Source organism: Microcoleus sp. AS-A8, from assembly GCA_039962225.1.
Lineage (GTDB): Bacteria > Cyanobacteriota > Cyanobacteriia > Cyanobacteriales > Coleofasciculaceae > Allocoleopsis.
The window spans coordinates 1-57,671 of record JAMPKV010000002.1; the positions used below are offsets into that span (position 1 = coordinate 1).

The window sequence follows — 57,671 nt, forward strand, 5'->3', positions numbered from 1 at the left end:
AGGCTATAACCTCGAAGGTTCACAAGCTTCATCAGATAGATTAGTCCGTTTAGTATTGTTAATTGCCCTCGCTATGTCTGCTGCTTGGTTGCAGGGTCAACACACCTCAACTGGAGGTCAATCTTCCTATATTTGTCGGCAAAAAGAAACCCACAGAACTCGCCGAAGACATAGCAACTTTTGGTATTGTTTGTATGGCTACAATTGGATAGCTGCTTTTCATGAGTGTCAAGATTGGGTGGAGGAATTAATCACTTCTGTTCGCAATAAGCAGGCATTTTATCAACGAGGGATAAGGGCGATAACGCTTATACAGGAAGCATTTTAGGGCGCTTGTCGCCCCCTGAACTATTTGGAATTACTGCTTTTCCGATAGGAGAGAATACCCAAGGTTCATACTTGGGGAGTGGTCGAATTGCCTTTCCCTAGGGGCAGTAAAAAAGGATGAAGTCTCAAAACTTTCTAATACTTCATCCTTGATAGTCTTTTGATTGGTTTTTGCTCTCTTACTCGCCTGGAATACTACTGACAAAATCAAACAAATGATGAGCGAGTTGCAATTTACTACAAGGTGAAATTTCTACCTGACGTCCCTGTTTATCGAGAAATATGGCTTGATTCGTATCGCTACCAAAACCACTGTTAGGTTTATCGATCGGATTAGCGGCGATCGCATCTAATTTCTTGTTCCGCAATTTCTCTAAGGCAGGCTTGACAATATCGCCAGTTTGTGCAGCAAATCCAATTAAGCGTTGATGCGGCTGTTTGCGGTGTCCCAACTCTGCCAAGATATCCGGCACAGGTTCTAAGCGTAAAGAATTGGGAAGTAATTTTTTCGGTAACTTCTCCGGGGCATATTCAGCGGGTTTTACATCTGCCACTGCTGCTGCCATCACAATCACATCTGCATCCGGGAAGCATTCCATCATCGCTTGTCCCATCTGGGCTGCACTCACCACCGCAATGGCTCGAATGCCTAACGGTACCTCCCAGGTGATGGGGGCGTGAACCAGGGTTACTGTGGCTCCTCGGTGCAATGCCGCTTGTGCCAACGCCAGCCCCATCTTACCCGTGGAAGGATTGCCAATGAAGCGAACCGGGTCAAGATATTCCTGGGTTCCGCCAGTGCTGATTAAAACTCGCTTGCCGACTAAATCGCGCTTACCGTTCGTATGCAGGAGCGATCGCACCGAGGCCAATATCTCATCGGGTTCTGCCATGCGTCCAGAACCCACGCGATCGCACGCCAACAATCCTGCCTCTGGCCCCACACGATGATATCGAGAGTCACTCAGCAATTGCTGCCAGTTTCGTTGCACCGACGGCTGTTCCCACATTTGGGTATTCATCGCCGGTGCCAACAGGACGGGACAACCAGAAGCGAGTACTGTATTCGTTAGCAAATTATCGGCTAAGCCATGGGCTAACTTGCCCAAAGTATTTGCCGTCAGGGGAGCAATCACAAACACCTCAGCCCATTCCCCTAACTCAATATGCACTGGGCGGGTGTGAGTGGGTTGCCAGAAAACTGAGTCTGTATAAGCTGGATGACGCGAAAGTGTGGTTAATGTTAAGGGAGTAATAAATTCTTGAGCCGATTGCGTGAGAATAACTCTCACGTCTACCCCTGATTTAAATAAGGTAGAAATCACCTGACAAACTTTATAGGCGGCGATGCCGCCGCCTACACCAACTAGAACTCGCCTGCCTTCCCAGCCTAGATTTTGGATTTGAGCTTTTGAAGTAGGGAGTGGCTCAGGCTTCATCGTAGCCTTCTAGATCGAGCAAGTAGAGATAGGGTTCGATTAGCTCTGGACGCTGAAATGCTAAGGCACGCAGTAAATGCCAATCGTCGAGTCCCTCAAAAGCATTCGTGTAATCATCCCGTTCTAAACGTCCAGCTAGCTCTGCAACGTCATCTGCCGTGAGAGCCATTAAATCGCGCTCCCGAATAGTTAAGGTTAAAGTTGCCATTGCTCACGCCTCCCTTGATTAGCCTCTATGTCCAATGCTAAATAGCTTTAACATCCGCTTATCCTATTATCCCTATTACTTGACAGGACTCGGTTGAAAACTACGAAGTATTAAGTGAAGGTGGTGTGAATTTTTAAGGCTGTCCTCACAAAAGTCAATCAAATCACCTTCGAGTTGGCTCGAAACTAAGCAGGAATGCGGTAACTGTTCTAGGTTTGGCGTGATTTAAGCTGGGGCGGAGCCAGTATTAACTAAAATAAACTCCCGCAGGATCTCCATGACATCGGGTCGAATTTCATGCCCCATCTCAAATTCTTTGTACTGCATGGGTGCCCCTAGGCTGAGTAAATAATCTCGTACTCTTTGAGCTGCTGTGATCGGCACAACCGTATCTTGTCTCCCATGCACAATTAAGACCGATGGTAAAGGAGGCTCAATATCTTGCGGTGTTCGATGCAGATAGCCGCTCATACAGATTAAACCCCCTAGCGGTAACATTAAGCCGACATCGAGGGTCATCGCGCCACCTTGGGAAAAGCCACTCAAAATCGTGGACTCCAGGGGAACGCCTGTCCTACTTTCTAAAGACTTGAGCCACTCTTCTAGCAGTTCTTGGCTGAGGGTTAAACCCTTATAATCTTCCCTGGCTAAGTCGTACCACATCTTGCCTCCGGCTACCTGAGGGTGAGAAAAAGGAGCATTAGGAAGCAGGAAGTGGTAATTGGGCAGGTTCAACATGGGCACGAGAGAAGCCAAATCTTGGGCGTTGGCTCCCCAGCCGTGTAAGATTACGATCAGTCCAGTGGGGGTCTGACCCGAAGCTGGGGGAATTGAAATAGCGTCGAGAGACAGAGCCTTACTCCTAAAGAATGCAACTCACTATTTGTAATAGATGTGAAGCTGATATTCTAAAGGATTTTTTCGTAAATGGCGCTCACCAATCCGCAATATTTTTGAAGCTGTCCGTCAGGATAATATGGCGATCGCGATCGATAGTAATTGCGCCTTCACGTTTCAGCTTGCTGAGGAGTCGTGTGACGGTTACTCGTGTGGTGCCGATAGCATTGGCTAAGTTCTGGTGAGTCAGACGCACTCTGAGACGAGTCCCTTCCGGCATCGGTTCACCCATTTCTTGCTTCATCAGCAAGAACAGTTGCTGCAAGCGTTCTTCAACCCGGCGCTGACCTGAAATCGCGAGCAACGCTTCTGTCTGCCGCATCCGACGTACCATCTGCGGTAAAACGATCTGAGACAGGCGTGCAGAAGCGTTGATTTCTGCTAAAGAAAACCAAATGAGATGAACATCAGACAGAGCTGTTGCTTGGTAAGAGTGCAGCAAGGAGAACCACTGACCAAAAAACATGGAAGGGTCTGCCCAACCCAGCCACACCTCTTCACCATTCAGGCATGGTGTACTTAACTGCACGAGTCCCTGGCACACCTGCCAGACACCCTGGGAAACGAGTGGGATGCCTTCGCCTTTGGCATAAAAATGTAAGCGGCGTCCTTCCCTTAACTCATTGTGTTCGAGTTCGAGAATTGCTCTGGTAGCTTGGGGCATGAGGTGCAACTCTTTTGGTGCTGTGTACAACTGGCGTAGATTGCCAGCCCTACTGTAAGCCACCCAGGTAAAGGCTGGGTAATCCCAAGATTAAGCACTTAGTCTGCCAGCCAGGGCAATTCCTCACTTGTCTTGAATCCTAAGGTGTTTTTGGAGCAACAGGTTTGAGCAAGGTCTGATGCAAATCTCTTCGGGTTTTGGGATTGAGATATCGCTGCTGTAAAGGCCGCCACTCCTGCCAAGCTTGGTAACGCGCTTCTGTGAACTGACTAGCCATCGTTGGCAGTTGAGCGATATTTCCTGAATCTAGGCTTGCTTTCAAAAATTCAGCTAATACGAAACTGTCTTGAATGTGCCCCAAAATGCTTTGGATATTTTTGATGTCTTTGACATAATCCTCATAAGTAGAGGGATAGAAGTCTGTAAAGAGTTCCATCTGATAGCGCACTCGCTTGGCTTGTTTCCGCAAGCTATGAAGACTATCTCCATGCGCGGTTAAAAGCTGCACCACGATTTCTGAATTCAGGCCGCTGGGAGCAGCAATCTCTCCATCCGTCAGCTTTACGCCGACGAGCCAAGCTGGATGAAGCAAAAATTGACTCACGAGGGGTAGGAGCAATTCTGGCAAAATCTCATCAATGGGAAATTCCGCAAATTCCCCATAACTCGGTTGGTTTAGCCAGTTTTGAAACCCCTGTTTGAGTTCCTCATAGCGTCCCTCTTTGAGAGTTGTTTGAACCAGCTCTAATGATTTTTGACGCTGCTTTTTGAGGGTTGCCAAAACTTTTTTGAGAGCGTCTTGTTCGGAGGGCGGTAGGGTCGGGAGGTACTGATTTTTCAGGGTGTCTTGCAGTACATCGATATCCCGTAACTCACCTAATTGTCGGGCAATTTTGGCAATTTTTTTCTCTTGAGCGGCTGTTGGGAGTGAGAGGGCGGGGGCAAAACCATGAACGGCTGTACGCAGACGGCGCATCCCGACGCGCATTTGATGTAAAGCTTCTGGGTCTTTGTCGGCGAGAACGTCGCTTTCGTATTTAAGCGTTTTTTGAAAGTGTTTTTCGATAGCTAGATACGCCCAATAACCTAATGTTTTTGGTGCTAACCCTGTAGTTTTTGTCATCGGCACAAGAGGCAGGCTTTCATGTGAACAAAATTGAAAGCCTTATTTCAGTAATTAAGTTTAAGCACTTCAGCTTAACATAAAGCTGAATATACGTTTGTGATATAGACTACTTGAGCCAAGAGGGTTGGGTAATGTCCATAGGACGGGCAACCCATAAGTCATAACGAGCTGAAGATATGCCCGAAGCTAGATGCTTTAAAAAGGGTTTTCCGGTCCAGATTTGACAACTACAAACCGTCTTTTGATTTTGCAGTTCAAACCCACCTAGAGTAGGGATAAGCTGCAAAAATTCAATATGCCAGTGTGCGGGTTCAACGGCAATATGAGAGGATTGAGAGTCTGTTTCATCAGAGTTGGAATGCCGAAAATCGTGCTTAATGGCCAGAGGCAGAAAGTCGATATCCAGCAAATAAGACTCGAATCCTTGCTGCTGAGCAAATTTGATCACATCTGGCCAGTCATGCATTGGGATTTGTTCACCATCACGGTGGCTGTCTTGAGTGAAGCAGAATCCTCCAAACAGCCAAATCAGTTGAGCGACGATGCTCTCTACACGGGGGAGATCACGAGCTAAGAGTTCCACATCTTCTGGTAAAAGCATACGACCGGGTACACACCACCAGTATTCCCAAAAGGTATCGGCATCAAAAAAAACAAGACGTTTGACGACTCCAGGAATGTGTTCTCGCCGCTGTATCTCCCGGATTTCTTGCACAGAAGCACTCCGATGATCAGGAATCGACAATTCCAAATTCTGCTCCAGGGGATGTGGGGGCGCAAGCAGTAGTTCCTCAGGAATCAAGGAATCAAAGTCAATCACAGGCTATCTCCTATGTCGCTAATAGAGTCCGTTCTTGGAGTTGAATAGCACAAAACGTTGAAAATGGTAACTGTAGCTTGCCGACGCTGACACGCAACCCTTATCTTTATAGAATAGGTTTTTTAGAATTGGCTTCTTGCCGTTCGAGGGCACATTCAATTGACCATGCCCACGATCTTTGCACTTAGAGTGCTTCTGTAGGATTGGAACGGATGAGTGCCAAACCTGGCGCTTTGTTTAAAGCACGTTATAGTTCTAAAGACAGATTATTCAGTAAGCACTAGCTAAACGGAACACAATCCTGATCCAACTGTATGACGCCGAGCCAAGACTTGGGAGCAGCAGTCAAGTCCACCGGGGCATTTAAGACAAGAGACTTTTCCAGTTTGATGCCGAGACCTGGCTGGAAGCAAAACCAGCTGTTCTGGGAAGGGTTTTTGTAGCGGTTGTGACAGCAGGCATTGGGTAAACCCAAATACAGACGGAAGTTCTTCTGTGATTCCGTCTGATCAAATTAGTGCAGGATATGAGGGAGGTGACATAAGCTGAGTCGCCTGAAAACAGCTTTCTTTGTTTCACAGAGGTTATGGACACCATCAATCATGACTCTATCGAGAGTCCCTATGGCTAGGGAAGATTTCCTGCGCTCAGCTTGAGATAACTCACTGATGTTCGAGCGGGAGATAACTCTTAGCCGTTGAGAGAGTGAAAAGGCTAGCTCTTAACTGAGCAAAAGTCTTTAAGTAAACTCTACTTTCTTAATAAAATCCTATTCGTTTTCCTCTGCTCTGATCATTTTTTCATTCATTGCATGGCTTGAGATTTTTAATTGAGCCATGAGTCAAAAACGATTGATAGTTCTTAGATTGCACAAAGAATCTAAAATCAACGTCTTGACACACTAATCTTCTTTTGGTCAAACATTACTCAATTACTCAACCTTAGTAAGTTCCAAGGAGTTATTAGCTAACCTTTGCCACCTGAGCGTTCTTTTAAGAAAATCAGGTCGAGCCTGGAGCTGATAAACAGCAAGGAAAATCAGGCAAAATTTATGAAAGCAAGCGAATTTTCAACTGAAAGCGAACTTTTGAGTCGGCACGAAACAGGAGAACGAAATTTTTCAGGTGCCAAACTCAGTGGAGTCGATTTAAGTGGCTCTAATCTCAATCGGATCAATCTCAGTTCAGCCCATCTGAATGGGGCTAATTTAACAAAGACTAAGCTAATTAGAGCGAATCTCAGCAATGCCGATTTGAGGGTAGCCAATTTCACAAAAGCACAACTCATTGAAACCACTCTCTCACGAGCAGACCTGACTCAGGCCATTTTGAGTGAAGCAGATTTGAGTGGAGCCATTTTATCGGGTGCATTGCTATCGGGAGCCGACTTGAAATGGGCTACTTTGATCGGTACCAGCCTGATTGGGGCCTTGATCAAAGGGGCAAAACTGACAAAAGTAAACTTGACTGGAGCAACATTAAGCCGAGCTATTCTCGTCCAAGCGGATTTGAAAAAGGCCATATTAAATCGAGCCATTCTTGGTGAAGCTGATTTGAGTGAAGCCAACCTGAGTGGAGCGAGTTTGATTCGGGCTTATTTGAATCGAGTGAACTTGCGTCGGGCTAATCTGGAAGAGGCTGATCTAAGTGAAGCCGATCTCAAAGGGGCGAATCTGAGTGGGGCGAATCTGAGTGGGGCGAATCTGAGTGGCGCTGATTTGCGGGAGGCCAATTTAAGCCATGCTGATTTGAGTGGCGCTGACTTGCAAGGAGCAAATCTAACGCGAGCGAACCTGGCTGAAGTGCTGCTGAAGAAGGCTAACTTACGAGGAGCAGAACTGAGTAAAGCCAACTTGCACAAAGCGAATTTGTCTAAAGCGAATTTGTCGGGTGCGAATCTGCTTGAGGCTAATTTGCTGGACGCCAACTTAAGCCAGGCCAATTTGCTGCGATCGGGTTTGTTACTCACTTATTTAACCAATGCTAATCTCAGTAGCACTAATCTGAATGAAGCCAATTTAATTGGAGCCAATTTAGAGGGAGCCAATTTAAGTGAAGCCTCCTTGGAAGGTGCAATCATGCCCAATGGTACAATCTATTGCCAAACTGACCGAGTATAGTTCCTGTTTCGGCTTAGGGCATAACCCAAAAGAAGTCTGTTAGGGGCATAAATGACCCGTAAGGTGGGCATGACCCACCTTACAAAAGACCGCATTATTTTTCCTGACGTAAAACTCAGATTTTGAACCTTAAAACCTACATTTTCCACTCGCCAAGTGTCACGTTACGTAATTTCTGGTAATGGCTAATGGCAAGATTTTTTGGGGATGCGTCACCTAAACATCTGCCTCCTTGTATAGCCAAAGGCACCGGAGCGACCGCCGGAGCTCATACGAGGACTTTAGTGAGGATGAGGAGGTATTGGAGTTCATACGAGGAGGCAGAAGGCAAATGGCAAAAGATTGACGGCTCAAGGTTTCAGTATTGGGTGAGAGTCAATCTTTTGCCTTGGCGACTGCTATAAAACTCAGGGACATCGCGCCGCGAAGTGAGATTCTTCTAGTAATTCTGAAAATTTTTGTGATAACCCTAGGGAGGACAAGGTTGCACTGTGCTGTAATTCTTCTTTCCTGGGTTGGCGAACAGGTATATTCTTACTGAGCCAATGCTGCTGACTTACTTGAGCGTCTTGCCAGTTAGCTAAGTCTGGCATTTCTTGGTGACAGTGGCTACAAAACCAGAAGCTTCTTTTGAAAGAAATATGTCTAAGTAAGGGTTGTGAACAACAAGGACATGAATGTTTTTTCAACATAATTATCTTTATTTCCTCTCATAAGTTAGAGGATATGCTCGTGGCTTTTATCAAAAAATCCTATTTCTATTCTTCCTTGTTTTTTGATAAAAATTAGTTTACTTTTTCAAAGATTGGTAAACAAATATTAATTCAAAAGATAAGTTAAAATCGGTAAAAAGTAAACGTAAAATTTAACAAAAAATTGGAGTCAATTCTTAATAAATTCGAGGACAGTGACTGACTCAAGTGGCTTCCTGTAAGGGGTAGAGGGCTGACTTCTTTTTTTACGCTACATTAGCTGTACTCATTAAGAAGGTATTGAATTGTTTCATTTTGTTCAAATTTGACCTAAATAAATAGATGATTGACCGCTCAATCTTTCAGAAGTAAAACATTAGCTTTCTGGAAAATCTTTTGACGGTTTCTAAATCCAACGATAAGTAGTGTCTTGCTATTTCTTAATGTAGCAGAACCTGCTATTTTATATTGATATTACTAGTCAAGGGATTCGACTACTCTGAGTAAGCCATGGCGCACACCGTAAAATACCCGATCAATCAGTGTCCGCTCTTGCTCATCAAGATCCTGTTGAGATACTAAAGCCCACCTGAGCATCTGCTGATCGGTATAAGTAACTCTTCGTTCCATCAAGATTTGGGCAACGCGCTCTTCGATGCTAATCGCAGAGCAAAAGAGTTGGGCTGACATATTATCTTTACCAAAGGGATTTTGTATGTAACTAATATGAACTTTTTAGCAAGATTTCACTGTGATCCCTAAGAGAGATAAAGTGTGACTCGGAAATACATCCTTTTGTGATATCTGTCACAGAGTTGCTTAAGAAAATGAAGGGAAGAGACTGGAGATGAGGAAGGTCGTGGAAGACTGGGGCCGGAGTTCATACGGGGATGGGACAAACACCTACAAAAAACGGGTGGATGATTTTCTGTGAGTCTGCACTAAGCTGCTCGTTATTTAGTGTTACAGGGCAATCTAAGGCAGCAAATGGTTTCAGGCGCTTGCATTATCACACTTTAGATGCGCGTCAGCTTAGTGCAAAAAGGAGTGAGCTAAAATGGCGGCCTGGGTGCGATCGCGCAAACCTAACTGATTGAGAATACGTGTCACATGATTTTTCACGGTTCCTTCGGAAATGTAGAGTGATTCTGCAATCTCGCGGTTACTAGCACCGGCGGCAATTAGCTTTAAGACTTCCTTTTCTCTCGGCGTTAACTGTTCCCAACCGGCTGGAGGACTAGTAGGAGGAGCAGGAACTTTTTGCATCGCCTTTTCAAACAATCCTGGCCCCAGTTGGGTGTAACCTTTGTAAACGGCTCGAATCGCTGCCGCTAACTCTTCAGAAGGAGTGTCTTTGAGCAAATAGCCTTTTGCCCCATAGTGCAGCGCCTGTGCGACATATTGCTCATCATCAAACGTGGTTAGCACTAAGACTTTTGTGTCAGTAAAGCGTTGACCAATTTCTCGCGTGACAGCAACTCCATCCATCACAGGCATCCGAATATCCAGGAGCAAGACATCTGGGTTTAAGGTTTCGACGAGCGCGATCGCACTTTGCCCGTTCTCTGCTTCTCCCACGACTTCTAAATCCGGCTCTAGTTCTAATAATGCTCTCAATCCTTGACGAATTAAACTCTGGTCATCTACAAGCAATATCCGAATCATGTTCATGAGTCAGTCGTCATTAATGGGTCAGGCAGCAGGGCTAACATAGCGCTATCGAGGATGAATTTTTTCTCTTTTATAGCTGGGGTAAGGGAAAATGAGCGCTAATTCGGCATCCAGCGCCGGGTTGACTATCAATCAGTAACTGACCCCCCAAGGCCAGAGTGCGTTCCCGCATACCTTGCAAGCCAAAACCCGTTGTATTGGTTTCGACATTAAATCCTCTGCCATTATCCTGAATGATTAAGTCCAGCTCGTCTGTGGTGGCTTTTAGCTGAATTTTGACTTCGCTTGCGCCTGCATATTTACAAATATTTGTCAATGATTCTTGGACAATTCGATAGACAGCCGTGTGCAGCTCAGCCGGGAGGGGACGGGCTACAAGCAGGCTACAACTGGCAGAGATACCCGTTGAGCGCTGAAGTTCTTCTGCTAAATAGGCGATCGCGTCTTCGAGGGGACGCCCTTGCACCGGGTCGGAGCGCATGGTAGAGACGGATTGTCGTACCTCTTGAAGCGATTGAGAACCGAGTTCTTTCGCCCGTGCCAAAAAGGTTTTTGCCTTGTCAGGATTGGATTGCCAAAGCTTCACGGCGGTTTCGAGCTGAATATTGAGGGCGGTTAGGGAGTGCCCTAAGGAATCATGAATGTCACGAGCAATGCGGTTCCGTTCTTGCAGGATCGCTTGGTTTTCAATGCGTAGGGCGTACTGTCGCAGTTTTTCATTGGCGATCGCTAGTTTTTCTCGGCTCTGACGCTCGGCAACCATTGAATTCATCGATAGTAAGACAAACACGAAGGTCAATCCAAATAAGAGCGCATACCCGAGAATAAAAAACTGCAATCGCTCCTGTAAAAGGGGTGAGGTGGGTATGCGTTGAAAGCGGCGGAGTAAGGTTAGCAAAAACAAAGAAAATGATAAACCTGTCACCCCCAAACGACCGGGCAGTTGAAAAATTAAGCAACTGCGAGTCACCACAATTAGGTAGAGTAAAGGAAAAAGTCGGACTGTTCTACCACCCGTAATTGACGTGAGTAAAATCAGGAAAACTTCTACAAGTGTGTAGAGAATCTTGTAACGTTGCTGACCCGTGGGTAATCTCAATCCCATCAACCCAAAGCCAATAATCAATGAAACGGTGAGTTCGGGTAAGCGGAAAAATCGTTGATGAGGCGAGGGAATCAGTTCAGTAAAAATAGCAACGAATAGCAGCATCCACTCTAGGTAGAGCAGAAACCGAAAGGGATGATTTTGGACTTGGATGGGGCGGCTCACAGGAATAGGTTAAAGACCTAACCCTACGTTAAATTGTCTGAGGATAAAACGGCTCGTCACTTTCTTCCCCAAGTTGTTTATGACAAAAGTCATGCTGGAATTCATGACTTTCTCCTCATGTGCTTCAAGTGTGCGAATTCCTATGATGAGGGCATCAAACTCAAGCGATACTCAACGAGGCCACAATGAAAATCAAACTGATGCCAATGCTAGCGGGAGTGCTTGTTCTTGGTGCTGTTGCAGCTCCCTTCGCTGTCAACGCCCAAGCTAACCCATCCGTGAAGCTATTAATGGCGCAAGCTCAACGCCAAGGTAAAGAAGGTAAATGGGCGAAGCTCAATCTAACCGATGCCCAAAAAGAGCAAATGCGTCAAATCAAGGAAGAGACTCGCGCCCAGATTCAAGAAGTCCTCACCCCAGAGCAACGCGCACAGATGGAAACGATGAAGCAAAACCGTCAAGGGCAAAACGGTCAAGAGCAAGCTCGTCAAGGACGGCGCGGGGGTAAGATGGCAGCCCTGAATCTGACAGCAGAGCAGGAAGCCAGCATCAAACAGATTATGGAATCACAAAAAGCCCGCATGGAGCAGGTTCTGACGCCTGAGCAGCGGCAACAAATGGAGCAAATGCGCTCCCAGTGGCAGCAACAACGGCAACAGCGTCTACAGGGTAACTAGTAATCAGGTAATGGCATCAACTTGATTCAAGGGGGCAACTATAGGTTAGTTAACCTACGGTTGCCCCAACCCAAACATAGTATGTGGGTGTTGCCGTCAAAAAGAAAATGAATAGCCAGTAACCAAACGCACCTCGCTACGTTCACCGTTGCCAGTCGCCAAGTTGCCTTTTAGACCAATATCGATAACACTCTGATAGCCTACCTGCTGGCGCAGTCCCACTCCAGCCGACACGATCGCTCCGTCTCCCTTTTCCTCACCAACACGCGCCCCCACTTCTGCTACCAAGGTACGGTCAAGGGACGGTTCGCATCAATTGGGTAACTAAACGGCTAATCACAGGTTACTTTAAACCGCCAGAAGGCTGGCCCCAAAAAAGTCCAATCTTGAGGAGTTCCCTCACTAGCTACCGCGTGCTTTGGTTATGTCACAAATATTTGGCCCCAAAATCTCGTGAGTATATCGATCAGGCTCAAAGCAGCAAAAGTGTTTATCACATTCGCTCGATTAAACATATTTCACAATTTATTAAATTAATGGAAAATGAAACTAACTTTAAAGATGGTGCATCAGCCTAACCATGTTGGATAGCATCCCCTCTTGATTAGGTTATATAGTAAGTTTAAAAGAAATCTAATTGCTTAAATTCCTTGAATAATTGGACAAATGGTTGCTTCCAGTGTTTCTGGTATGGTTTCCCATCCCGAAAGTAATCCGACTAACTCCAGCTTCAAAACCTGTAACTGTTGGATTTGGCGATCGATTTCGTCAATTTTATCGTTCAGCTTCACCTTAATGCGATCGCAAGGTAAGTCACCTTGGTCGTGAACAGCCAGAAATTCCTTGATTTCTGACAAACTCAATCCTAGACTCTGGGCACGTTTGATAAAACTTAAACGCGCAAAAACATCGGAGTTGAATAATCTAAATCCACCCTCCGTTCTTCCCGATGACTTCAGTAAACCTAGTTCCTCATAGTAGCGAATCGTTTTAATGGGGACGCCACTTTCCTTGGCGACTGAACCAATTTGTTTTAGTGTTTCTTGGGCTAACATCCTTAACGACTCTCATCCTCAATTTAATTTCTAAGTTTATCCTAAATTATCCAGTGGGCTGGAGAGACAAGAGGGTAGGCCATATCGAATAAAGCTACCGAAGGTACAAACAGCGCCCAGTATTTGAGAAATGATGAGTATTGCACACGAATGTATTTCTTTGCTAGCAACCAATCGCGGCAATCTGCTTATACTGGGCGCTTCCTTTTACCTCACTCACGCTGGGATTTGGGCGAAGAAGTTCTCTTTACTCGAACTATTGGATGCCTGTACTTCTAGGGCACCGCGAAACATATTCATACCGCAGGTAAAAACATAATCTCCTGCTTGTTCAGGCATGAACTCCACAGCCGTCACTTCATTAAGCGGTAAATGAACTGCGATGTGAAAATCGGGAATGAGTACCTGTTCCAAACAACTGCTTTTATCTTTACGGAAGAAGTTCAGCCGCACAAGTTGACCGGCTTGCACGACAATGCGACTCGGTTCATAACCGCCATCAACATTAACCGTCACTTCTTGAATTCCTCCACCTGCTAATTCAGCTTTCTGAGACTTCGGCTTACTCAGCAAGAACCACCAGAGTTCTAAACCAATTAATCCCAATCCACCCAGACTCACCGCAATTTTGTTGATTAAGGGTTGTTCGATATGTTGGAATTGAGTAGTTTTGGGAGTGGAGTGTTCAGTTGGCATTTCGGCGGCAATCGTCCCGGAAATTACCCCTAACAGAAATCCAAATCCTGCTAATGCCCCGAAAAACGTAACTTTCTTAAACATCGTTATTTCTCCTTTAATGAATGATGCACTTAACCCAGAATTTTGGGTTGAAAATTACGCAGACGCAGCGCATTTGCAACCACTGAAACCGAACTAAACGCCATTGCTGCACCTGCAATAATGGGACTTAAGAGCCAACCAAAGATAGGGAAGAGAATGCCAGCGGCGATTGGTATTCCTGCCACGTTGTAGATGAAGGCAAAGAACAAATTTTGTTTGATGTTTCGCATCGTGGCGCGAGACAGTTGAATCGCGGTAACAATGCCTTGTAAATCACCAGAAATCAGGGTAATATCACTAGCAGCGATCGCAACATCGGTTCCTGTTCCAATTGCCATACCAACATCGGCTTGTGCTAAAGCGGGTGCGTCATTAATACCATCCCCCACCATTGCTACGATCTTCCTTTCAGACTGAAGTGTCTCAACCGTTGCAGCTTTTTGCTCAGGACGAACTTCAGCAAAGACTCGTTTAATCCCAACCTCACGCGCAATTACGTTAGCAGTGCGGCTGTTGTCTCCAGTCAACATAACTACGGACAATCCCATGCGTTGTAAAGTACGAATGGCACTGACAGAAGAGGGTTTCACCGCATCGGCAATACCCATAATTGCTTGAATTTTGCCATTAACTGCCATCCAAATCACGGTTTTACCGAGATATTCCAGCTGCTCCCAAGGCGTTGGCAAAGCGCTTGTATCAATACCCAATTCAGTCATCCAACGGCGCGTCCCAATTTGTACGAATTGATTGGATACATATCCTTGTACACCGCTACCTGCTATTGCTTGAAATTCTTGGGTATCAGTTAATTCCACACCTTGGGATTGGGCATACTGCACTACCGCTTCAGCCAAGGGATGTTCTGAATTCCGCTCAACAGATGCTGCTAAGCACAAAAGTTGGAGTTCATTACGATTTGCCGTACCATTGACCGTCACAAAATCGGTGACAGTCGGCTTGCCTTGTGTAATGGTGCCCGTTTTGTCGAGGACAATGGTTTGCAATTGGTGTGCAAGTTCCAGACTTTCTGCACCTTTAATCAGGATGCCATTTTCTGCCCCTTTACCGGTACCCACCATGATGGAGGTTGGTGTGGCTAAACCTAGCGCACAAGGACAAGCAATAATTAAAACGCCCACGGTTGTGATTAACGCCATCGTGACATTCCCCATGATGTTGTACCAAATAATGAAAGTAGCGATCGCAATGGCAATCACGGCAGGTACAAACCATCCCGTTACTCGGTCTGCTAATCGTTGAATGGGTGCTTTAGAGCCTTGAGCTTGCTGGACTAGCTTCACAATTTGAGCCAGGAATGTATCTTTCCCAACTCGTGTGGCTTGGAACTTGAAGCTTCCAGTTTTGTTAATCGTAGCCCCAATGACTTCATCACCAGGCTGTTTTTTCACAGGCGCACTTTCGCCCGTCACCATTGCTTCATCAATCGTTGAGGAGCCATCAACAATTTTTCCATCCACCGGAATCTTTTCGCCAGGACGAACCAGAATCACATCTCCCACCACCACTTCAGCAATGGGAATGTCTACCTCTCTACCCTGGCGAATAATGCGAGCCGTTTTGGCTTGCAATCCCACAAGAGAGCGAATGGCTTGTGAGGTTTGTCCCTTGGCGCGATTCTCCAACAATCGTCCCAACAAAATCAGAGTGACGATGACTGTAGCTGCTTCGTAGTAGACATCAGCGCGTAATCCTCTACTTGTGAAATATTCAGCAAAGAACGTAGGAAAAAGAGAATAAAGATAGGCCGCACCGGTACCAATCGTTACCAATGTATCCATCGTTGCCGTGTGGCGTTTGAGAGCTTTCCAGGCATTAATAAAGAAAGATGCTCCACACCAAAACAATACTGGTGTTGTCAGCACTAACTGAAACAGGGGATTGTGCAGCCACGTTGGGAGCAAGGACAGACTCATTCCCGTCATCATCGGTAGTGAGCCAACAACTAGTAGTAGGCTGATGATGCCAGCGACCCAAAGCTTACGTGCCAAGGCACGCGATTCTGTTAGACGAGTTGCTTTTTCAGTATCATCGTCCCCACTCAAAAAGTCTTGTTCTTGGAGGGGATGAGCAGAGTATCCGGCTGCATCGACGGCATTCTGAATTTCCTCCAAATTAGTTGTTTGCGGGTCATAGATAACAGTGGCTTGTTCTGCACCAAAATTTACATAACATTCGTTGACACCGGGCACTGAACGAATAGCCTCTTCGATACTGTTGGCACAGGAGGCACAACCCATCCCTCGGAGTTTGAGCGTTGCGTTATCCATCGCGTCTCTCCTTATTTAAGACATCAATTTCTCAGCAAGGGTCTATCCCCTTTGCCTCTAAAAACTATGTTGCATTCTCCAGCCGACTGGAGAATCAAGAGGGAAATCGAAAATTTTGCTTAAGGAGAAAAGCGATCGCACTTTGGCGCTGACCGTGGTAGTCTAAGATGCCTTTGATGGGTGAAGCTGATGCTGTTGACAACCTCAACCATCGGATTGACGGGTTGTCGGGAAGGATCGAATCGCTTTTAGAGTTCAGGGCTATCGGGCTGGTAATCTTGACTAGGAGCATAAAAGTCGCTTCCAATTGACCCCCAGCTTAGATGTGTACCATGTCCGCAACGCGCGATCGCATCACGCAAATCTACCACCAGCCCCTACCCGACTTACTCTTCGAGGCTCAGCGCACCCACCGGGAACACCACGACCCCAACGCCGTTCAGCTTTGCACCCTCTGCAACATCAAAACCGGTGCCTGTCCCGAAGACTGCGCCTACTGCTCCCAGAGTGTTCGCAACAAAACAGGACTCATCCCGCAAGAATTGATGAGTGTTGAGGCGGTAGTCGCTGAGGCACAAGCCGCGAAAGCCAATGGTTCTACACGGTTTTGCATGGGTGCCGCTTGGCGAGAAGTCAAAGATGGCCCCCAGTTCGAGCGCGTTCTGGACATGGTGCGTCAAGTCGCCGCTCTCGACATGGAAGTTTGTTGTACTCTCGGTATGCTTAAGCCTCACCAAGCTGAACGTCTCAAAGCGGCTGGCTTAAAGGCTTACAATCACAACCTGGATACCTCGCCCTCCTACTACGATCAAATCATCACGACGCGCACCTATAAAGACCGCCTAGAAACGATCCAAGCGGTCAGTGCGGCTGGCATTTCCGTCTGCTGTGGTGGCATTCTAGGGATGGGAGAATCCCTGCAAGACCGCCTTGATTTACTCGAAGCCCTTGGTAGACTCGATCCGGTTCCAGAGTCCATTCCGATTAACTGCTTGATTCCGGTCAAAGGCACTCCCTTAGAAGATGCCCCACCCATCGATTCGATTGAACTAGTACGAACGATCGCAACGACTCGCATCTTATTTCCTAAAGCTATGGTGCGTCTTTCTGCCGGTCGGGTGCAGATGAGTGACGAATTGCAAGCTCTATGTATGCTTGCCGGTGCTAACTCGATCTTTACCGGCCCTGTCTTGCTGACGGCACCCAACCCAACTCGCTCTCACGATGAACAGATGTTAGAACGACTGGGTATGATTCCCAAACCTCTTGCATAGTCAATTGATTGTTGACACTCCCACTGCCTTTAAGCCCTGGGAGTGTCAAATTCCACCCTGAAAAGACGTGGGTTTTACAAAAAAGGCAGAGGGAAGATGGCAAAAGGAAGAAGGGAATAAAGACTTTAGTCGTGGGTTTAAAGCAAAGGAAAAGGAAAAAAGTTTGATTCAAGAGAGGAATATCATCTGTTGAATCAAACGTCTTTTGCCAATCCCACGCTTTTCTACCGTGGGTACATAATAGCCTTCTGCCTTCCCTATAAGAGCCTTCTGAGGGGCTTCTATAAAGTCTTAAACAGCGAGTAAAAAGGAGTGCAAATACTCGGATGAAAAATGTTCTGTTGTCGGGTTTGTTGCTGTTGTTGCTACCTTTAGCCGCTTGCTCACCGCAAACAAGCGGAACTTCAGGGACAACAGGCACCCATGAGGCAAAAACAAAAACCCTCTCCATGAGTGCCATTCCCGACCAAGACCCGCAGAAGTTGCAGCGCAAGTATGATAAGTTAGCCACCTACCTGGAGCAAGAACTGGGTGTACCCGTGAAATATAAGCCTGTGACCGACTACAGCGCGGCGGTAACGGCGTTTAAGGTGGGGGATTTGGAGTTAGTTTGGTTTGGGGGATTGACCGGGGTTCAGGCGCGCTTGCAGGTACCAGGTGCAGAAGCGATCGCACAACGTGATGTAGACGAGCAATTCCACAGCTTGTTCATTGCTAATAAAAAGAGTGGACTAAAACCGTTTAAAGATATATCGGGACTAAAACAGCTCAAAGGCCATACCTTCACTTTTGGGAGTGATTCCTCGACATCTGGGCGTTTGATGCCTCAATACTTTCTCCAACAAGCTGGACTTAAGTTAGAAGATTTTAAGGGTCAAGCTGGTTTTTCGGGCGACCATGATAAGACCATTAAACTGGTTGAATCAGGTACCTATGACGTGGGTGCTGTAAATGAAAAAGTCTGGGAAAAACGAACTCAATCCAAAGAAGTAGACCTGAACAAAGTAGAAGTCCTTTGGCGAACGCCAGCTTACTATGATTATCACTGGGTGATTCATCCAAGTGTCAAAAAAAAATACGGCGAGGATTTTGCTAAGAAAGTGCAGAATGCCTTCTTCAAACTAGACCCAAAGGTACCAGAACACCAAGAAATTCTTGACCTCTTAGAAGCTAAAAAATTTATTCCCAGCCAAAATTCAAATTATGGTCAAATTGAGGCCGTTGGTCGGAAAATTGGCAAGATTAAGTAAGGGCTAAGGCACTGATCTAGGGTGCATCCCAAAGTTGCATAAATAGTTTTGAAAAGGGGCAAGAAAGACAAGGGGGACAAGGGGGATTGTACTGAGACCAAAAAAGATATTTGCAAAGATGGGATGCTCCCCTGAGCTAAAACAGGGGAATCACTTTAATGACTCAATGGATCACCAACAAAACCGTCCAATTAACTCCATTGCACCGATTTTTGAACTGAAAAATGTTACCCATCGATTTGGTCACTTTCAATCGCTGACGGATATTAATTTAAAAATTCAGGCGGGAGAACGAGTTGCCCTCGTGGGTTCTAGTGGTGCAGGGAAAAGTACCCTGATTAGCTTACTCAATGGCACACTACTACCGACCTGCGGAGAAGTGTGGGTACTCGATCGCAATCTCGCTCAGCTTCGTCCGAAGTTGCAGCGTCAAGTTCAGCGTCAGATTGGCACAGTTTATCAACAATTTCATTTAGTAGAGAATCTGCGAGTGATTCACAATGTCAATGCTGGGCATTTAGGGCGTTGGTCGTTTTTAAAAGCTGCACTCTCCCTGATCTGGCCTCAGGAAGTCGAAACGGCGGCACAAGTTTTATCACAAGTGGGGATTCTGGATAAACTTTATTCTCGCACAGATCAACTTTCTGGCGGTCAACAGCAACGAGTGGCGATCGCCCGTGTCCTCGTGCAAAACCCGACAGCTATCCTGGCGGATGAACCCATCTCTAGCCTTGACCCAGAGCGATCGCGTGAAATTATGGACTTATTGCGCCATCTGAGCGACGAAACGGGCAAAACGTTGGTTACGAGTCTCCATGCGATCGAATTTGCTCGGAGCCATTACCAACGCATCATTGGTTTGCGGCAAGGACGTATTTTGTTTGATACATCGCCTGAATCCCTCTCCAAAGCGATGATTGAGGAATTATATAACCTGAACTCTATCTAGATTGCCTTGGCGACTGCTAGATCACGGAAAACCGCTATAGGGCTTTATGAGAAAAATCGAAACTTTTCTTTACAAATATGATTGAAACCCTCATTCTTTCGTTGAAAAAGAAAGGGGTATCAGCCCCTATAACTTTTTTCCATAAATATGTAACACACCCCTTGACCTGTAAGACAGATCCGTATTACAGTGTAAACACTGCGGACTGTGTCCAATAGGTTTGAGTCTTCCTCGGGTAATCATGGGCTTTACCTCCTCCATTACCTGAGGCTTTTTTTTTGGGTGCCTAGTACCGCGTCGCATCCGGTCAAAATCATTCCTGTGAGAGCCACGAAGGGTTCAGTCAAAATTCTTAGAGCGTATGGAGTTTAACCGCTTGTAAGCTGGTGAATGATTTCTGCCAGCTTGTACTCGAAGCATCTAGATGCTAATGCCTGCCTGTAAAAGCCTGATCTACGCTACATCCCTGGCAGCAAGAGAGCGTCCTTGGGTTTGATATGAGAAATACTCCACAGCACCAATTCCCTGCCCTGCCACAGCGCCCTTCACCGCTCAACACCAGAAGCTTGTGGGCCTTGTTGCTTGTAGCCTCTTTGGTCTGGTCGTTACATGCAGCAGGTCTATTCGAGCGCGAGTTGCTCAACGTTGGGGGCTGGACTCTCGTCTGGCGCTTTCTCGTTGCTGCGACTCATCCCGATCTTAGCCGGGAAATACTTCAGCTCACCTGGGATTCGACCCTCAAGACCTTAGCCTTCGCGGTGTGTGGCACCTTTTTTAGCGTGCTGATCGGTTTGGTGGGTGGCGTTCTGTCTTCTCAGGTATGGTGGCAGTCTGTGGCACGAGTCAGGAGTCAGGGTTCGGGCGTTAGGAGTCAAGCTCCCTGGCTAGGAATCAGAGCAGTTCTAGCCCTTCCTAGAGCGATGCACGAATTAATTTGGGGATTATTTTTGATCAATATTTTGGGTCTCGACCCACTGGTGGCCGTTTTAGCGATCGCTATTCCCTTTGGTGCCATCACCGCTAAAGTCTTCTCAGAGATTTTAGACGAAACACCCCGCCAGCCCTTGATGGCACTCCTCAATAGTGGTGTCTCCCCCCTCAACGCTTTCACTTATAGCCTGATTCCCCAAGCCTTTCTGAATCTGCTTTCTTACAGTTTCTATCGGTTTGAGTGTTCCATTCGTTCTGCCGCCGTGCTGGGGATTATTGGGGCGGGAGGGCTGGGCTATCAAATTCTTCTCAGTCTCCAGTCCTTACACTACGAGCAAGTCTGGACTTTTCTGATTGCCCTGATTGTCTTAAACGGACTTACCGATTTCTGGAGTGCACTGCTGCGTCACCGCTTGGGAGCACCCAGTCGCCTAGATTTGAACGTTCTAAATTTCAAGAAAGGTAACAAGCCTGATTACCAGAGTGATTTAGTCGTCAGAGGGTCGTTTCTGGGTATGGTTGTTTTAATTATTTTCTCCTTCTGGTACGTGCAAGCCGACTTCTCTAAACTCTGGGCACCCAGAACCGCCGAACTTTTAGCAGGAGTGGTTCGGGATATTTTCCCACCGGATGGGAGTCAGTTGAGTCAGCTATTCACGCTTTCGCTGCAAACCCTGGCTATGTCTATTCTGGCGATGGCTGGGGCTGGGTTAGGGGGTATTGTATTTTCTTTTGCGGCTGCTCATAACTTCTTGTTGCCCGGAGGGATTTTTGATACTGGCAACAATTCCCCCCGAAGTTCGGGCGGTTGGGGGGGTCAAAATCAGTGGTGGGGAACCGTTGTACTGATTTTTACCCGCTTCCTGCTACTGGTGGCGCGTGCTGTGCCCGAACCGATTTGGGCGTTATTGTTTCTGTTTGTCCTGTTTCCAGGGATTTTGCCGGGAGCGATCGCACTTGCCTTACACAACTTCGGTATCCTAGGGCGTCTCATGGCAGAAGTGACGGAAAATCTGGATGAACGTCCGTTGCGATCGCTCAAAGCTTTGGGTGCAACTCGTGCACAAGTCTTTCTCTATGGCGTCTTACCTGTGACTCTCCCCCGTTTTATCGCTTACATCCTCTACCGTTGGGAAGTCTGTATCCGCGCTACCGTGATTGTCGGGTTGGTCGGCGCTGGAGGATTAGGTCGTCTGCTCACAGAGCAACTAAGTAGTTTTGATTACCAAGGTCTTCTCACCACCTTAATTGTTTTTCTCGCACTCACCTTTGGAGTTGACCTAATCAGTGCTTCGGTAAGACGAGCGTTAAGGTAATAGACCTCTGTTAACTTAGTGACCAGAGAGCATAAAACACTTATAGAATGAAATGACCGTAAAACCCACGGATGAGAGCGACGCGGAGTCGTGGGAGTGCCAACTAAGTTGCTATAGTTACTTTGAAATACATCCTTGTTTGAACCTAAACCCTGAACATTGCTTTTATGCCACCATCTTCCGAGGCATCCTTTACTAAAGACTTCGTCCACTTTAAGCAGCATGTGGTCAAACTTTTCCAAACAGAAGGGTGGACGGTTGAAATCGTAAACCACGCTAGTTACGATTTGATTGTCAAAAAAGATAACCAACTGGGTGCTGTCCAGGTTAAATGGTTAAAAAGTCCTGTCCAAAAGCCGCAGCTTTCAAAATTTGTTGATTTTTTAGACACTAACGCGGGTCAAAAATTTAATCAGGGCTTTTTTATCACGACACAGGGTTATGGTGGGTCAGCACGCGCTTTAATCAGAAGTTGGGGACAGAATCCTAAACTCCTGTGTGGGATTGTTAGTCAAAGTGAAATTATTTGGATTAACGATAATCCAGATAGGTCTGCACCTGAACCGCCCAAGCCCGACAAGATTTATTTTGGTGTTTTTACCTGCAAAGGTGGAGTCGGAAAAACCACTGTCGCTGCCCATTTAGCTGGAGCATTTGCGCTTCAAGGATTCAATGTAGCGCTGGTGGATTTAGACCCGGAAAAAAATCTTCAGAAGTTGATTGGGGATGGCGTTTATCTTCCTAAACCCCAAAGTGTGGGTGAGAGTATAGAAGTTTATGATAAGGAAGCTTGGGACGAAGATGCCGCCCGTGACAGCAAAATAGTGATTTGTGATTGCTCACCCGCCTTCGATCGCAATCCCGAAGAGTTAGTCAAGAAGTTCGACTATTGTATTATTCCCACAACGTTTAATCCGTTGGGAATTAATAAGCACGGTCAGGTGATTAAAGATACGGTTACAGATATCCGAAAAGTTAACACGAATGCTCACCTTTTTGTGTTAATTAATAACTTTAGACCGACAACTAAGCGGCAAATGCAGATTCTTAAGGGTGTTTTTTTCGACGCTTTTGCAGACATAAAAGCCATGGATGAAAAATTCCACTGCATTGAACCGGAACAAGTCTGTATTCGCTCTAGCGATCAACTTTATTATTGGGGCATTCATTGTCTGGAAAACCCAGAAGTACCGCGAAGTGAGTTAGCCTTCAAACTGATTGGAGGTAAGTGTAAGCCACGGGAAGATTTTATTGATTTAGCAGATTATATTGAACGAGTCGCTGGCTTAGGAATTTTGCGGCATGAATAAGATGGATTCTACCCCCTAACTCCCCTGATTCATGGGGGGAGCCAAAAAAGTATTTGTAGCCAGCATTTAGCAAATTGGTATAAGTGTTTACATAAGGAACACTTTCTAGCTGAGCAACGTCTCATTAGAGGCGCTGCTCTTCTAAGTTAACTACAATAAAGAACAATCGCTTTTGCCGATGTGCGTTTGCGCCCCAGCTTTAGTGAGAACATGGTGCGTAAGCAGCAAAGCGCAATCGCTTGGACAGAGCTAAAATACGAGACGATACTCTTGAGGGTGCTATCGCCGTGATGCCCTATTGACTACGGAGACCAAAAGAGTGAGTTCAATGAATTTAACCAAGACACGCTACGAAGTTTCTCTCAGCCCAGAGGCATGGGATGGAGTTGAAACCATTGCCAGAAAGTTTAATCTATCGGTGTCTGAGCTTTTTGAGCAAGTTGGCTGTGGACTTCTGGCGATTGTTGACCCTGAAGACTTAGAAGACATTGAAGATTTTCTGGATGTGCAGATGTCATTGGAAGCCGAACCCGTTCTCGAAAGCCAAGAGTAAATTCCAGGCGGTGCGTTACACTGCGTTAACGCACCCGACAGATTGCCGATTTACTTTTTGTAAATCAAGAAGACTGACCCAACAGGATGAGTATTTTCCACATAAATTTTATTATCAAAAAAAAGACCTGTAGAAAATCCGCCATCAAACAACATCCCGTCTTGAATGTTGCCTAAACAGTAATTTGAAGCAATTCCTTCAAGAACATCATCAAACATCGATGGATAAAGGGATTGCTTCAAATTGGCGTTGTTGACTAACAAAATTACATATCCTTTAGAAGTCGTGGCTACCAGAGAGCGACTTGTTTCACCAGCACAGACATAGTCACCTAAGTCCGGGCAAATATTTTTAAATTTTCCATTCTGATAAAATCTTCCATTTCCACCGACTACGTTGTAATTCAGTAGTTCCTCGTTTCTTTTGCCAATTTGGATCGTAGCTGTTCGCTTTTGAGGCTTACCGCCTGAAATCCCAAAAGAAGACCGCTTATCTTTAAATTTACCTGAATATTCCACTCCTTTAGAAATATTCAGTCCTTGGGGCTGATTATCAACCCCGATGTAATCAGCATTAATGGCAGCAATTGGTGGTTTACCATTCAGGGTTGAATTCTCATCACTGATGAGTTCAGAAAACCGTTTGGAGATATATTTTTGACGGGTTTTACCGTCATCATTTTTCAGATAGAGTTTATGAGATAGACCCACATTCACTTTAAAATCTAGGTCTTTAGATTTTGGGTCAAAAATAATAACGTAATTGACCCCCTGCTCATCACCATTACCCTTATTATCAGTTGCGGTCAGCTCAATATTTTTAATGATTGGGCACTCTTGAATTTTGGCTCTATTGAGTGATAGTAAGTTTCTTAGGCTTAATTTTGACCCCTCTCCCCAACCAGAATATAGTTTAACTAAAATAGCTAAAACGATGGTTAATAAAAATATTCTTTCTTGTACCTGCATAAAGAGATTCCAACACCCAATGTTCTACGTCAGGTCTTGCGCCCAAGCAGAAAGAGTTTTGTTGCGATCGCAAGCAATCTCTCATCACCGACTGGCGCAACGGCAGTTAGACCTAACTATCAGAGGTGCAATCATCGTCAGGATAGCGTATTTTGGCGCTGGTCTCCCAAATCTTCAGCAGATCAGATTACGCTGATCGCAAGGACTGGGTTTGCCAGTGACGCTGTTGTAATTGGTGCATGTGGTTAAATAACTTCCATACATAAGGTTCACTTAGCCCACAAGTCACGGCACCCCGAAGTACAACATTGAAATACCAATCATTGGGAGCTAATTCTTCGGCTAATTTATTGACGACAACATAGGTACGAACATTCTTATACAAACGCCCATGAGCGCGAACTTCAATCAGTTCTCGTCGATAGCCACCGCGAGGGACTTCTTCTCGCTCATCAAGAGCATCACTTAACCGCATGGGTAAGCGATACAACACACCTTCAATAGATGACGTTGAATCAGGTACCACATCCAATACGCCGCAGTTACGAAGCACTGATTTGCGGTTAAAACCCAGCCGATAACCCTTGAGCGTGGCGGGGCCAATTACATATTTGTGAGTTTTCTCGCCGAGCGAGCGCTTCAAATCCACCGGACACATGCAAGAACCATAAGCGAAATAGTAAAACGTTGCCTCCTTGTGCAGCGGCTGATGGATAGAAACAGCCCCCTGAAAATGCTGTAACAACTGTGTCGGTGAATTTTGACTATCGCTAGACGGAGTACTCATGGTTCAAAAAAACCGATGTATATTCTCAATAAGCAGGATATCAAACCTGCTTATTGAAAGCAACATATTCCGATAAATTAACCGTAGTTTAGAAATGTTAAGTGCAACCCAGTAGGGGCACGACCATATCGTGCCCTCACCTGTTGTGTACTATCTGCGGTTAGCGATTTGCCTCCAAGCTTGAACTACAGCCTGCAAAGGCTCAGGTAAACGGTCTTGACCCATATCCGCGTAGCTGGTGGTACCCATTTGACTCGTGAGGGTAACTGTGATGAAGTCGGCGGCACCTCTGGGCGCGGGGTAAACCAGTCGGTTGAACTGCCCAAAATTGTGTTGCTCTAGTAATTCCTGAAACCGCCGCAGTTCTTGGCGAGAAATTTGATACATTTCTGCCGGAGCATTAATTCTCGAATCCATCAAGCGCCGAATCACTCGTCCATCATTCGTGAGGAGCGTTTCAGTTGTGCGACCGGTGAAACCGCCCCCTTCGATCGCACGAAACACCACACCCCGCCCCAGTGGCGCAGGGTACTCACTCTCAGACATGGGAACAGCTCCACTATTCCCTTGAACGGCTCCATTCTCCAACTTGATGACAGAACCTGATGCGTTGGTGCGATAGACAAAAGTTTGCCCCTCGTCTTCCACCAGTACTCGCCAACCGGGAACAATGGCCTGCGTGCAGAGTATCCCCCGTTCCGCCAAACCCAAACAGCCATCAGGCCAATCTTGCGGTTCACCCTGGACAATACGCAAACCCCTGCCAACATTTGGCTGGCGAGAGGCGTTCTCTAAAACCGCCTGGGCAACAGCCTTGGGCAAATTGCCCTCAATCGGCAGTTGTCCAACGATGGCTTCTGAGCGGATGCGGGAACCAGAATCATCGGTACGATAAACTTGGGTTCTTTGTCTACCTTCTATGGTCACCTGCCAACCCGGTGTCGGAGTGCCCATACATCGTTCTGTAGGGCGAGGAAGACCCAAACAGCTATCAGACCAAGTCTGCTGTTGGGCTTGTGTGATTCTCAGTTGGGAACTGGACACGCCCCAATCCTGGGAGGCAAACTGTAAAACGGCATCAGCAACGGCTCGTGGCACGTTGCCATTCCCGACGTTGCTCGCTTGTTCATTCAGCCGAATCCGGGAACCGTTCATCGTGGTGTGATAAACCAAGCGTTGTTGCCCAGCTTCTACCGTGACTTGCCATAGCGACGCTAGATCTCTTGTACAAGCTTCACCAGAAGGGGAAGAAATACCTAGACAACTACTGCTTCCCTGAATCTGTTGGGACTGAACAATCCGCAGAGCAGAAGGGCGTAACCCAGTGTCTTGGGACGCGGCCTTTAAAACAGCATCAACAACGGATTGAGGCACATTCGCGTCACCGACACCTTCGGCTGATTGATTGAGCCTGAGTAGGGAACCCGTGGCGTCAGTATGATAGACCAAGCGTTGTTGCTGACCTTCAACAAGCACTCGCCAACCCGGTGTGAGAGCACTTTCACACAGTTCTACAGGGCTACCAAGACCGAGACAGCGATCGCTCCAAGTCTGCTGCTGGGCCTCGATAATCCGGAGTTGGGAACGTGGCGTTCCTAATTGCCCCGCGGCTGTTCGTAAAACAGCATTAGTGACTGAATTGGGCAACTGACTATTATTATTTCTGGGCTTATCTTGATTTTCTAGGCGTACCAAACGTCCAGTGCCATCAGTACGAATGACCCACGTTTGGGCACCGTCAGACATGACAACACGCCAACCGTTCTCGATAAATACTTCACCGCAAGCTTCATTGGGTTTTCTAAGACCTAAGCAGCTATCAGACCAACTTTGTTGAGTGGCACTCACCACTTTAAGTTGACCGGGAGAAATTCTGTAGGTACGAGCGATTTCGCGGCGAACAGCATTGACGACTGAACGAGGTATTTCACGATTGCGTTGCTTTAAACCAGCAACACCTTGGGGGCTTTCGATCGACTTAGCGGCGGCGGGATTAACAACGGTTCCACCAGCACCCAAGGACAAAATACTCGTTAAAATTAAAGCAGTGAAAATCTGTTGTGTTTGCCGATTTTTTGGAGAAAACAGTTTCATAATAGTAGCTACGACCTAATTGTTCGCGTTATGAATGTACACCACGCGAATGTATAGAGGGATTACAGATATCTGGGACGAATAGGCGGGGGTGAGAAGTTCCGCAATCAACACGACCTGATCAATCTCTGTACTACTTAAACCTTAAGCGAAGTAGATAGAAAGCGACCTCACCTGTTCGATTCACCCAACTCGGTGATATTGCACAATCAATCTGTTTTGAGCTGATCAGGCAATAATATTGGATCTAACTTTGTGAATCAAGAAAAACGTACATGCCAAATTTTGATCGTTTCATCCCAACTCCCACTGGCAAAAGCTTGTCCATCCGGACTAAATGCCACAGACCAGACACCGCCTAGGTGTCCCGTAAGGGAGGAAAGTAGTTTTCCACTTGCTGGATGCCACAGTTTGATGGTTTTGTCCTGACTCCCACTCGCAAGGGTTTTTCCATTGGGACTGAAAACCACACAATTCACGGCACCGGAGTGTTCCGTCAAGGTGTGTAATAATTCTCCACTGCCAATCTCCCAGATTTTGATGGTGCCGTCAGCACTCGCACTGGCTAGGAGTTGACCCATGGGGTTAATCGTAATGGACAAAACGTCATCCGTATGTCCGGTCAAAATTCGACTAGGCCCTTTACTATACAAAGGCCACAGCCTGATGTTTTGATCTTTACTGCCACTCGCGAGGAGCTGTCCATTTGGACTAAATGCCACAGTAAGCACCCAGTGTGCGTGTCCTGTTAAGGTGTGAAGCGGTTGGTCTGCGTTAGGATGCCACAACTTAATGGTTTTGTCATGAGAACCACTGGCAATGAGGCGTCCATCCGTACTAAAGGTAATGGCTCGCACCCAGCCAGAGTGTCCTGTAAGGTTCTTTAAGAGTTTCCCTGTTTGAAGATGCCAGAGTTTGATGGTTTGATCGTTACTGGTACTGGCAACAATCTGTCCCTTAGGGCTGATGGCAAGCGATCGCACCCAGCTCGTATGGCCTGTAAGAGTGTGGAGAAGTATGCTTTTTTTGAAATCCCAAACCTTAACCGTTTTATCCCCACTGCCACTGGCTAAAAATTGCCCATCAGGACTAATATCCACTGACCGCACCCAACTTCTATGGTGTGTTAGGGTTTGCACACATACCCAAGTAGGAGCTTGCGGTTGGGATGCAGACATATAGCTATTGTTAAGTTTTTGGGAATGCCTGTATTTTACCTCTTACGCTGAGTATCTCCAGTCGATGGAACACCCTGTGTTTCATCAAGTCTAAGGATGAGTAAGGTATACTATCCGTTTGGGTTCAGGCACCCCCTGACTGATTTAATAAATTGCTATAGTTCACTCAAAGGAGCCATTCTCTCTGAGGCTAGGTACAATGGCGGATTCGCAAGCAGCTTTAACGGAGGAAGAACTGATGAGAATGAGTTTAGAGAATCCAGAGCTGCGGTTTGAGCGCAAGCCGGACGGAACACTGGTAAGTATATCGTCAACTGGAGGAATTTCTGGCAATCGAGAAGCCAAAGCCGTCGCTTATCTGCTCAACTGGGTGGAAACTTACGATTTGGGTGAAGTTTTTGGCTCTGGCACTGGGTTTATATTGGGCTGTGATACGGTGCAAAGCTCCAAGCTAGTCACTTTGCTCATGCCTGATGCGGCTTTCGTGGCTAAAGGGCGCTTACCAGAGGGATGGGATCAGGGAGAAGATACATTTCTCAACCTGGCACCGGATTTTGTGATTGAGATTTGTTCCAAGATCGACGATTTGGAAGCGAGCAAAGCCAAGATGCAAGAGTCGGTTTCTTATGGCGTACAGTTGGGATGGTTGATTGACCATCAGAATGAGCAAGCCTTGGTTTATCGTGCGGATGGTCACATTACGCAGTATCCAGCCACAGCCATATTGAGCGGTGAAGATGTTGTGCCTGGGTTCAAGTTGGCACTCAAGTATTTGCTTTAATCAGCAATTGAAGCATCAGCTTTCAGGCGGCACAGAAATGACAGTGTGCTTTGGGAAGCGGGAACGGTTGCTCATCAGACTGGCGCACCAGCGTCAAGACTTAGGCATTTTCTGCCTTAATACACCATCTTCGTAGGGGCAAGACATGCCTCGCCCCTACCTGTAGCTCTCCCTGTCCGTGAGAACAGCAAACCAAAGCCATCTCCCATCTAAAAGCTAAACTTTACAAGGGGCGATAGACTCGATAGTTGATTTCAGGGAAGATGTTGTCGATTTCCTCGACTTTTTCCAGCCAACCACTGTCAATTTTGCCAATCTTGATATCGTCGTAGAGCTTATTGAAGCGCATTAAGTGCGATCGCGTCCTGCGTACCGCATAAGGTACCATCGTCCCAGTACGCATAATAAACGCCCAGTCGGAAGATTGTGCGAGCAGGACTTCTCGTGCGGCTTGGTTAAGAGCCTTCCACACCAACTCATCTTCGGGTTCCCGATAAGCGAGTTCAATCATCCGTTCTGCGGCTTTGTGCAGGTGAGGATAAATCCAGGCGTTTGTCTCATTTAACCAGTACTCGTGGAACCCCTTGTAGCCCCAACTAGACTGAGAAGGCTTACACACTTGTTGAGTCGGATGTGCCTGTAAATAATCCGCCAAGTGGGTCATGGCGTAGGTACCTTGGTCATACCAAGACTTGCGGAACAAGTAATCGATGAACCAAGGGCCTTCGTACCACCAGTGACCAAATAGTTCTGCATCATAGGGAGAAACGATAATCGGTGGTCGGTGCATAATACCAGCCAGATGCCTCGTCTGTTGCTCCCGGTTGAACATGAAGTTATCCGCATGTTCCGCCGCCTTTTCCCGCGCCCAATAGGGGTCATACAGAGCCTTATCCCCTAGCCCCAAACCACGACCTGTAATCTTGTGATACTTAATACCTGTATTCTTCCGCTGCCCATTGGGCATGATGTAAGGCTTAATGTATTCGTATTCCGCTTCCCAGCCTAAATCTTTGTAAAATTCCCGATATTCAGCGGCTCCAGGATACCCAACTTCCGATGACCAAACCTGCTGAGAGGACTCATGATCCCGACCAAATGCCGCCACCCCTGTTTCTGTAAAGATTGGGGCATAGGTGCCAAAACGCGGACGGGGACGAGCATACAACAGTCCATGTCCATCGGTGAGGAAGTAGCGCAATCCAGCATCCGCCAGCATCCGCTCGACGCCTTCATAGTAAGCACATTCCGGTAACCAAATCCCTTTGGGGGGACGCCCAAAGTTTTGCTCGTAATGTTCGCAAGCGACCTGAATTTGCGCCCAAACTGCCTGGGGATACATCTTCATTAGCGGAAAATAGCCATGGGTGGCACCGCAAGTGATGATTTCCAGGTTGTTGCTATCTAAGAACTGCTTGAACGCCGTTACCAAGTCGCCTTTATAGTTCTCCCAGGTTTGGCGAATTTGGTTAAACTCTGTGGCGTAATGTTCAGCTAGATAACGGATATGACCGTTACGCTGGTTGTGTTCGATCTCCTTTTCCGCGAGTTCTTCCAGTAGGGATAAGTGTTCGTCATACCGCTCCTGTAACAATGGGTCACGTAGCATTGACACCAAAGGGGGTGTCATGCTCATAGTCATTTTGAAATCAACGCCATCTCGCTTTAAGCCTTCAAAAACATGCAGGAGAGGAATGTATGTTTCAGTAATAGCTTCAAATAACCACTCTTCTTCGAGAACATAATCACTTTCCGGATGGCGGACAAAGGGCAGATGGGCGTGAAGGACAAGAGCGACGTAACCTGTAACCATAGTGAATTAGGAGACGTGTGTCGATGAATAACGAAAACTGACCCAATCGGAGGAAGATTTTACAGTCTGTTAAGATTTTAGGACGAAAGGGCTGGAGAGAACGTAACACAGAATCGGGTTATGTATAGGCAGTTTTCACTTGGTATCAAATCTAACCCCAATTAGCGTAAGTAGTGCCGAAAATCTAAAATAGATATTAAATTGTAAGGAAGCTCAAACCTCCAGGAAACCTACAGTCACTCTTAATCTGTTGTCAAAGTATTACTTGTTTCTCCCACGTGCTAACACCCAATTGCATGCAGGCAGCTCTTGAAAAGTACGTCGATTCGGAACAACCATTACAGTTGCTGCTGTTTGTGGATCACCGGATCAGTTCTCGAAAACATATCCAACGAATCCAGAGTTATCTCAAAACCTTGAGGGCAGATTATCCTTTTGAACTCAAGGTTGTAGATGTTGGAGAACAGCCTTATTTGGCTGAACACTATAAGCTTGTGGCAACCCCAGCGCTGATTAAGGTTCATCCCAAACCCAGACAAACCCTTGCGGGTAGTAATTTAGTCGCTCAACTCAAGAACTGGTGGCCCCGTTGGCAGCGCTCTGTGGAGGAACATCAATCAACGATTGCCCAAGCGGTTCCCCTACAATCATCTCTTAGCTCATCGAACGCCTTACAGAGAGTGCCAGCAGCAGCCAGTTCCATTACGTCTTCGATCGAGCTAATTAGACTCTCTGACGAAATCTTCCGCCTTAAACAAGAAAAAGAAGAACTCCTAGAACAGCTACGTTTCAAAGAGCATGTGATATCCATGTTGGCACATGACCTGCGGAGTCCTTTGACGGCAGCCTCCATTGCCCTGGAAACCCTGGAATTAGAGCATAAACCCAAAGAGGGTTATACCTCTGAGTTGACACCTGCCCTAAAAGCGCGTCTGCTTAAGCAAGCTAGGAGTCAATTTCGCAGTATGGAGCGGATGATTACGGATCTTTTGCAATCGGCCAGGGGAAACACCTCTGAATTCAATCTCCGGCCTAAAAAATTGCACATGGGAAAACTGTGTGAGGATGTTCTGGCTCAGATGAAAGAGCAGTTTCAGCTTAAGTCTCAACAGGTGGAAACCGACATCCCACAAGACTTGCCCTGTGTCTATGCAGATGAAGAGTTGGTACGACAGGTACTGGTTAACTTGCTGGATAATGCTAACAAGTACACTCCTGTAGACGGCAAAATACACGTTTCAATCTTGCATCGAACCACTCAAAAAATTCAGGTGAGTGTTTGCGATAATGGCCCTGGTATCCCGGAAGAAAATCGCGATCGCATTTTTGAAGGCCACTTTCGCCTCAAACGAGACGAAGCCAAAGAGGGCTATGGCTTGGGTTTATCTCTCTGCCAAAAAGTGATTCGTGCCCATTACGGTCGGATTTGGGTCGAATGCGCTCCCAAAGGTGGGGGCTGCTTTCACTTCACGTTACCGATTTATTTATAGATAGTTTCTGTTGACACTCTCCGCCCTAAAAGTGCGGAGATTCTTTGTTCATAGACCCAACTTGCTTGTGCAGGATTGCTCCAATCAAAGTAGAGGTCGAATCTCCCAAAGCGTTCGGGTCTTGAACCCAAGTTCCTACATGCCCTGTGGTACTCAAGGCTGATTTCAGAATATTAATCGCAGCATTCTAGTCTCTGTCTAAGACGAACCCACACTTGCAGACATGGCTTCTCATAGACAGAGATTTTTTGACTATAGCGCCACAGCTAGAGCATTCCTGGGATGTATAGACCGGGTTAACTGCAACAGTATGACCGTTGCTATCTGTATAAAACTTTTTGAGTCCTATATCTAAGCCAACAAGTTTACCTGTCGGTTGAATGTCTATTTTTTCTCCCTCAACTTTAATGAGGAATTGAACATAGTAGCCATCTGCCCGACGCACTAACCTAACCCGTTTTATCTGGTCTAACTGGTAGAAATTTAAGTCCCACGTTCCTTTGAGCTTGAGCTTACCTATGCTTTTTTTATCAACGAAGTTGATTGAGCGTCTATCGGCAGAAAGCTTCCATCCACAACTATCCTACCAGAAAGAAAAGCCGTCCTGGAAGGACAGCGGAGCAATAGTTACGCAGCTTGTATCCCATTATTTTCGGTCAAAAGTCAAAAATCAACAATGGAAATCTAGTCCCTGCAAGACTCTTCAGAAAGGGAAAGTAGAAAAGAAAAGGGAAAAAAATAAAACTTTTCTTGTTTTGCCTTTTCACTGTTTCCTTTGGTTATGAATCTGGGTCGTCTGTGTTCGATTGTTGCATTGAGTTTCGTCAATTAAGTTTTTACCTCGCCAAAGTGTTGATGCCGAGAAAGTCAGAAAGTCGAACCATGAATAATTTTCATATATAACGAAATGTTACAAAGATCTGATTTTTCTCCTGCCAAAGGTGAGGTTAAAAAAGTGTCATTGTTTCGGAAATAGAAGCAAAAAGTTACCATCTTGCCCAAGGAAAGTTTAACTAATGTTTAAATTTCTCTCATCTCTAGGAAAGAATAAACCTTGGCATCGGTTGCCGACTCCCTTAGCGCTCTTAAAACTAATCGGATTCCGCGATGAACTGCGGCAACACAACCTCCAGGATACGTCGCAATTACCAACGAAAGAAGGGCTGCCTAAACCTGTACCTAGCCCAGATAATCGCCATCTGGTTGCCCGCACAATAGATGGAAGCTTTAATGACCTCGACCATCCAGAAATGGGTATGGTTGGTACTCGCTTCGGGCGCAACGTACCACTCAAAGAGACCTACCCGGATCAAAACAATTTACTCAAACCTAATCCCCGCTCGATTAGTCGGGCGTTGATGACGCGAGATGAATTTAAACCCGCCGAAACCTTGAACCTGCTGGCTGCGGCCTGGATTCAGTTCCAGAACCATGAATGGTTCTTTCATGGCGACGGTCAGCCGAATAATAAAATTGAAATTCCTTTAGAAAAAGACGACCCTTGGCCTGCGGAGCATCGACCGTTAGCGATCAATAAAACCTTAGAAGATCCGACCCGCCCAGAAGGAGATCAATCAGGCCCCCCGACTTTTTTGAGTCACTCGACTCACTGGTGGGACGCTTCACAAATCTATGGTCATACCCAGGAAACCATTGATAAGCTGCGATCGCATGTCGATGGCAAGTTAATGATCGGCGACGATGGTCTTTTACCCTGCGATCCAGAAACTGGCATTGATATGACAGGCTTCAACGACAACTGGTGGTTGGGGTTGGCATTATTGCATACTCTGTTTGTCAAAGAACATAACATCCTGTGCGATCGCCTTAAGCAGGAATATCCGGATTGGAAAGACGACGATTTGTTTGACCACGCACGCCTGATTAATGCGGCGTTGATGGCTAAAATTCATACAGTCGAATGGACTCCCGGCATTCTCGGACATCCCGCCTTGCAAATTGCCATGAACGCCAACTGGTGGGGAATGTTAGGTCAGCATGTCAAACAAATCTGGGGACGGGTTAGCGACAGCGAGGCGATTAGCGGCATTATGGGGTCACCGACCGATCACCATACCGCGCCCTATTACCTCACAGAAGAATTCGTATCTGTATATCGAATGCATCCTCTGATTCCGGATGATTTGGCTGTTTATTCAATCGAAAATGACCAATTGCGTCTGGAGAAAAATTTCTTTGAAGTCTCTGGGAAACGCACGCGGGCGTTGGTGGAAGAGGTAGGAATGCAGGATTTGTTCTACTCCTTTGGAATTGCCCATCCTGGAGCCATTACATTGCACAATTACCCTCGCTTTTTGCAGCATTTGGTAAGGGATAACGGTGAAGTTTTCGATCTAGCGGCCGTCGATATTATCCGTGATCGCGAACGTGGTGTTCCCCGCTACAACCGTTTTCGCGAACTCATCGGTCGCGGCAAGGTTAAATCTTTTGAAGAGATTACCAGTAACCCAGTCTGGGTAAAGGAACTGCGCGAAGTATATAACAATGACCTGGAAAGTGTGGATTTGATGGTTGGCATGTTCGCTGAAGACCTGCCAGAGGGCTTTGGGTTTAGCGATACAGCCTTTCGCGTATTCATCCTTATGGCTTCTCGACGGCTAAAGAGCGATCGCTTCTTTACCAAAGATTATAGAGCTGAAATTTACACCCAATTCGGTCTGGATTGGATTGACAACAACAATTTGTTGACAGTTCTGCGCCGCCACTACCCAACACTAAATCCCGCTTTAGTCGGCGTCCAAAACGGTTTTGCTCCCTGGCGTCGTGTGGGCGTAATAGGTCATTAATTGCTTTACTCAATAGGGTAGGGGGCATAGCCGTGCCCCCTACCCCTACAGTTATTGATTAAGAATTCATCAACTAGAGCCAGTCTCAATAAACCGTAAAAATCTCTCTTCTCTTTCCCGGTGTTCTCTGTACCGCTGTGTAGTTTGTTACTGTTCATCTATTCCATAGAACGGCTATATGAAAGATATTCGTCGATTTTGGCATGGAGCTTGTGAGCTGAATCCCTTGCCTACAGAGTATGAATCTTGGGCTGCACAGCAAAAGCAGGAATTTCTTTGGCAGCAGAAAATCTTAGCATCTCAATACGATGAATGGCCTCCTCTAGAAAAAATTGATGTTCCTGGTTTATTTTTTAGCATCCTCAAAATTAAGATGGATCGCTTATCTGATGAAGCTCCTTCTAACTGGAAAAAGGCGATTCATGCTCACGGTAGCGTCGCCAAAGTCAAGTTTTTGCCTACACCCAATAGTCCTTTTACAGGTTTATTTAAGGGCGCTGATTACGGTTTTTTGCGCTTATCCTTAACAGGCGAACCAGCAGATCGAGGGTTTGCTCCCGGTTTGGCACTGAAGTTATTTGTGGATGGTAAGCCTTCAGAAAACGTTTCAGCCTTAGTTTCGTTATCAGGTCAGGGGAAAAACTATAATTTCTTTGCCCATGAATTTTCCAACATTGTTCCAGAAGACAAGAGTGTGGGACCTAAATTAATTAATTTAATCTTTCGTCGGGTGAGCAAATATCCGAGAAGACTCTATTTACGAGGGTTTGGAGAAATCGATCAAAAAGGTCACAAGGAAAGTGTGCCTTATTATCCAGAGCGAATTTTTCTCGTCCCAAATCCCAAGATTCAGTTTGCTGAAAGTCCGCCTCATGATTTTAGACACGACCTCGCCACAATAGAACTTGGAACATTATTTTCTGTTTATGGGGTCGCTCCTAACCAACGGGGAGATGAGGTTACGCATGCTACTACAGATGATATTGAACAGCCAGTATATCGCCAAAAATCTCAGCTCATCGGAACTCTGGAAACAACGTCTGAGTTTGTTTCATCATTCTATGGCGATAGTCGGCTTTTCTTTAGACATCAGCGCTTTGCTCATCAATAGTAACCCGTGACCGAGATACTGATAATGCTCAGTAGAAGTGAGAATCAACCCCCTCTATAGGCGAGGAGTTTTAGCTATTCATTCAGCATTCTGTCGTAGAGCAGCGATAATCTGGATGTTGGCTTTTGGAAAAGGAAATTGATCAATTTCCTCTAACGTCACCCAGCGAATTTCATCACATTCAACGGGTTGCGGAATACCTGAAAGGTGACGGCAGTGATGCACGTTGAGGGTAATGCTAAAGTGGCTGTAGGCGTGATCGATAATAATCAAGCGATCGCCCACCTCAATCTCAATGTCCAGTTCTTCCTGAATTTCGCGTTTAATACATTCTTCAATCGTTTCACCTGGCTCAATCTTGCCGCCGGGAAACTCCCACAGACCCCCCAGCAGTCCCTCAGGACGTCGGCGGTCAATTAAAATATGCCCCTGTTCGTTCCAAATCACGGCAACGCCAATCGTTTTGTGGGGCAACGGAGAAGAAAGTTCACGCATGGGTAGCTGGGATTGAATACCTAAATTGTATGCCTGACACAGGTCTTTCCAAGGGCAACTTGTGCAATTCGGGTTTTTGGGTGTGCAGACGGTTGCCCCCAAATCCATCAGCGCTTGATTGAACTCTCTGGGATGTTCTTTGTCAAGCAAGGCTTCAGAAATTTGCCATAGCTGTTTCATCGCTTTAGCAGGTGGTACAGTTAAAGCCACTAATCGCGTCAGAACTCGCTTAACATTACCATCCAGAATCGCTACGGGCTGATTAAATGCCGCGCTGAGAATTCCACCGGCTGTTGTTTGACCAATCCCTGGTAAAGCCAAGACTTCTGGCAACTGTCTGGGAAAGACACCACCGTATTCTTGCACAATTTTTTGTGCCGCCCGATGTAAATTACGTGCACGGCTGTAATATCCTAATCCTTCCCAAGCTTTGAGTACCTGTTGTAAGTTAGCGGCTGCTAAGGATTCAATGCTGGGAAATTGCTCGAACCAACGGTGATAGTATGGGATAACGGTTTTGACTTGGGTTTGCTGAAGCATAATCTCAGACACCCAGATCCGATAAGGGTCGCCACAGTGCCGCCACGGTAAGTCTCTACCTGCTTGTGCATACCAAGTTAGGAGCGAGTGTCTCTGGAAAGGGACTCCAAAAGAACCCGCATTTGTAAGTGTAAATTTTTCTTCCCCCTCCCTAATCGAAACCGACAGATCAGAAATTGACGCTGTCGGTGTTCGCTGTTGTTGCACTTACCGTGGTTCCCTGAAACTTAATGAAGTATTAAATATTAACTGACCAACCCACTTACTGAGCAGAATCTGAAGGATGAGCTTCTAGCGTGTGCAAAGACTTTTCAAAAACCATGCGCTGTTCAGCATTACGCAGAAAATATCCACTAATCATGGCTGAAGCGAGGAGACGCCCTAAATTTTCACGGCTGGTATTGATCGTTACCCCAAAGTGCTCTGAGGGTAGGTTTCCCATCATGCCTACAATATTTCGCTCCATTACCTGAAAGACTTCTGGAGACATGGGCTTAGAGAGATGAGCAATCGTTTCTGGACTCATCGACTGCACATATTCCCACAGTAAGTTGGCGTTAGCCTCACTTCCAAAGAACTCAGACCCCTGATTGGATGTATTTTTCACCTTGTACCTCCTAAAAATTGTTCGCTCTCCTGTTTCCACTCAGGGAGAAACGAGTTGTTACTTTTATCTCTACATTTGTATGTCTGTGTCAATTAATGTAACAAGAGCGAACGAATTACACAGGGGGTGGAACCGAACCAAATACATCGGATTCTTTTACCTGTTGGGATTGCAGGTGACAGGTTCATCAGGGAGTTTAAGCCTTTAAAGTTCCAACCTCAACCTTTAACTGGCTAGCTAGCCGCGATATACTCTCGCATATCCCCTTTGCGCTTACGAAGTTTAGAGAGTGCTTCCCGTTCGATTTGTCGGACTCGCTCCCGGCTGATATTCAGGCGATCGCCAATTTTGGCTAAAGTCATGGGTTGTCCATCTTCTAAGCCAAACCGGAGCGCCAGCACTTCCCGTTGCTGAGGCGTTAAATCTGCCATCAGCTTCTCCAAGTCCACTTGCATCGCGGAATGAGTCACGAAATCTTCTGGCGAGGGGCCAGTGTCTTCCAGTAACTCGACCAATTCTGTATCCTGATTATCACCGACACGCAGATCCAAGGACAGGGGTTGACGTGCGCGTTCCAGATACTCTCGCACTTGTTTGGGCGTCAAATCCAGTTCTTGGGCTAACTCGGCGACAGTCGCGGCTCGTCCCAGATTTTGGGCCAGATAGCGCTGAGCCTTTTTGATTTTGTTAAGTTTCTCGGTAATATGAATTGGCAGCCGGATCGTGCGACCTTTTTCCGCGATCGCTCTGGTAATCGCCTGCCGAATCCACCAATAAGCATAAGTGGAAAACCGATAGCCCTTGGTGGGGTCAAATTTCTCCACACCTCGTTGCATACCAATCGTGCCTTCCTGAATCAAGTCCAGTAGGTCTACATTGCGCTTGATATACTTTTTGGCCACTGAAACCACCAGCCGCAAATTTGCCTCCACCATCTTGCGCTTGGCTATTTCACCAGCATTAATGTAAGAGTCTAACTCGCTTGGAGAAAGTGCCGTGGCTGTTGCCCATTCCTCCATCGTTGGCTCATGACCGAGATCTTGCCATAGGGATTCTTTCACGTCCTGCAAGGCCGTTAACCGCTGCACCTGCTTTCCATAAAGAATTTCCTGCTCATGGGTCAGCAACGGTACACGCCCAATTTCTCGCAGGTAAGTACGGACTAGGTCTGTAGAGGTCTGAGCAGTTTTCATAGAGCTCGATCTAGTATAGATGGATGTAAAACAAACAGGTTGACTTTGAGGCTCGGTTCACTCAAGGAACTAGTGAACTTTAATCTCTATGAGAAAAAAATTAATTTATGTTTCATGATTGGCTACGGCTTGCCTAGGGTAACTTGACAGGCATTATAGCCAGCATTCTTTCGATGCAACAAATCTGCTGCTAAGGCGAACACATCAGTTTTCGCCTTTCCCGGCATGAGCTTTGTCATAAAACTTTTTGATTGAGCCGCACAACCTTAATTATTGTAACATTTATTAAGGGAAACAGAAGAGCTATGTTAAATCAGCCGCAGGTACTGTTTTAGGAAGACCAGGCTTTGTATAAGGGTACCCAGGCAAGAGGCAAAAGATTGCATCCTGGAAAACAAAATGAGAGCAAGGTGACAAGCAGCACCCTAATCTTAATATCTCAGCCTCCGCAGTATAGAGCTTAAGTGCAAGGCAGCGAAAGTTTCCCAGCAACGAGGTGAAAGGAGTGGGAGACGCGGGGAGTGAGGAAGAGTGGGAGTGGGAGCCGGAACTCATACGAGGATGGGACAAACAACTAGAAAAAAACTGGTGGATTATTTGCTGCTAGTCTGCATTAAGGAGCATCCAAATCACTCTGTCACGGCAACTGATACTGATATGCTAATGCCAGTGACTTAGTATTGTGACCGACCAAACCGAGGTTGTGCAGACACAGGCTCCCCCATCGGGTCGGAAGCCGGATTTGAATGAGCCAACGAAATTCATGAGCCAAACCATCTGGATAGCGAGACACGGAAACCGCCTCGACTTTGTGAACCCCGAATGGTTTAACACCGCCGAGCGACCTTACGATCCCCCCCTTTCCGAGGATGGCATTGAACAAGCCAAACAACTGGGTCAACGCCTTGTTGGGGAAGGCATCGTGTCTATTTTCGCCTCACCCTTTTTGCGAACCGTGCAAACAGCTAATGAAGTAGCGAATATCCTGGATTTACCCATTCAGCTAGAGTCAGGTCTTAGTGAATGGCTCAATCCAGAATGGATGTCAACTGTGCCCGAACGGCTGCCTATTGCTGAACTGCAAGAGCGCTTTCCGCGTATTAATCCCAGTTATACTTCCCGCGTGATGGCTCACTATCCCGAAACCAATGAGATGGTGCTGCAACGAACGGCTCAAACCGTACAACGTCTGACGGCTGAATTCTCAGAAGATATCCTACTGGTCGGTCACGGCGCTTCAGTGGTGGGCTGTACACAGGGACTCGTGGGTGGAACCCCTGAAGTGAAAGCCTCTTTGTGCTGCCTGGTTAAACTTGTGCGCCAAGAACAACAATGGGTTATGGAACTCAACGGTGATACTTCTCACCTCAGTCAACAGGAACAAGTTATCCGATTTCATTGAACCTTTCTTGCGGCGGACTTTACAAATTTCTGTTACATGGCAAAATGCCTGTGGTAAGGGAACACAGGGGGAGAATCTCCATAAATGACATTACTATTGGCAGGAGATATCGGTGGCACTAAAACGATTCTGCGTTTGGTAGAAAAGTCCTCAGGGTCATCCTGGCAAACTCTTCATGAGTCGCGTTATCTCAGCCGCGACTTTCCGGACTTAGTGCCAATCGTGCAACAGTTCTTGTTGGCAGTGAAGCAAAAGTTGGGCATGGTAGTTCGCCCGGAAAAAGCTTGTTTTGCGATCGCAGGCCCTGTGGTCAACGATACCTGTGTCCTGACTAACCTGGCTTGGTTCTTGGACGCTAGACGCTTGGAACAAGAACTCGACATTGCCACAATCCACTTAATCAATGATTTTGCGGCTGTGGGTTACGGTATCCTCGGTTTAGAAGACAAAGACCTGTGTACGCTACAAGCGGCAACCGATCAAACCGATGCTCCTATTGCAGTGATTGGTGCGGGTACAGGTTTGGGAGAGGGATTTCTGATTCAACAGGCGGGAGGTTATCAAGTCTTTGCCTCCGAAGGCGGTCATGCTGACTTTGCTCCCCGCAATGAGCTAGAATTTCAGCTTTTGCAATACTTACGAGATAAGTATGATATTCAGCGCATTTCCGTAGAGCGAGTTGTGTCAGGTCAGGGGATAGTCGCACTTTACCAGTTTCTCAGAGACCGTCAGGTGGCTCATGAATCGCCAGAAATTGGGGAGATAATTAGAACCTGGGAACGGGAGACAGGGCGCACGGAGAAAAGTGTAGACCCCGCCGCCGTGATCGCTCAAGCGGCTTTAGAAAAGCGCGATCGCCTCTGTGAGCAAACGTTACAAATGTTTGTTGAAGCTTATGGTGCTGAGGCGGGTAATCTCGCATTGAAACTACTGCCCTATGGGGGTCTGTATGTAGCTGGAGGGATTGCAGCCAAAATCTTACCCTTGATTCAAGAGGGTAATTTCTTGCGGGCATTTGGTCAAAAAGGTCGGGTAAGTCCTTTACTGGAAAAGGTGTCAGTCCGTGTCGTCTTGAACCCCCAGGTTGGGTTAATTGGCGCGGCTATTTGTGCCTCTAGAATTTGACAGATACTGGCTTTAGCCCAGTAGAGTGTGATTCAAAATAATGTAGATGAACCTCTGATTGGGCTATTTCTTAAGCTGCCATGTTGGGTTCTCGATCAGGAACCGCAAACTCACCCGGCAAGTCTGACAATTCATGAGAAAGAATATTTTTAGTCTCTAAATCTAAGCCTAGAGGAAAGACGAAAATTTCTTTGTCATGCCGCATTGCCTTACGGTAAAGCGAGATCGCTTCATTCAAGCAGAAACAGGTCATGGGAATCCATAGATCGCTATGAAAGTAGACCACAACTCGATTTTTTGCCTCTTCTCCTACGGGGAGCGGATTTTGCCAAGGTGAACTCATGAACACAAGATCTTAAAGGTTAAGTATTTTATCGGTATCTTTATTTACCTTTATGACCGTAATACTTATGTATTACCACCTATCCTTCGTCATATGTCGGAAGTTAGATTTTTTTGGGGTGGTTTTGTAGCTAAGGATACAAACTAATGCTTCTAGAAGTAGGGAAGGAAAATTTCGCATCTGCTATTAGCAGAGGACTGGAGCGTCTAATCTCAGTAACTTACAGGTAGAGGTCAGTGTTATTACCCGTATTGGCTTAGCGGAAAATTAGGTTTAACTGTCGCTGGGCTTTTTCGAGTGCCTGCTTGGGAGAAGTTTTACCCAAGAGTACAGCCTCGATCGCACGTCCTAAATGCTCAGAAATCCGAGGGTAGCCCTTCAAGATGGGACGCGATCGCCCAAATCCCGCTTGCTCCAGAAACACCTTGGCGATCGGTTGCTGCTCCACAAAGGTTTGATAAGTCTCACTTTGACGTGCCCTGAGATTTACAGGCAAATAGCCCGTCCTCATCGCCCACTGCGTCTGAAACTCTTGTCCCATCACATATTCAGCAAACGTAAATGCCGCCCGTTCACGTTCAGGGGTTGTTTTAAACAAAAATAAATTCTCACCGCCGATCACCGTAGCCTGCTGTGCCGCAGATGGCATGGGAAAAACGCTGAAATCAACACCTGTCGCTTGTAGCTGTCCCAACGTCCAAGGGCCAGAAAACTGCATGGCTACCTTACCTGCAAGGAAGCCATCCATCTCATATCCTCGTTCTGGCAGCGACAATACGGCTGAGCCATCCTTGATTAAATCCTGCCAGAATTGCAGCGCCGCGATCGCCCCCTCATTCACTAAATTGACTCCTGAAAGGACTGGAAACTGAGGGACGTTTTGGATTGCGTTGTTGGATTTGATCCCGTTTTCCTCAATCGGCTCAATAGATGTCGAGGTCATCTTTCTCCCCCCCTTTTTAAGGGGGGGATCTGAATGTGTAGCCAGTTGAAGAGACATGGGTTGGAGGAGATCATCTCTCTCCATTCCCCCTGCAATCAACTCACCGCCACCACTCCACATAAACGGTAGCCACATAAATACCGTCCACTCACCCTTACCCAAAGGCAAGAGTATTCCATGCCGATCCACCCGACCATCACCATCAAAATCACCCGTGAGTTTTTTCGCCACCTGCCGCAACTCCTCCCAAGTCTTGGGCAGTTGGGTAATCCCTGCGGCCTTAAACAAAGAGGGTCGGTAAAAAATTCCCGCATTATTTGTCCCAAACGGCAGCGACCAGATATGACCCGAAAACTCCATGGATTCAAACAAGGCTGGATCAATTTCGCCTTTGACTGATGAAGTCGCCAATAGATCATCGAGGGGACGAATGGCATTCAGTTCCACCAACTGTCCCGTAAGCGTGGGGTTAAACCACAGCATATCTGGAGGGACATTGCCGACAACACTGGCTAGAATTTTGGGTGTCTGCTGGTCTTCTTGCCCTACGTAGAGTGATGTCACCTGAATCTTGGGATGCTGACGATTAAACTGAGCGACTAACTCCTCTAAAACATCACGATTATGAGGAGGGTTCACCCCATGCCACAACGTTAGGTGCATCCTACCCGGATCATCCGGACGTCCCTGTAGCTGACATCCTGCCAAGATCAATAGACAAATCCCCAAGGCTAACCATTGGGAGATACGGAACCCAAAATTTTCCGTTTTTTTTGCAAAAGTTTGAGCTTTCTCGCCTGCCATAGCTATAGATAGACAAATCGCGACTAAATTCAAGCGTAAATTTACTGAGAACTCGTCAGCCAGAAAAGCACATACCCCCGTATTTTCCACGAGGGATTGTAATACGTGGCTATGCAACAATTTACAAGAAGCCATTCATAAGCAGAGGGCGATCGCTGTTCACGCCTTACAAAATTGCCGGAATAGAGCGAGTGCGTGTAGGCATGATGTTTCGCTTCCCACGGGCAATCGCACGACTAACGACCAATGGAGGAAACGAATGACAAAGATTTTGGTCATTGAGGATGAGGAAAGCGTCCGGGAGAACATTTTGGAATTGCTAGACACGGAAGGGTTTGAGGCACTAGCCGCGAAAAATGGTCGCATAGGTTTGTTTGTAGCCCACCAAGAACTTCCCGATCTCATCTTGTGCGATGTCCGAATGCCAGAACTCGACGGCTATGGTGTTCTCACAGGATTACGAGCCGAACCGAAGACAGCGTCAATTCCGTTCATCTTTCTGACCGCCAAAGCCGCCAAAACAGACTTGAGCCTAGGTCTGGAATTGGGCGCTCATGCTTATATTACCAAGCCGTTTACCCTTGTGGAACTGCTAGACACGATCAAGCAAGTACTCCTGGACGCGCCATCGCCAGCCGCTCAAATCGAGAGCAGATAAGTACCTAGAACTGAAGACGTATGGGGATTAGGCCGATAGGACAGAAATTTACGAAATTAATCCCTAATACTTCTGTTAAGTCTCCACTCTCCTTCGTGACCGATAGCCCAATCGCCTATCCCGCTTATCTTTCAGTCCTCGCTCGCTCTCCATCTGTTGCGACTTATGGCTACCTCATCTAACCCTCTACCGATCCATTCGACCCTGGAGCAGGGGGCGATTGCTTCTGATCTTGTCACCGTTCAGGCGGCAATGATTAACCAAATTGCTCAAGCGGCACTGGGGAAGCTGGTTCTCGATGACGTGCTACACTCCATCACTCAACAGCTACAAGATACTTTGTCAGTGAGTGGCTGTTTAATCGTTCAATTTGACGCTACCCCAGGTAGGGCGGTAGAGGACGAGTTCGGACAGGGTGTAGCGGCGCGATCAGTGAAGGTTGCAATAGCTCAACAAAATACTAAAGTCATTTCGGCTGAACGTCTCTCTCGTATATGCGATCAGTTTTACCAGTACTATCATTCCTGGCTGACTCAGGGAAAATCGGTCAGTTTCCCTGGCACGGGTCAACCAATCTCCGCCACGATTCAGGACGCGCTCCAGGAAAATAGTCTTTGTGGAATCTTGATTGTGCCCTTATTGCATTCCTCAACTTACCTGGGTGGAATTACCCTGTATCAGTGTGAGTATCAACGGGAATGGACTGATCAGGAAATTGCCTTTGTGCAAGCTATTGCTGATCAGTGTGCGATCGCCTTAGTCCTTACGACGCTAGTGCAGCGATCTGCAACGGAACTCACACACCGGCAAGAGAGCGAAAGAGCCTTGTACGAGAGTCAGAGACTATTACAAGCCAGTGTTGCCCGAAACCATGCCCTATTAGAAGCTATACCCGATGCCATATTTCGCGTGACGCGAGATGGCATTTATTTAGATTGGAAAGCTGCCAAACAGGATACTCTATCGGTTTCTACGACTGAAATCATTGGGCGACATTTGCATCAAGTCTTGCCGACTGAGGTGGCAGGGCTGATTTGGCATCATGTTGAGCTAGCCCTTGAAACCAATGAAACGCAACTCGTTGAGTATCATCTTTGGGTAAATGGCAAATCCCATCACTTTGAAGCTCGCATTGTTAAAAGTGGAGCTGATGAAGTTGCTGTGATTGTACAGGATATCACCGAGCGTGTAGAAGTACGAGTTGCCCTAGAACAACTCAATGATGCCTTAGAAATCCGAGTGGCAGAGCGCACAGCCGCCTTAAGGGAGGCGAACCGCATCCTTAGAGCCGAGATTATCGAGCGTTACAGGGCACAGGAGCAACTCAAGCAGAGTGAAGAACGGTTTCGCAATTTAGTCGAAACCAGCAGTGATTGGGTATGGGAAGCCGATGAAAATGCTGTTTATACCTATGCCAGCCCTAAGGTTGAGAGCTTGTTAGGTTACAAAGCTTCAGAAGTTTTAGGCAAAACGACCTTTGACTTCATGCCACCCCAAGAACGTCAGCGTGTTACTGACTTTTTTGCTCAACTTTCCGCCTCGCGCCAACCCTTCACCTGTTTGGAAAATACCAACATCCATAAGGACGGTTATCTGGTGGTTCTCGAACGCAGTGGCGTTCCGATTTTTGATGCCAAAGGTATATTTCGGGGTTATCGCGGGATTGATCGAGACATCACTAAACGCAAGGAATCAGAGAAGGAAGTCCAGTTCTTGCACTCTATTACGCGGGCAATCTTTGAGTCACGAGACTTTTATGCAGCTCTTGGTGTGGCACTCCAGAAAGTCTGTGAAGCCACAGGGTGGGATTTTGGCGAAGCTTGGGTGCCGAAAGCCGATGGGACTGTGCTGGAATGCAGTCCTGCCTGGTTCAGCAAGACCAAAAGTCTAGAGCGATTCCGCAACGCCAGCGAGTCGTTGACATTTGCCCCCGATGTGGGTTTACCAGGACGGGTCTGGGTCGCCAAAAACCCTGAGTGGCGACGTGATGTGTCAGCCGAATCCAATCAAATTTATCTGCGTGCTCAGATCGCCAAGGAAGCAGGTCTTAAAGCTGCATTGGGAATTCCCTTGCTGACCACTGATGGAGTCCTGGCGGTTCTCGTCTTTTATATGTTTGAATCCAAGGACGAAGACCAACGGTTAATTGAACTCATTGCGGCTTCAACAGAATTAGGTTTAATGATTCAACGCAAGCAAGCAGAAGGGGAAATTCGCAAAGCGTTGGAGAAGGAGAAGGAACTGAGGGAACTCAAATCTCGCTTTATCAGCATGACATCTCACGAGTTTCGGACACCTCTGACCACGATTCACTCTTCAGCTGAATTATTGGAACATTACGGCTATAAATGGACAGAGGAGAGGAAGCTTACTCATCTGTATCGCATTCAATCCTCGGTCAAATATATGACCAAGCTATTGAATGATGTTTTAATCTTGGGGAAGGCAGAAGCAGACAAAATTAAGTTACACTTAGTTCCCTTAAATTTAGAAAATTTCTGCCATAATTTGGTGGAAGAATTGCAACTCAATGACAACAGTCAGCACAAAATTATTTTTACTTGTGACTGGAGATTAGGGGCTGCTCAAGGTAAAGTAGGTCAGGGAGAAAATGAGGCCGGAGTGCATCCGGGGACGGCAGCGATGGAGAAGGCCTCAACTCAATGTCAGGAGGAGAACCACAGCCTCACTATTGGACTACATCCCGCTACGCTAACACCTCGTCAGCTCTACATGGATGAAAAGCTGTTGCGGCAAATTTTAGAGAATTTGCTGAGCAATGCCATGAAGTACTCTTCTAGCGGTAGCCGTGTTGAGTTTACACTCAGCTACTTGGAAACGCAGGTTGTTTTTCAAATTCGTGATCGCGGTATCGGAATTCCGAACGAAGATCAACAGAGATTATTTGAAACCTTCCATCGGGCAACGAATGTTGGCACCATTGCAGGGACAGGTCTGGGTCTGGCAATCGTTAAAAAGTGTGTTGATATCCACCAAGGTCAGATTGCCGTGGAGAGTGAAATCGGGGTAGGCACTATGTTTACAGTCACACTACCAATCTACAACTTGGAACCCGCTCATGAAAAAAATTCTTGTGATTGAAGACGAAGATTTCGTCCGGGAAAACATCCTAGAACTTCTCGATGTGGAAGGATTTGAGGCCATTGGCGCAGAAAATGGTCAAGTCGGACTCAATTTAGCCAAAGGCATCATTCCTGATTTGATTGTGTGCGATGTGATGATGCCTGGATTAGACGGTTACGGCGTTCTGAGAGCGATACGTCAAGACGCACTCACGGCTTCGATTCCTTTTATCTTTTTAACGGCGAAAGCGGCGAAAGCGGATTTTCGTCAGGGAATGGAATTAGGAGCTGATGATTATATTACCAAACCGTTTACGAGAGCAGAACTCTTAGGTGCGATCACCAGCCGATTGAAAAAACAAGCTACTCTCGAAACCCTCTACAACTCCGAACTCCAACAAGCCAAAGCAGAAATCAATTACTTAATTCACCATGACAGTTTGACTCACTTACCGAATCAACTGTCCTTGCGAGAGCAGTTTAAGCAGGTACAATCCCAAGATATCAGCAATGAAAAATTAGTAACCGTTCTGTCTCTCGATTTAGACCGATTTAACCAGATTAACGATAACCTGGGTCAGGCTGTAGCTGATGTATTGCTCAAAGCCGTCGCTGAACGGATCAAGACTTGTGTTGGCAGCCTAGGTATAGTGGCTCGCTTAAATACCACTCAATTTGCCATTATCCTAGCGTTCGCTCAGCAAGATGCCTGTTCTACACAGTATAAAAGAGAGGTAGGTAATCTTGCCCAAACTCTCCTGAACAGCCTCTCCCAAACCTTTGAGTTAGCGAATCAAGAACTGTTTATCACCGCTAGTATTGGCATCGCTCTTTATCCCCGTGATGGTACAGAGATTGAACAATTACTCAATCATGCCAATACAGCATTGACTCAAGCCAAGCAACATGGAGGCAATCAATATCAGTTTTACTCCACTGCCTTTAACATCGGCTCTTCGGATCGTCTTGCTTTACAAAGCAGTCTCCGACATGCCTTAGAACGCCAAGAACTCTTGCTCTACTATCAACCTCAAGTAAATTTGAAAACGGGGCAAATTGTCGGTGCAGAAGCGCTCGTGCGTTGGCAGCATCCAGATCGGGGTCTTATATCACCCGATAAGTTTATCCCGATCGCGGAAGAAACGGGGCTGATTGTACCGATTGGAGAATGGGTGTTGAAGACCGCTTGCCAGCAAACCAAAGTCTGGCAAAATGCGGGTTTTAGTCATTTACGAATAGCCGTAAACTTATCAAGCCGTCAATTCAGTCAAATTGACTTGCGCCATCAGTTAGTTGCTATCCTCATGGAAACAGGACTAGACCCTAAATATATCGAATTAGAACTCACTGAAAGCATGTTGGTACACAATACAGAGGTGGCAATCCGGAGGTTAAATGCCTTAAAGTCTCTCGGTGTGGAAATCGCCATTGATGATTTTGGCACCGGATATTCTTCTTTAAGTTACTTGCAGCAATTTCCCTTCGATATCTTAAAAATTGACCGTTGCTTCATCCAGAATATTACGGACAATCCCAACAATGCAGCCATTACTAAAGCCATTATTGAAATGGCCAAAACTCTAAATCTTAAATTGATGGCAGAGGGCGTCGAAACCGAAGCAGAACTTTCTTTTGTTTGCCAAAATCACTGTGATGGAATGCAAGGTTATTTGTTCAGTCGCCCCTTGCCTAGCCATGATTTTGAACAATTACTAAAGAAGAATAAGCGTTTACCACTCCCCATTAACTCAAGCAAGTAGAGGATTGTGAAAAGATAAAGCGATGAAGAAGATTTTGGTGATTGAGGACGAGCAATCCGTGCGAGAGAATCTCCTGGACTTGCTGGATGCTGAAGATTTCGAGGCAATTGGTGCGGCAGATGGCAAAGTAGGTGTTGAGTTAGCGAATACTCATCTGCCCGATTTGATTATTTGTGATGTGATGATGCCCGAACTGGATGGTTTTGGGGTCTTGACTGCCTTGCGCTCTTCCCCAGTTACCGAAACGATTCCCTTTATTTTTCTCACGGCAAAATCGGACAAAATGGATCTACGTCAGGGGATGTCTCTGGGTGCAGATGATTACCTGACGAAGCCATTTACTAGAACGGAATTACTGGGAGCTATTTCGGTTCGTTTTGAAAAAAAAGCCACGTTGGAGAAGCATTCTCAGAAAAAATTAGATGAGTTACGTAACAGCATTACCTTATCCCTGCCTCACGAACTACGAACTCCCTTAAATGTTATTCTTGGTCTTTCCGAACTTTTGGTAGAGGAATCGGATATTTTGGAACGCCAAGAAGTTGGGGAAATGGCGCAAGGAATTCATAAATCGGCTGAACGTTTATTAAGGCTGATTCAAAATTTTCTATTGTATGCAGAACTGGAACTCATGACTACAGATTCTGAGCAAATCCAGGCATTGCAAAACGGTCAGGTTAGTTCAGCAGCTTCAGTTATCGAAGAGATTAGTATTCGTCAAGCGCATCAGGCCGGTAGAGAAGCCGATTTACAGTTGGAATTGCAAGATTCTAGCGTTCAGATTGCCAAAGTTAGACTAGAAAAAATTATTGAAGAACTAGTTAATAATGCCTTTAAGTATTCTTTGGCAGGCACACCCGTTCGCATCTTTGCCGCTCCAATGGAGCAGATGTTTACTTTATCCGTAACCGATTGCGGCAGAGGAATGACAGCCGCGCAAATTGCTCAAGTAGGAGCGTATATGCAATTTGAGCGTAAACTTTACGAACAACAAGGTTCAGGCTTAGGACTGGCGATTGCTAAACGCCTGACTCAACTGCTAGGTGGAGAATTAACCCTGGAGAGCATACCCGAAAAACAAACCACGGTGAGAGTTGTGCTGCCGATTTGATCGGTGAGTCATCAGACACAGGGTTGAAGGTTAGAAGGTTAAGTAAATACTCCAAATTCGGTAAACTCGGAAATGTACCGTCAGACACAGGCGGAATATTTATCGTTTGCCGAGAACCTCGATTTAGTTTTGAAGCTATGGCAGGACACAGTAAATGGGCGAATATTAAGCGTCAGAAAGCGAGAGTGGATGCAGTAAAGGGGAAAACCTTTGCTAAACTCTCACGGGAGATTATTGTTGCGGCTCGCATGGGTGTTCCTGATCCGGAAGGTAATTTCCGGCTACGTACCGCTATTGACAAAGCCAAGGCGGCGGGAATCCCCAACGACAATATTGATCGGGCGATTGCTAAAGGTTCTGGACAACTGGGCAACGATAACGACAATCTGGAAGAAATTCGCTACGAAGGTTATGGCCCTAGCGGTGTCGCTATTTTAATTGAGGCGCTGACAGATAATCGCAATCGCACGGCGGCTGATTTGCGGGCGGCGTTCACGAAAAATGGGGGTAATCTCGGTGAGACTGGTTGCGTCTCCTGGATGTTTGAGCAAAAAGGCGTCGTTGTTCTGGCTGGTGCTGTGGCGGAAGAGCAGTTGTTGGAAGCGTCTTTGGAAGGGGGTGCCCAGACTTATGAGCTATCGGAGGAGGAGGACACCCCGGTAGCGGAGGTGTTTACTGAAGTCAGCAATCTGGAAATCCTGAATCAAACATTGAAGGAAAAAGGCTTGCCGGTGCGTGAGGCAGAGTTGCGTTGGATACCGAGCAATACGATAGAAGTAACTGAGCCAGATTTAGCGCGATCGCTCCTCAAGTTGATGGATGCTTTGGAAGATTTGGATGATGTGCAAAGTGTGACTGCAAACTTTGAGATGGCAGATGAGTTGATGTCGCTGACGATGGTGTAGCGGCTGGAATATACTCCATTGAAGCTGTCCTCTACGCAGTGGGTTCATCTTGGTTCCCGTCTCGATAGAGGAAAGCTTTTTGTTCTCTGAAGCTTTCACTCAAGATAGACACTTTCCCTAGCAATTTTGATATAGTCGTATAAAAAGAGAGTATTGTGTCAACCGTCTTAAGATGAATTTATTTTGCGTTTCAATTTGTGTTGAAACGCTTGAGCTTTTTTTGTGCGATATCTCAATCGGACAAAGGTGCATCCTTAACAACAATACAACCCAAGCCAATCTGTGAATCTTATACTCTCGTTCCTTTGGGGAGTACCTTTGCCAAATCGAGATCGTTTACATGAAAAATTTGTTTAATGCCTTCATCTCCTACGGGAGAGCAGATAGTAAAGCGTTTGCTACAAAACTTTATGCCCGCTTGCTGGAACAAGGGTTAAAAGTTTGGTTTGACCAAAATGATATTCCCCTTGGGGTCGATTTTCAAAACCAAATTGATGATGGCATTGAGAAGGCGCATAACTTCCTATTTATCATTGCACCACATTCGATTAATTCGCCCTATTGCGGCAAAGAAATTGAGCTAGCAATTAAGCTGAATAAACGCATTATTCCACTGTTGCACGTTGAACAAATTAATCAGGAAACTTGGCAGCAGAGATTTCCTAAAGGGACGATTCAAGAGTGGGAAGCTTATAAAGCGAAGGGATTACATTCGAGTTTTCCCAATATGCATCCAGCGATTGGGAAGATTAACTGGGTATATTTTCGAGAGGGGATAGATGATTTTGAGGCTTCTTTTACAGGCTTAATGAATCTGTTGGGCAGACATCACGATTATGTCGAGCAGCATACCCAATTTTTAGCCAAAGCCTTGGAGTGGGAGAGGTATCAAAAACAAACGAGCTATCTGTTAGTTGGGGAAGAACGACAACAAGCAGAAGCTTGGCTAAAGATACACTTTAAAGACGAGCAACCGCCTTGTATTCCTACTGATTTGCATTGCGAATACATTACCGAAAGTATCAAGAATGCGAATAACTTGATGACGCAGGTGTTTATCTCCTACGCCGAAGAGGATAGGGCGACGATGGAGAAGCTTCGCAATAGCTTGAGGCGGGAGAGTATCACAGTTTGGACGAATAAGACGGATATTCAAACGGGGGAAGCATTTGAGGAGGCGATTAAGCGGGGGATTGAACAAGCAGATAATGTGGTTTATCTGCTTTCAACGGACTCGATAAATTCAGATTTTTGTCAGCAAGAATTGGACTTAGCATTGTCACTGCACAAGCGGATTATTCCTGTGTTGGTGCAAGAAACTGAAGCAAATCAGGTGCCGATTGCGTTGCGTTCTTTGCAGTATATCGACCTCACAGACAATGTGTTGGAAGACGATTACTTGCTCGATGAAAGTCAATTGTTGAAGATTTTTCATCAGGATGCGGCTTACTACAATGAACATAAAATTCTGTTGACTAAAGCGCTGAAGTGGAAGCGACAGCATGAGAATCCCAGCATTCTGCTGCGAGGGTATAACTTGCGGAGTGCTGAAACTTGGTTAAAGGTTGCACAGAAAAGGACACAGCATCCACCCACGCCCTTACAGGAAGAATTTATTGCCGAAAGTCTGCGGCAACCGCCTGCTGAGTCTCTGGATGTGTTTGTCTCCTATTCCCGTGCTGACGCGGATTTTGCTCGAAAGCTGAATGATAGCTTACAGATTCAGGGCAAGACAACTTGGTTTGACCAAGAAAGTATTGCATCGGGAAGTGATTTTCAGCAGGAGATTTATCGCGGAATTAAAGTATGTGACAACTTTTTGTTTATTCTGTCACCGCGATCGGTGAATTCACCTTATTGTAAGGACGAGGTGGAGTATGCAGCTTCGTTAAATAAACGGTTCGTGACGTTGCTGCATCGGGAGGTAAATCCCAGCGATTTGCATCCAGAATTAGCCAAGGTACAGTGGATTGATTTTAATCAGAATGAGCGGGATTTTAATGCCAATTTCAATCAGTTGGTGAGAACGCTTGATACTGATCGGGAACACGTTCACAATCATACGAAATGGTTGCAACGAGCGATCGAATGGCAGGAGAAAGATAAAAGTGCTGATTTGCTGTTGCGGGGTAATGAATTTGCCATTGCTCAAAATTGGTTGCAGGAAGCGGAAAAACAAAAGAAGCAACCCGTCGCGACTCGATTACAAAAAGAATATATAACAGCCAGTTGGAAGGCAATTGAAGCATCCAGAAAAAGAGAAAAATGGCGGATCATTATCTTACGATCGCTACTCGGATTGGTGAGTGTTGTAGCGGGAGTTGCTGTTGTCGCAGGTGTGGAAGCTGGTAATCAGGGGAGACAAGCCAAAATAGCTCAAATAAATTCTTTGGGGCAGTATTCATTGTTATTCTCTAAATCAAATCGGCAATTCGAGGGTTTGATTGAAGCGATTAGGGCTGGAGAGCAGCTTCAACAGATTCAGAAACAAAAGATAACCGACAAGAAAACCGAGAGTATAGTTTTAAGAGCGCTTCAGGAAGCAATTTATGGAACTACGCTCAGAGAACACAATCGCTTGGTAGGACAAGGACATTTGACTGATGTCAACGCTGCGGTGTTTAGCCCTGACGGTAAGACGATTGCTTCTATTAGTGATGACAACACTATAAAACTCTGGAATCTTCAAGGTAAGTTACTCCAAACCCTCGACAAGCATACCGATCGTGTGCGGGGAACAGCGTTTAGTCCCGACGGTAAGACAATTGCTTCTGCTAGTGCTGACAAAACTATCAAACTCTGGAATATTCAAGGTCAGTTACTGAGAACTATCAATGCACATAGTGATTGGGCAAGAGACGTAGCATTCAGTCCCGATGGTAAGACGATTGTCTCTGCTAGTAGTGACAAAACTATCAAACTCTGGAGTACTCAAGGTAAACTACTGAGAACTCTCAAAGGACATGATAAGGAGGTCAGAGGCGTAGTGTTCAGCCCGGACGGTAAGACAATTGCCTCTGCTAGTGCTGACAAAACTATCAAACTCTGGAGTACTCAAGGTAAGCTACTGAGAACTCTCAAGGGACATAATGATGAGGTCATTAGCTTAGTGTTCAGCCCTGATGGTAAAACGATTGCCTCTGCTAGTGATGACAACACTATCAAACTCTGGAGTACTCAAGGTAAGTTACTGAGAACTCTCAAGGAACATACCGAATGGGTGTGGGGTGTAGCATTTAGTCCGGATGGTAAAACGATTGCCTCTGCTAGTGATGACAATACGATCAAACTCTGGAGTACTCAAGGTAAGCTACTCCAAACCCTCAAGGGACATAGTGATGGGGTCAGAGGCGTAGCATTCAGTCCCGATGGTAAGACGATTGTTTCTGCTGGTGGGGACAGCACTATTAGACTATGGAGTTCTGAAGGAAAGGTACTTCCAACTCTCAAGGGACATAAGAAGAGAGTGTGGCGCGTAGCATTCAGTCCTGATGGTAAAACGATTGCCTCTGCTAGTGATGACACAACTATCAAACTCTGGAGTACTCAAGGTAAGCTACTCCAAACCCTCAAGGGACACAAGGATAGAGTCAAAGGCTTAGCGTTGAGTCCTGACGGTAAGACGATTGCCTCTGCTAGTGATGACACAACTATCAAACTCTGGAGTCTTGAAGGTCAGCTACTGAGAACTCTGTCTAGGCATGGCGCTGCGGTATCGGGGGTAGCATTCAGTCCCGATGGTCAGACAATTGCCTCTGCTAGTAATGACAGAACTATCAAACTCTGGAGTACTCAAGGTAAACTACTGAGAACTTTCAAGGGTCATGCTGAATGGGTCAAAAACGTAGTGTTCAGTCCCGATGGTCAGACGATTGCCTCTGCTAGTAATGACAAAACTATCAAACTCTGGAGTCTTGAAGGTCAGCTACTGAAAACTTTCAAGGGTCATGTTGATACAGTGTGGGCGGTAGCATTTAGTCCAGATGGTCAGACGATTGCCTCTGCTAGTCGGGACGGCACCATCAAGCTGTGGAACACTGAGGGGAAAGCCCTGCAAACCCTCACAGGGCATGAGGCTGCGGTCATTAGCGTAGCGTTTGACCCCGACGGCAAGACGATTGCATCTGCTAGCAATGACAGCACTGTCAAACTCTGGAGCATTGAAGGGAAAGAGTGGAAAGAACAGCAAACCCTCACAGGGCATACTAAAGGAGTCAATAGCGTAGTGTTCAACCCTGTCAGCAAGATGCCTGCCTCTGCTAGTGATGACAAAACTGTAATTCTGTGGAATTTAGAAGATTTAACTCTAGCTCCACTCATGCAGGATGCTTGTGCTTGGGTGGAGGATTATTTGAAGTACAACGCCCCAGAGAACGATAAGCAGCTTTGCAACGGTATCAGCACTCACAAATAGCAGGAGTGACAGATACATCCTGGTGAGGATACGGAAGCCTTAGCCCCTACCGTTCACCATCATCAACCAAATCACCTAAATACAATTCAATAAACTTCTCGGCGGCGGCAGGATTGATTTCGTTAAGCGCTTTGACAATATCTGCAACTGTCTCAGCCGTGGGGTCTATTTGCTCATGAAACCAGCGAAAAACTTTGTTTCGCTCCACGCCTAAAGCTACTGCCAACTTATTCTGGCTGATGCCATAAGAGTTCAATGTTTGCTTGAGGGCTTGCCCTGCTCTTCCCATGCCTCTGTTCGCGCTTTGCGTCCAAAGGACATCGTGTCAGAGGAGTATGACACAGTAAATGTTACCAATATTGGTAACATCGGGTATGCTATTAGCAGTTACCAAATTTGGTAACACTGTCTTTAGCTACAAATCAGGTGAACCCCCATGACAGAAGAATTTGTCCCCGATGCCACCGAAACGCCTGCCATTCCCGTCTCCCCGTCACCCTCGTCTGAACCCACCTCAAACCGAGAACCTGTCAAAATCCTGCTCATTGGCTCTCCCAAAGGAGTCAACAACATCATTCAAACCTTGTATCGTCTCAGGTTTGCCGAGGTACGTGAGTGGAGTCCTTTGCAACCCACAACCAATCCCGGTGAAGTGGTGAGTATCCTCAAGCGCCAGCTTTCTATCAGATAAACAACAGACCTCTTCTGGATTACCCCCTCAGCCCCTTTTGACCCTCCTAGCCCTCCTTATCAAGGGAGGAATATAAGGAGCAGCTTTTATTCTTGGGGGAAGCAAGAAAACTCAGGCTCCCTCCCTTTACCAAGGGGAGGGCTGGGGAGGGGTTCTTTCCCCAACCATTAAGTAGCTCTGAGTTGCCCGCTCTAGCTGCCCGCGTCACAATAAAGAAAAGTAAATATTCCTATTGGTGACAAAATTTCGGGAAAATGGCGCTGGAACAGCTCACTCAAACCCCCCCTCTACCCCATACAAACTTCGATTATGACCTAGCGATCGCAGGTGGCGGAATCGTTGGTGCAACACTAGCCTGTGCTTTAAAAAACTCCGGGCTGAGTGTGCTGTTAATTGAAGCCCAACCTCCGTCTGTAGCTGTAGCAAGGCGACAAGCTTACGCCCTTTCTCTACTATCGGGACGCATATTGCAGGGAATTGGAGTTTGGGATAAGATACTGCCCCAAATTACAACCTATCAGCAAATTCGCCTCTCCGATGCCGATCATCCTGGTATCGTACAGTTCCATCCCAGTGATTTAGGGATGGATGATTTGGGTTATGTAGGAGAACATCGTCCCCTGCTGCAATCCTTATATGAGTTTTTGGCAGACTGTCCCAATGTTAGCTGGCTGTGTCCGGCTGAAGTGGTGAACGTTGAGTATCAACCGTCTGGCGTAGAAATCAAGGTTAGGGTAGATGGAGAGATTCGTCAGTTGCGATCGCGTTTAATTGTAGCCGCAGATGGGGCGCGATCGCACATTCGCACAGCCGCCGGGATTGGCACTCACGGCTGGAAGTACTGGCAATCTTGCGTGACAGTAAGAATTAAACCTGAAAAATCACACAATAACACAGCTTTTGAACGCTTCTGGCCTAGTGGCCCAATGGGAGTGTTACCACTACCTGAT

49 protein-coding genes and 1 pseudogene (1 of these 50 running past the window's edge) are annotated in these 57,671 nt (G+C 46.4%); 23 read left to right on the plus strand and 27 right to left on the minus strand.

Going from position 1 to position 57,671, the window contains the following annotated elements; genetic code table 11:
- On the plus strand, positions 1 to 328 hold a 328-nt coding region (locus tag NDI48_03220), incomplete at its 5' end, for an IS4 family transposase (protein ID MEP0830213.1).
- Between the two features lie 178 nt (positions 329 to 506).
- On the opposite strand, the gene coaBC is transcribed toward NDI48_03220, so the two are convergent.
- The 6 genes from coaBC to NDI48_03250 form a co-directional block, all read right to left on the minus strand.
- Entirely contained in the window at positions 507 to 1,766 is a 1,260-nt protein-coding gene (coaBC, locus tag NDI48_03225) for a bifunctional phosphopantothenoylcysteine decarboxylase/phosphopantothenate--cysteine ligase CoaBC (GenBank protein MEP0830214.1), read from the minus strand.
- Entirely contained in the window at positions 1,756 to 1,974 is a 219-nt protein-coding gene (locus NDI48_03230; protein ID MEP0830215.1) for a DUF2555 domain-containing protein, read from the minus strand. The genes coaBC and NDI48_03230 overlap by 11 nt, the downstream gene beginning before the upstream one ends.
- 225 nt (positions 1,975 to 2,199) lie before the next feature.
- On the minus strand, positions 2,200 to 2,826 hold the full coding sequence (locus NDI48_03235; GenBank protein MEP0830216.1) for an alpha/beta hydrolase: 627 nt from the start codon (positions 2,824 to 2,826) through the stop codon (positions 2,200 to 2,202).
- 82 nt (positions 2,827 to 2,908) lie between these two features.
- Positions 2,909 to 3,535 (minus strand): Crp/Fnr family transcriptional regulator, encoded by a 627-nt coding sequence (locus NDI48_03240; GenBank protein ID MEP0830217.1) that lies wholly within the window; start codon positions 3,533 to 3,535, stop codon positions 2,909 to 2,911.
- A gap of 139 nt (positions 3,536 to 3,674) precedes the next feature.
- A complete protein-coding gene (locus NDI48_03245; protein ID MEP0830218.1) occupies positions 3,675 to 4,658 on the minus strand; it encodes a CHAD domain-containing protein in 984 nt (327 codons plus the stop codon).
- A 109-nt stretch (positions 4,659 to 4,767) separates the two neighbouring features.
- Positions 4,768 to 5,481 carry a hypothetical protein gene (locus NDI48_03250; GenBank protein ID MEP0830219.1) on the minus strand — a complete coding sequence of 238 codons (714 nt, stop codon included), beginning with the start codon at positions 5,479 to 5,481 and terminating at the stop codon, positions 4,768 to 4,770.
- Positions 5,482 to 6,532: 1,051 nt separating this feature from the next.
- On the opposite strand from NDI48_03250, the gene NDI48_03255 reads away from it, so the two are divergent.
- On the plus strand, positions 6,533 to 7,600 hold the full coding sequence (locus NDI48_03255) for a pentapeptide repeat-containing protein (GenBank protein ID MEP0830220.1): 1,068 nt from the start codon (positions 6,533 to 6,535) through the stop codon (positions 7,598 to 7,600).
- Positions 7,601 to 8,007: 407 nt separating this feature from the next.
- Here the strand turns inward: NDI48_03255 and NDI48_03260 are convergent, their stop codons facing one another.
- The 4 genes from NDI48_03260 to NDI48_03275 form a co-directional block, all read right to left on the minus strand.
- Positions 8,008 to 8,193: a hypothetical protein gene (locus tag NDI48_03260; protein MEP0830221.1), complete on the minus strand. Its 186-nt coding sequence runs from the start codon at positions 8,191 to 8,193 to the stop codon at positions 8,008 to 8,010.
- Between the two features lie 576 nt (positions 8,194 to 8,769).
- Entirely contained in the window at positions 8,770 to 8,982 is a 213-nt protein-coding gene (locus NDI48_03265) for a hypothetical protein (protein MEP0830222.1), read from the minus strand.
- A gap of 342 nt (positions 8,983 to 9,324) precedes the next feature.
- Positions 9,325 to 9,957: a response regulator transcription factor gene (locus tag NDI48_03270; GenBank protein ID MEP0830223.1), complete on the minus strand. Its 633-nt coding sequence runs from the start codon at positions 9,955 to 9,957 to the stop codon at positions 9,325 to 9,327.
- A gap of 76 nt (positions 9,958 to 10,033) precedes the next feature.
- Positions 10,034 to 11,233: a sensor histidine kinase gene (locus tag NDI48_03275; protein ID MEP0830224.1), complete on the minus strand. Its 1,200-nt coding sequence runs from the start codon at positions 11,231 to 11,233 to the stop codon at positions 10,034 to 10,036.
- Positions 11,234 to 11,418: 185 nt separating this feature from the next.
- Here NDI48_03275 and NDI48_03280 point away from each other — a divergent pair, with 185 nt between their 5' ends.
- On the plus strand, positions 11,419 to 11,910 hold the full coding sequence (locus tag NDI48_03280; GenBank protein ID MEP0830225.1) for a hypothetical protein: 492 nt from the start codon (positions 11,419 to 11,421) through the stop codon (positions 11,908 to 11,910).
- 96 nt (positions 11,911 to 12,006) lie between these two features.
- Here NDI48_03280 and NDI48_03285 read toward each other — a convergent pair whose 3' ends face one another.
- The 5 genes from NDI48_03285 to NDI48_03305 form a co-directional block, all read right to left on the minus strand.
- Positions 12,007 to 12,198: a hypothetical protein gene (locus NDI48_03285; protein MEP0830226.1), complete on the minus strand. Its 192-nt coding sequence runs from the start codon at positions 12,196 to 12,198 to the stop codon at positions 12,007 to 12,009.
- 353 nt (positions 12,199 to 12,551) lie between these two features.
- Positions 12,552 to 12,965, minus strand: coding sequence for a heavy metal-responsive transcriptional regulator (locus tag NDI48_03290; protein ID MEP0830227.1), 414 nt, complete (start codon positions 12,963 to 12,965; stop codon positions 12,552 to 12,554).
- 216 nt (positions 12,966 to 13,181) lie between these two features.
- Positions 13,182 to 13,745 carry a cupredoxin domain-containing protein gene (locus tag NDI48_03295; protein ID MEP0830228.1) on the minus strand — a complete coding sequence of 188 codons (564 nt, stop codon included), beginning with the start codon at positions 13,743 to 13,745 and terminating at the stop codon, positions 13,182 to 13,184.
- Positions 13,746 to 13,774: 29 nt separating this feature from the next.
- Positions 13,775 to 16,036, minus strand: coding sequence for a heavy metal translocating P-type ATPase (locus NDI48_03300; protein ID MEP0830229.1), 2,262 nt, complete (start codon positions 16,034 to 16,036; stop codon positions 13,775 to 13,777).
- Positions 16,037 to 16,130: 94 nt separating this feature from the next.
- On the minus strand, positions 16,131 to 16,328 hold the full coding sequence (locus NDI48_03305) for a hypothetical protein (GenBank protein MEP0830230.1): 198 nt from the start codon (positions 16,326 to 16,328) through the stop codon (positions 16,131 to 16,133).
- A gap of 40 nt (positions 16,329 to 16,368) precedes the next feature.
- Here NDI48_03305 and bioB point away from each other — a divergent pair, with 40 nt between their 5' ends.
- From bioB to NDI48_03335, 6 genes are all read left to right on the plus strand, one after another.
- Positions 16,369 to 17,310, plus strand: coding sequence for a biotin synthase BioB (gene bioB, locus NDI48_03310; GenBank protein MEP0830231.1), 942 nt, complete (start codon positions 16,369 to 16,371; stop codon positions 17,308 to 17,310).
- 326 nt (positions 17,311 to 17,636) lie between these two features.
- Positions 17,637 to 18,560: a putative selenate ABC transporter substrate-binding protein gene (locus tag NDI48_03315; GenBank protein ID MEP0830232.1), complete on the plus strand. Its 924-nt coding sequence runs from the start codon at positions 17,637 to 17,639 to the stop codon at positions 18,558 to 18,560.
- A 166-nt stretch (positions 18,561 to 18,726) separates the two neighbouring features.
- Positions 18,727 to 19,509: a phosphonate ABC transporter ATP-binding protein gene (locus tag NDI48_03320; protein ID MEP0830233.1), complete on the plus strand. Its 783-nt coding sequence runs from the start codon at positions 18,727 to 18,729 to the stop codon at positions 19,507 to 19,509.
- A 497-nt stretch (positions 19,510 to 20,006) separates the two neighbouring features.
- Complete coding sequence (locus NDI48_03325) at positions 20,007 to 21,755, plus strand: ABC transporter permease subunit (GenBank protein MEP0830234.1); 1,749 nt, start codon at positions 20,007 to 20,009, stop codon at positions 21,753 to 21,755.
- A 167-nt stretch (positions 21,756 to 21,922) separates the two neighbouring features.
- On the plus strand, positions 21,923 to 23,065 hold the full coding sequence (locus NDI48_03330) for an AAA family ATPase (protein MEP0830235.1): 1,143 nt from the start codon (positions 21,923 to 21,925) through the stop codon (positions 23,063 to 23,065).
- Positions 23,066 to 23,393: 328 nt separating this feature from the next.
- Positions 23,394 to 23,618: a hypothetical protein gene (locus NDI48_03335; protein ID MEP0830236.1), complete on the plus strand. Its 225-nt coding sequence runs from the start codon at positions 23,394 to 23,396 to the stop codon at positions 23,616 to 23,618.
- A gap of 50 nt (positions 23,619 to 23,668) precedes the next feature.
- Here the strand turns inward: NDI48_03335 and NDI48_03340 are convergent, their stop codons facing one another.
- The 4 genes from NDI48_03340 to NDI48_03355 all read right to left on the minus strand — a co-directional run bounded on the left by NDI48_03340 (position 23,669) and on the right by NDI48_03355 (position 28,645).
- Positions 23,669 to 24,586 carry a phosphodiester glycosidase family protein gene (locus NDI48_03340; protein ID MEP0830237.1) on the minus strand — a complete coding sequence of 306 codons (918 nt, stop codon included), beginning with the start codon at positions 24,584 to 24,586 and terminating at the stop codon, positions 23,669 to 23,671.
- A 187-nt stretch (positions 24,587 to 24,773) separates the two neighbouring features.
- Entirely contained in the window at positions 24,774 to 25,373 is a 600-nt protein-coding gene (locus NDI48_03345; GenBank protein MEP0830238.1) for a gamma-glutamylcyclotransferase, read from the minus strand.
- 150 nt (positions 25,374 to 25,523) lie between these two features.
- On the minus strand, positions 25,524 to 27,467 hold the full coding sequence (locus tag NDI48_03350) for a hypothetical protein (GenBank protein MEP0830239.1): 1,944 nt from the start codon (positions 27,465 to 27,467) through the stop codon (positions 25,524 to 25,526).
- Positions 27,468 to 27,727: 260 nt separating this feature from the next.
- On the minus strand, positions 27,728 to 28,645 hold the full coding sequence (locus NDI48_03355) for a WD40 repeat domain-containing protein (protein ID MEP0830240.1): 918 nt from the start codon (positions 28,643 to 28,645) through the stop codon (positions 27,728 to 27,730).
- A 199-nt stretch (positions 28,646 to 28,844) separates the two neighbouring features.
- On the opposite strand from NDI48_03355, the gene NDI48_03360 reads away from it, so the two are divergent.
- Positions 28,845 to 29,426 carry a Uma2 family endonuclease gene (locus NDI48_03360; protein ID MEP0830241.1) on the plus strand — a complete coding sequence of 194 codons (582 nt, stop codon included), beginning with the start codon at positions 28,845 to 28,847 and terminating at the stop codon, positions 29,424 to 29,426.
- A 223-nt stretch (positions 29,427 to 29,649) separates the two neighbouring features.
- Here the strand turns inward: NDI48_03360 and NDI48_03365 are convergent, their stop codons facing one another.
- Entirely contained in the window at positions 29,650 to 31,239 is a 1,590-nt protein-coding gene (locus tag NDI48_03365) for a glycoside hydrolase family 57 protein (protein MEP0830242.1), read from the minus strand.
- Between the two features lie 296 nt (positions 31,240 to 31,535).
- Here NDI48_03365 and NDI48_03370 point away from each other — a divergent pair, with 296 nt between their 5' ends.
- Complete coding sequence (locus tag NDI48_03370) at positions 31,536 to 32,729, plus strand: histidine kinase (protein ID MEP0830243.1); 1,194 nt, start codon at positions 31,536 to 31,538, stop codon at positions 32,727 to 32,729.
- A gap of 25 nt (positions 32,730 to 32,754) precedes the next feature.
- Here NDI48_03370 and NDI48_03375 read toward each other — a convergent pair.
- Positions 32,755 to 33,303, minus strand: a pseudogene (locus NDI48_03375) (transposase).
- A 442-nt stretch (positions 33,304 to 33,745) separates the two neighbouring features.
- Between NDI48_03375 and NDI48_03380 the strand changes: the two are divergent.
- Both NDI48_03380 and NDI48_03385 read left to right on the plus strand, forming a co-directional pair.
- Positions 33,746 to 35,536: a peroxidase gene (locus NDI48_03380; protein ID MEP0830244.1), complete on the plus strand. Its 1,791-nt coding sequence runs from the start codon at positions 33,746 to 33,748 to the stop codon at positions 35,534 to 35,536.
- A 178-nt stretch (positions 35,537 to 35,714) separates the two neighbouring features.
- On the plus strand, positions 35,715 to 36,647 hold the full coding sequence (locus NDI48_03385) for a hypothetical protein (GenBank protein ID MEP0830245.1): 933 nt from the start codon (positions 35,715 to 35,717) through the stop codon (positions 36,645 to 36,647).
- Between the two features lie 78 nt (positions 36,648 to 36,725).
- On the opposite strand, the gene mutY is transcribed toward NDI48_03385, so the two are convergent.
- The 3 genes from mutY to NDI48_03400 form a co-directional block, all read right to left on the minus strand.
- Positions 36,726 to 37,889, minus strand: coding sequence for an A/G-specific adenine glycosylase (mutY, locus tag NDI48_03390; protein ID MEP0830246.1), 1,164 nt, complete (start codon positions 37,887 to 37,889; stop codon positions 36,726 to 36,728).
- 55 nt (positions 37,890 to 37,944) lie between these two features.
- A complete protein-coding gene (locus NDI48_03395) occupies positions 37,945 to 38,289 on the minus strand; it encodes a DUF760 domain-containing protein (GenBank protein ID MEP0830247.1) in 345 nt (114 codons plus the stop codon).
- Positions 38,290 to 38,522: 233 nt separating this feature from the next.
- Positions 38,523 to 39,482, minus strand: coding sequence for an RNA polymerase sigma factor, RpoD/SigA family (locus tag NDI48_03400; protein MEP0830248.1), 960 nt, complete (start codon positions 39,480 to 39,482; stop codon positions 38,523 to 38,525).
- 763 nt (positions 39,483 to 40,245) lie between these two features.
- Here NDI48_03400 and NDI48_03405 point away from each other — a divergent pair.
- Together NDI48_03405 and NDI48_03410 are read left to right on the plus strand one after the other, a co-directional pair.
- Positions 40,246 to 40,884, plus strand: a complete 639-nt coding sequence (locus tag NDI48_03405) for a histidine phosphatase family protein (GenBank protein MEP0830249.1) — start codon at positions 40,246 to 40,248, stop codon at positions 40,882 to 40,884.
- An 84-nt stretch (positions 40,885 to 40,968) separates the two neighbouring features.
- Positions 40,969 to 42,009 (plus strand): glucokinase, encoded by a 1,041-nt coding sequence (locus NDI48_03410; GenBank protein MEP0830250.1) that lies wholly within the window; start codon positions 40,969 to 40,971, stop codon positions 42,007 to 42,009.
- A gap of 70 nt (positions 42,010 to 42,079) precedes the next feature.
- On the opposite strand, the gene NDI48_03415 is transcribed toward NDI48_03410, so the two are convergent.
- Both NDI48_03415 and NDI48_03420 read right to left on the minus strand, forming a co-directional pair.
- The gene (locus tag NDI48_03415; GenBank protein ID MEP0830251.1) at positions 42,080 to 42,352 is read right to left on the minus strand and encodes a hypothetical protein; all 273 of its coding nucleotides are present in this window, start codon (positions 42,350 to 42,352) and stop codon (positions 42,080 to 42,082) included.
- 256 nt (positions 42,353 to 42,608) lie between these two features.
- Complete coding sequence (locus NDI48_03420; GenBank protein MEP0830252.1) at positions 42,609 to 44,099, minus strand: ABC transporter substrate-binding protein; 1,491 nt, start codon at positions 44,097 to 44,099, stop codon at positions 42,609 to 42,611.
- A 259-nt stretch (positions 44,100 to 44,358) separates the two neighbouring features.
- On the opposite strand from NDI48_03420, the gene NDI48_03425 reads away from it, so the two are divergent.
- From NDI48_03425 to NDI48_03450, 6 genes are all read left to right on the plus strand, one after another.
- Positions 44,359 to 44,757: a response regulator gene (locus NDI48_03425; protein MEP0830253.1), complete on the plus strand. Its 399-nt coding sequence runs from the start codon at positions 44,359 to 44,361 to the stop codon at positions 44,755 to 44,757.
- 165 nt (positions 44,758 to 44,922) lie between these two features.
- Complete coding sequence (locus tag NDI48_03430; protein MEP0830254.1) at positions 44,923 to 47,859, plus strand: PAS domain S-box protein; 2,937 nt, start codon at positions 44,923 to 44,925, stop codon at positions 47,857 to 47,859.
- Complete coding sequence (locus NDI48_03435; GenBank protein ID MEP0830255.1) at positions 47,837 to 49,600, plus strand: EAL domain-containing protein; 1,764 nt, start codon at positions 47,837 to 47,839, stop codon at positions 49,598 to 49,600. Before NDI48_03430 ends, NDI48_03435 begins: the two co-directional genes overlap by 23 nt.
- A 22-nt stretch (positions 49,601 to 49,622) precedes the next feature.
- Positions 49,623 to 50,711 carry a response regulator gene (locus NDI48_03440; protein ID MEP0830256.1) on the plus strand — a complete coding sequence of 363 codons (1,089 nt, stop codon included), beginning with the start codon at positions 49,623 to 49,625 and terminating at the stop codon, positions 50,709 to 50,711.
- A 137-nt stretch (positions 50,712 to 50,848) separates the two neighbouring features.
- Positions 50,849 to 51,616: a YebC/PmpR family DNA-binding transcriptional regulator gene (locus NDI48_03445; protein MEP0830257.1), complete on the plus strand. Its 768-nt coding sequence runs from the start codon at positions 50,849 to 50,851 to the stop codon at positions 51,614 to 51,616.
- Positions 51,617 to 51,956: 340 nt separating this feature from the next.
- The gene (locus tag NDI48_03450) at positions 51,957 to 56,030 is read left to right on the plus strand and encodes a TIR domain-containing protein (GenBank protein MEP0830258.1); all 4,074 of its coding nucleotides are present in this window, start codon (positions 51,957 to 51,959) and stop codon (positions 56,028 to 56,030) included.
- 46 nt (positions 56,031 to 56,076) lie between these two features.
- On the opposite strand, the gene NDI48_03455 is transcribed toward NDI48_03450, so the two are convergent.
- Positions 56,077 to 56,319: a helix-turn-helix domain-containing protein gene (locus NDI48_03455; protein ID MEP0830259.1), complete on the minus strand. Its 243-nt coding sequence runs from the start codon at positions 56,317 to 56,319 to the stop codon at positions 56,077 to 56,079.
- A 147-nt stretch (positions 56,320 to 56,466) separates the two neighbouring features.
- Between NDI48_03455 and NDI48_03460 the strand changes: the two genes are divergently transcribed.
- Complete coding sequence (locus NDI48_03460; protein ID MEP0830260.1) at positions 56,467 to 56,721, plus strand: hypothetical protein; 255 nt, start codon at positions 56,467 to 56,469, stop codon at positions 56,719 to 56,721.
- A gap of 254 nt (positions 56,722 to 56,975) precedes the next feature.
- Positions 56,976 to 57,671, plus strand: the 5' portion of a protein-coding gene (locus tag NDI48_03465; protein ID MEP0830261.1) for an FAD-dependent hydroxylase. The gene runs 549 nt beyond the window's last position; 696 of the gene's 1,245 nt are visible here — the first part of the coding sequence; it begins with the start codon at positions 56,976 to 56,978; its stop codon lies beyond the right edge, outside the window.

What these genes read in the sequence shown, in the direction of transcription:
- coaBC (MEP0830214.1), bottom strand. Translation starts at nt 1,766, where the DNA reads ATGAAGCCTGAGCCACTCCCTACTTCAAAAGCTCAAATCCAAAATCTA.
- NDI48_03230 (MEP0830215.1), bottom strand. Translation starts at nt 1,974, where the DNA reads ATGGCAACTTTAACCTTAACTATTCGGGAGCGCGATTTAATGGCTCTC.
- NDI48_03240 (MEP0830217.1), bottom strand. Translation starts at nt 3,535, where the DNA reads ATGCCCCAAGCTACCAGAGCAATTCTCGAACTCGAACACAATGAGTTA.
- NDI48_03245 (MEP0830218.1), bottom strand. Translation starts at nt 4,658, where the DNA reads ATGACAAAAACTACAGGGTTAGCACCAAAAACATTAGGTTATTGGGCG.
- NDI48_03255 (MEP0830220.1), top strand. Translation starts at nt 6,533, where the DNA reads ATGAAAGCAAGCGAATTTTCAACTGAAAGCGAACTTTTGAGTCGGCAC.
- NDI48_03260 (MEP0830221.1), bottom strand. Translation starts at nt 8,193, where the DNA reads ATGCCAGACTTAGCTAACTGGCAAGACGCTCAAGTAAGTCAGCAGCAT.
- NDI48_03265 (MEP0830222.1), bottom strand. Translation starts at nt 8,982, where the DNA reads ATGTCAGCCCAACTCTTTTGCTCTGCGATTAGCATCGAAGAGCGCGTT.
- NDI48_03270 (MEP0830223.1), bottom strand. Translation starts at nt 9,957, where the DNA reads ATGATTCGGATATTGCTTGTAGATGACCAGAGTTTAATTCGTCAAGGA.
- NDI48_03280 (MEP0830225.1), top strand. Translation starts at nt 11,419, where the DNA reads ATGAAAATCAAACTGATGCCAATGCTAGCGGGAGTGCTTGTTCTTGGT.
- NDI48_03290 (MEP0830227.1), bottom strand. Translation starts at nt 12,965, where the DNA reads ATGTTAGCCCAAGAAACACTAAAACAAATTGGTTCAGTCGCCAAGGAA.
- NDI48_03295 (MEP0830228.1), bottom strand. Translation starts at nt 13,745, where the DNA reads ATGTTTAAGAAAGTTACGTTTTTCGGGGCATTAGCAGGATTTGGATTT.
- NDI48_03300 (MEP0830229.1), bottom strand. Translation starts at nt 16,036, where the DNA reads ATGGATAACGCAACGCTCAAACTCCGAGGGATGGGTTGTGCCTCCTGT.
- NDI48_03305 (MEP0830230.1), bottom strand. Translation starts at nt 16,328, where the DNA reads ATGCTCCTAGTCAAGATTACCAGCCCGATAGCCCTGAACTCTAAAAGC.
- bioB (MEP0830231.1), top strand. Translation starts at nt 16,369, where the DNA reads ATGTCCGCAACGCGCGATCGCATCACGCAAATCTACCACCAGCCCCTA.
- NDI48_03315 (MEP0830232.1), top strand. Translation starts at nt 17,637, where the DNA reads ATGAAAAATGTTCTGTTGTCGGGTTTGTTGCTGTTGTTGCTACCTTTA.
- NDI48_03320 (MEP0830233.1), top strand. Translation starts at nt 18,727, where the DNA reads ATGGATCACCAACAAAACCGTCCAATTAACTCCATTGCACCGATTTTT.
- NDI48_03325 (MEP0830234.1), top strand. Translation starts at nt 20,007, where the DNA reads ATGAGAAATACTCCACAGCACCAATTCCCTGCCCTGCCACAGCGCCCT.
- NDI48_03330 (MEP0830235.1), top strand. Translation starts at nt 21,923, where the DNA reads ATGCCACCATCTTCCGAGGCATCCTTTACTAAAGACTTCGTCCACTTT.
- NDI48_03335 (MEP0830236.1), top strand. Translation starts at nt 23,394, where the DNA reads ATGAATTTAACCAAGACACGCTACGAAGTTTCTCTCAGCCCAGAGGCA.
- NDI48_03340 (MEP0830237.1), bottom strand. Translation starts at nt 24,586, where the DNA reads ATGCAGGTACAAGAAAGAATATTTTTATTAACCATCGTTTTAGCTATT.
- NDI48_03345 (MEP0830238.1), bottom strand. Translation starts at nt 25,373, where the DNA reads ATGAGTACTCCGTCTAGCGATAGTCAAAATTCACCGACACAGTTGTTA.
- NDI48_03350 (MEP0830239.1), bottom strand. Translation starts at nt 27,467, where the DNA reads ATGAAACTGTTTTCTCCAAAAAATCGGCAAACACAACAGATTTTCACT.
- NDI48_03355 (MEP0830240.1), bottom strand. Translation starts at nt 28,645, where the DNA reads ATGTCTGCATCCCAACCGCAAGCTCCTACTTGGGTATGTGTGCAAACC.
- NDI48_03360 (MEP0830241.1), top strand. Translation starts at nt 28,845, where the DNA reads ATGGCGGATTCGCAAGCAGCTTTAACGGAGGAAGAACTGATGAGAATG.
- NDI48_03365 (MEP0830242.1), bottom strand. Translation starts at nt 31,239, where the DNA reads ATGGTTACAGGTTACGTCGCTCTTGTCCTTCACGCCCATCTGCCCTTT.
- NDI48_03370 (MEP0830243.1), top strand. Translation starts at nt 31,536, where the DNA reads ATGCAGGCAGCTCTTGAAAAGTACGTCGATTCGGAACAACCATTACAG.
- NDI48_03380 (MEP0830244.1), top strand. Translation starts at nt 33,746, where the DNA reads ATGTTTAAATTTCTCTCATCTCTAGGAAAGAATAAACCTTGGCATCGG.
- NDI48_03385 (MEP0830245.1), top strand. Translation starts at nt 35,715, where the DNA reads ATGAAAGATATTCGTCGATTTTGGCATGGAGCTTGTGAGCTGAATCCC.
- NDI48_03400 (MEP0830248.1), bottom strand. Translation starts at nt 39,482, where the DNA reads ATGAAAACTGCTCAGACCTCTACAGACCTAGTCCGTACTTACCTGCGA.
- NDI48_03405 (MEP0830249.1), top strand. Translation starts at nt 40,246, where the DNA reads ATGAGCCAAACCATCTGGATAGCGAGACACGGAAACCGCCTCGACTTT.
- NDI48_03410 (MEP0830250.1), top strand. Translation starts at nt 40,969, where the DNA reads ATGACATTACTATTGGCAGGAGATATCGGTGGCACTAAAACGATTCTG.
- NDI48_03415 (MEP0830251.1), bottom strand. Translation starts at nt 42,352, where the DNA reads ATGAGTTCACCTTGGCAAAATCCGCTCCCCGTAGGAGAAGAGGCAAAA.
- NDI48_03420 (MEP0830252.1), bottom strand. Translation starts at nt 44,099, where the DNA reads ATGGCAGGCGAGAAAGCTCAAACTTTTGCAAAAAAAACGGAAAATTTT.
- NDI48_03425 (MEP0830253.1), top strand. Translation starts at nt 44,359, where the DNA reads ATGACAAAGATTTTGGTCATTGAGGATGAGGAAAGCGTCCGGGAGAAC.
- NDI48_03430 (MEP0830254.1), top strand. Translation starts at nt 44,923, where the DNA reads ATGGCTACCTCATCTAACCCTCTACCGATCCATTCGACCCTGGAGCAG.
- NDI48_03435 (MEP0830255.1), top strand. Translation starts at nt 47,837, where the DNA reads ATGAAAAAAATTCTTGTGATTGAAGACGAAGATTTCGTCCGGGAAAAC.
- NDI48_03440 (MEP0830256.1), top strand. Translation starts at nt 49,623, where the DNA reads ATGAAGAAGATTTTGGTGATTGAGGACGAGCAATCCGTGCGAGAGAAT.
- NDI48_03445 (MEP0830257.1), top strand. Translation starts at nt 50,849, where the DNA reads ATGGCAGGACACAGTAAATGGGCGAATATTAAGCGTCAGAAAGCGAGA.
- NDI48_03450 (MEP0830258.1), top strand. Translation starts at nt 51,957, where the DNA reads ATGAAAAATTTGTTTAATGCCTTCATCTCCTACGGGAGAGCAGATAGT.
- NDI48_03455 (MEP0830259.1), bottom strand. Translation starts at nt 56,319, where the DNA reads ATGGGAAGAGCAGGGCAAGCCCTCAAGCAAACATTGAACTCTTATGGC.
- NDI48_03460 (MEP0830260.1), top strand. Translation starts at nt 56,467, where the DNA reads ATGACAGAAGAATTTGTCCCCGATGCCACCGAAACGCCTGCCATTCCC.